Annotated in this window: 54 protein-coding genes and 1 tRNA gene (1 of these 55 only partly in view); 45 read left to right on the top strand and 10 right to left on the bottom strand. The window is 36.0% G+C overall.

All coding sequences use genetic code 11. The annotated features are described in order from the left end of the window. Positions 1-413, bottom strand: the beginning of a protein-coding gene (locus DKL58_RS08140) for a threonine/serine exporter family protein (RefSeq protein WP_109586758.1). It extends 943 nt beyond the left edge of the window; only the first 413 of its 1,356 coding nucleotides appear in the window; the start codon lies at positions 411-413; the stop codon falls past the left edge of the window. A gap of 171 nt (positions 414-584) precedes the next feature. Here DKL58_RS08140 and DKL58_RS08135 point away from each other — a divergent pair, with 171 nt between their 5' ends. The 5 genes from DKL58_RS08135 (at position 585) to DKL58_RS08115 (ending at position 6,366) form a co-directional block, all read left to right on the top strand. Next, on the top strand, positions 585-1,034 hold the full coding sequence (locus tag DKL58_RS08135; RefSeq protein WP_109586757.1) for a MarR family winged helix-turn-helix transcriptional regulator: 450 nt from the start codon (positions 585-587) through the stop codon (positions 1,032-1,034). Between the two features lie 47 nt (positions 1,035-1,081). After that, positions 1,082-2,467 (top strand): MDR family MFS transporter, encoded by a 1,386-nt coding sequence (locus DKL58_RS08130; protein ID WP_109586756.1) that lies wholly within the window; start codon positions 1,082-1,084, stop codon positions 2,465-2,467. A gap of 241 nt (positions 2,468-2,708) precedes the next feature. Then, positions 2,709-3,464: a DeoR/GlpR family DNA-binding transcription regulator gene (locus tag DKL58_RS08125; protein WP_109586755.1), complete on the top strand. Its 756-nt coding sequence runs from the start codon at positions 2,709-2,711 to the stop codon at positions 3,462-3,464. Further along, on the top strand, positions 3,464-4,378 hold the full coding sequence (pfkB, locus tag DKL58_RS08120; protein WP_109586754.1) for a 1-phosphofructokinase: 915 nt from the start codon (positions 3,464-3,466) through the stop codon (positions 4,376-4,378). Before DKL58_RS08125 ends, pfkB begins: the two co-directional genes overlap by 1 nt. A 17-nt stretch (positions 4,379-4,395) precedes the next feature. Further along, a complete protein-coding gene (locus tag DKL58_RS08115) occupies positions 4,396-6,366 on the top strand; it encodes a PTS fructose transporter subunit IIABC (RefSeq protein ID WP_109586753.1) in 1,971 nt (656 codons plus the stop codon). Between the two features lie 163 nt (positions 6,367-6,529). Here the strand turns inward: DKL58_RS08115 and DKL58_RS08110 are convergent, their stop codons facing one another. Further along, entirely contained in the window at positions 6,530-7,129 is a 600-nt protein-coding gene (locus DKL58_RS08110; RefSeq protein ID WP_045928627.1) for a hypothetical protein, read from the bottom strand. A gap of 334 nt (positions 7,130-7,463) precedes the next feature. Between DKL58_RS08110 and DKL58_RS08105 the strand changes: the two genes are divergently transcribed. From DKL58_RS08105 to DKL58_RS08050, 12 genes are all read left to right on the top strand, one after another. Continuing rightward, positions 7,464-9,197 (top strand): LytS/YhcK type 5TM receptor domain-containing protein, encoded by a 1,734-nt coding sequence (locus tag DKL58_RS08105; RefSeq protein ID WP_162542367.1) that lies wholly within the window; start codon positions 7,464-7,466, stop codon positions 9,195-9,197. Further along, positions 9,178-9,915: a LytTR family transcriptional regulator DNA-binding domain-containing protein gene (locus DKL58_RS08100; RefSeq protein ID WP_109586751.1), complete on the top strand. Its 738-nt coding sequence runs from the start codon at positions 9,178-9,180 to the stop codon at positions 9,913-9,915. Before DKL58_RS08105 ends, DKL58_RS08100 begins: the two co-directional genes overlap by 20 nt. A 157-nt stretch (positions 9,916-10,072) precedes the next feature. Beyond that, entirely contained in the window at positions 10,073-10,507 is a 435-nt protein-coding gene (locus DKL58_RS08095) for a CidA/LrgA family protein (protein WP_233560919.1), read from the top strand. Further along, entirely contained in the window at positions 10,507-11,232 is a 726-nt protein-coding gene (locus DKL58_RS08090) for an LrgB family protein (RefSeq protein ID WP_034978143.1), read from the top strand. The genes DKL58_RS08095 and DKL58_RS08090 overlap by 1 nt, the downstream gene beginning before the upstream one ends. A gap of 244 nt (positions 11,233-11,476) precedes the next feature. Continuing rightward, the gene (locus DKL58_RS08085) at positions 11,477-12,376 is read left to right on the top strand and encodes a metal ABC transporter solute-binding protein, Zn/Mn family (RefSeq protein ID WP_109586750.1); all 900 of its coding nucleotides are present in this window, start codon (positions 11,477-11,479) and stop codon (positions 12,374-12,376) included. 19 nt (positions 12,377-12,395) lie between these two features. Beyond that, positions 12,396-13,523 (top strand): SLAP domain-containing protein, encoded by a 1,128-nt coding sequence (locus tag DKL58_RS08080; RefSeq protein WP_109586749.1) that lies wholly within the window; start codon positions 12,396-12,398, stop codon positions 13,521-13,523. A 53-nt stretch (positions 13,524-13,576) separates the two neighbouring features. Then, entirely contained in the window at positions 13,577-14,197 is a 621-nt protein-coding gene (locus DKL58_RS08075) for an ATP-binding cassette domain-containing protein (RefSeq protein WP_109587028.1), read from the top strand. Next, positions 14,197-14,994: a metal ABC transporter permease gene (locus DKL58_RS08070; RefSeq protein WP_109586748.1), complete on the top strand. Its 798-nt coding sequence runs from the start codon at positions 14,197-14,199 to the stop codon at positions 14,992-14,994. The genes DKL58_RS08075 and DKL58_RS08070 overlap by 1 nt, the downstream gene beginning before the upstream one ends. A gap of 171 nt (positions 14,995-15,165) precedes the next feature. Next, positions 15,166-16,395, top strand: a complete 1,230-nt coding sequence (locus tag DKL58_RS08065) for a lactate oxidase (RefSeq protein WP_109586747.1) — start codon at positions 15,166-15,168, stop codon at positions 16,393-16,395. A gap of 168 nt (positions 16,396-16,563) precedes the next feature. Beyond that, positions 16,564-18,060 (top strand): ABC transporter substrate-binding protein/permease, encoded by a 1,497-nt coding sequence (locus DKL58_RS08060; RefSeq protein ID WP_109586746.1) that lies wholly within the window; start codon positions 16,564-16,566, stop codon positions 18,058-18,060. After that, complete coding sequence (locus DKL58_RS08055) at positions 18,053-18,802, top strand: amino acid ABC transporter ATP-binding protein (RefSeq protein WP_109586745.1); 750 nt, start codon at positions 18,053-18,055, stop codon at positions 18,800-18,802. Before DKL58_RS08060 ends, DKL58_RS08055 begins: the two co-directional genes overlap by 8 nt. 14 nt (positions 18,803-18,816) lie before the next feature. Then, on the top strand, positions 18,817-19,959 hold the full coding sequence (locus DKL58_RS08050; protein WP_109586744.1) for an ArgE/DapE family deacylase: 1,143 nt from the start codon (positions 18,817-18,819) through the stop codon (positions 19,957-19,959). 126 nt (positions 19,960-20,085) lie between these two features. Here DKL58_RS08050 and pepF read toward each other — a convergent pair whose 3' ends face one another. Further along, the gene (pepF, locus tag DKL58_RS08045; RefSeq protein ID WP_109586743.1) at positions 20,086-21,891 is read right to left on the bottom strand and encodes an oligoendopeptidase F; all 1,806 of its coding nucleotides are present in this window, start codon (positions 21,889-21,891) and stop codon (positions 20,086-20,088) included. A 147-nt stretch (positions 21,892-22,038) separates the two neighbouring features. Between pepF and DKL58_RS08040 the strand changes: the two genes are divergently transcribed. From DKL58_RS08040 to DKL58_RS08020, 5 genes are all read left to right on the top strand, one after another. After that, a complete protein-coding gene (locus tag DKL58_RS08040) occupies positions 22,039-23,223 on the top strand; it encodes an LCP family protein (RefSeq protein WP_109586742.1) in 1,185 nt (394 codons plus the stop codon). Between the two features lie 28 nt (positions 23,224-23,251). After that, the gene (locus DKL58_RS08035) at positions 23,252-23,626 is read left to right on the top strand and encodes a hypothetical protein (protein ID WP_045928615.1); all 375 of its coding nucleotides are present in this window, start codon (positions 23,252-23,254) and stop codon (positions 23,624-23,626) included. Positions 23,627-23,727: 101 nt separating this feature from the next. Then, complete coding sequence (locus DKL58_RS08030) at positions 23,728-25,275, top strand: ABC-F family ATP-binding cassette domain-containing protein (protein ID WP_109586741.1); 1,548 nt, start codon at positions 23,728-23,730, stop codon at positions 25,273-25,275. An 8-nt stretch (positions 25,276-25,283) separates the two neighbouring features. After that, positions 25,284-26,060 (top strand): threonine/serine exporter family protein, encoded by a 777-nt coding sequence (locus tag DKL58_RS08025; RefSeq protein ID WP_109586740.1) that lies wholly within the window; start codon positions 25,284-25,286, stop codon positions 26,058-26,060. A gap of 3 nt (positions 26,061-26,063) precedes the next feature. Further along, the gene (locus DKL58_RS08020) at positions 26,064-26,540 is read left to right on the top strand and encodes a threonine/serine exporter family protein (RefSeq protein WP_045928612.1); all 477 of its coding nucleotides are present in this window, start codon (positions 26,064-26,066) and stop codon (positions 26,538-26,540) included. 173 nt (positions 26,541-26,713) lie between these two features. Here the strand turns inward: DKL58_RS08020 and DKL58_RS08015 are convergent, their stop codons facing one another. Further along, positions 26,714-27,424, bottom strand: coding sequence for a C39 family peptidase (locus DKL58_RS08015; RefSeq protein WP_109586739.1), 711 nt, complete (start codon positions 27,422-27,424; stop codon positions 26,714-26,716). 99 nt (positions 27,425-27,523) lie between these two features. Continuing rightward, positions 27,524-29,101 carry a multicopper oxidase family protein gene (locus DKL58_RS08010; RefSeq protein WP_109586738.1) on the bottom strand — a complete coding sequence of 526 codons (1,578 nt, stop codon included), beginning with the start codon at positions 29,099-29,101 and terminating at the stop codon, positions 27,524-27,526. 359 nt (positions 29,102-29,460) lie between these two features. Between DKL58_RS08010 and DKL58_RS08005 the strand changes: the two genes are divergently transcribed. After that, positions 29,461-30,003: a hypothetical protein gene (locus DKL58_RS08005; RefSeq protein WP_109586737.1), complete on the top strand. Its 543-nt coding sequence runs from the start codon at positions 29,461-29,463 to the stop codon at positions 30,001-30,003. 122 nt (positions 30,004-30,125) lie between these two features. After that, on the top strand, positions 30,126-30,746 hold the full coding sequence (locus DKL58_RS08000; RefSeq protein ID WP_045928608.1) for an LVIS_2131 family protein: 621 nt from the start codon (positions 30,126-30,128) through the stop codon (positions 30,744-30,746). Positions 30,747-30,891: 145 nt separating this feature from the next. On the opposite strand, the gene DKL58_RS07995 is transcribed toward DKL58_RS08000, so the two are convergent. Both DKL58_RS07995 and DKL58_RS07990 read right to left on the bottom strand, forming a co-directional pair. Beyond that, positions 30,892-32,427 carry an O-antigen ligase family protein gene (locus DKL58_RS07995; protein ID WP_109586736.1) on the bottom strand — a complete coding sequence of 512 codons (1,536 nt, stop codon included), beginning with the start codon at positions 32,425-32,427 and terminating at the stop codon, positions 30,892-30,894. Between the two features lie 109 nt (positions 32,428-32,536). Beyond that, complete coding sequence (locus DKL58_RS07990) at positions 32,537-32,851, bottom strand: DUF2187 domain-containing protein (protein WP_109586735.1); 315 nt, start codon at positions 32,849-32,851, stop codon at positions 32,537-32,539. 94 nt (positions 32,852-32,945) lie between these two features. Here DKL58_RS07990 and DKL58_RS07985 point away from each other — a divergent pair, with 94 nt between their 5' ends. From DKL58_RS07985 to DKL58_RS07970, 4 genes are all read left to right on the top strand, one after another. Next, positions 32,946-33,500, top strand: a complete 555-nt coding sequence (locus DKL58_RS07985) for a guanylate kinase (protein ID WP_109586734.1) — start codon at positions 32,946-32,948, stop codon at positions 33,498-33,500. A gap of 85 nt (positions 33,501-33,585) precedes the next feature. After that, positions 33,586-34,179 (top strand): C40 family peptidase, encoded by a 594-nt coding sequence (locus tag DKL58_RS07980; protein WP_233560917.1) that lies wholly within the window; start codon positions 33,586-33,588, stop codon positions 34,177-34,179. Positions 34,180-34,380: 201 nt separating this feature from the next. Then, on the top strand, positions 34,381-35,112 hold the full coding sequence (locus tag DKL58_RS07975) for a C40 family peptidase (RefSeq protein WP_109586732.1): 732 nt from the start codon (positions 34,381-34,383) through the stop codon (positions 35,110-35,112). Between the two features lie 154 nt (positions 35,113-35,266). After that, positions 35,267-36,181, top strand: coding sequence for a C40 family peptidase (locus tag DKL58_RS07970; RefSeq protein ID WP_109586731.1), 915 nt, complete (start codon positions 35,267-35,269; stop codon positions 36,179-36,181). A 133-nt stretch (positions 36,182-36,314) separates the two neighbouring features. Here the strand turns inward: DKL58_RS07970 and hflX are convergent, their stop codons facing one another. Continuing rightward, positions 36,315-37,595: a GTPase HflX gene (gene hflX / locus DKL58_RS07965; RefSeq protein ID WP_109586730.1), complete on the bottom strand. Its 1,281-nt coding sequence runs from the start codon at positions 37,593-37,595 to the stop codon at positions 36,315-36,317. 476 nt (positions 37,596-38,071) lie between these two features. On the opposite strand from hflX, the gene DKL58_RS07960 reads away from it, so the two are divergent. The 6 genes from DKL58_RS07960 to DKL58_RS07935 all read left to right on the top strand — a co-directional run bounded on the left by DKL58_RS07960 (position 38,072) and on the right by DKL58_RS07935 (position 44,736). Beyond that, a complete protein-coding gene (locus DKL58_RS07960; protein ID WP_109586729.1) occupies positions 38,072-38,791 on the top strand; it encodes an L-ribulose-5-phosphate 4-epimerase in 720 nt (239 codons plus the stop codon). A 27-nt stretch (positions 38,792-38,818) separates the two neighbouring features. Beyond that, on the top strand, positions 38,819-39,271 hold the full coding sequence (locus tag DKL58_RS07955; protein ID WP_109586728.1) for a PTS sugar transporter subunit IIA: 453 nt from the start codon (positions 38,819-38,821) through the stop codon (positions 39,269-39,271). Positions 39,272-39,293: 22 nt separating this feature from the next. Then, on the top strand, positions 39,294-40,691 hold the full coding sequence (locus DKL58_RS07950) for a PTS galactitol transporter subunit IIC (protein ID WP_109586727.1): 1,398 nt from the start codon (positions 39,294-39,296) through the stop codon (positions 40,689-40,691). 24 nt (positions 40,692-40,715) lie between these two features. Further along, positions 40,716-41,006: a PTS sugar transporter subunit IIB gene (locus DKL58_RS07945; RefSeq protein WP_109586726.1), complete on the top strand. Its 291-nt coding sequence runs from the start codon at positions 40,716-40,718 to the stop codon at positions 41,004-41,006. 48 nt (positions 41,007-41,054) lie between these two features. Next, positions 41,055-43,157 carry a BglG family transcription antiterminator gene (locus DKL58_RS07940; protein ID WP_109586725.1) on the top strand — a complete coding sequence of 701 codons (2,103 nt, stop codon included), beginning with the start codon at positions 41,055-41,057 and terminating at the stop codon, positions 43,155-43,157. A 145-nt stretch (positions 43,158-43,302) separates the two neighbouring features. Continuing rightward, the gene (locus tag DKL58_RS07935; RefSeq protein ID WP_109586724.1) at positions 43,303-44,736 is read left to right on the top strand and encodes an MFS transporter; all 1,434 of its coding nucleotides are present in this window, start codon (positions 43,303-43,305) and stop codon (positions 44,734-44,736) included. A gap of 65 nt (positions 44,737-44,801) precedes the next feature. Here DKL58_RS07935 and DKL58_RS07930 read toward each other — a convergent pair whose 3' ends face one another. Beyond that, a complete protein-coding gene (locus DKL58_RS07930) occupies positions 44,802-46,196 on the bottom strand; it encodes an IS3 family transposase (protein ID WP_338034148.1) in 1,395 nt (464 codons plus the stop codon). A gap of 111 nt (positions 46,197-46,307) precedes the next feature. Here DKL58_RS07930 and DKL58_RS07925 point away from each other — a divergent pair, with 111 nt between their 5' ends. The 11 genes from DKL58_RS07925 (at position 46,308) to DKL58_RS07875 (ending at position 57,009) form a co-directional block, all read left to right on the top strand. Next, positions 46,308-46,595 carry a type II toxin-antitoxin system HicB family antitoxin gene (locus tag DKL58_RS07925; RefSeq protein ID WP_045928599.1) on the top strand — a complete coding sequence of 96 codons (288 nt, stop codon included), beginning with the start codon at positions 46,308-46,310 and terminating at the stop codon, positions 46,593-46,595. Between the two features lie 345 nt (positions 46,596-46,940). After that, the gene (locus DKL58_RS07920) at positions 46,941-47,507 is read left to right on the top strand and encodes an aldose epimerase family protein (protein WP_109586723.1); all 567 of its coding nucleotides are present in this window, start codon (positions 46,941-46,943) and stop codon (positions 47,505-47,507) included. A gap of 103 nt (positions 47,508-47,610) precedes the next feature. Next, positions 47,611-48,732, top strand: coding sequence for an LCP family glycopolymer transferase (locus DKL58_RS07915; protein ID WP_109586722.1), 1,122 nt, complete (start codon positions 47,611-47,613; stop codon positions 48,730-48,732). Next, positions 48,732-49,352: a glycerol-3-phosphate acyltransferase gene (locus DKL58_RS07910; RefSeq protein WP_109587026.1), complete on the top strand. Its 621-nt coding sequence runs from the start codon at positions 48,732-48,734 to the stop codon at positions 49,350-49,352. Before DKL58_RS07915 ends, DKL58_RS07910 begins: the two co-directional genes overlap by 1 nt. A 35-nt stretch (positions 49,353-49,387) precedes the next feature. After that, on the top strand, positions 49,388-52,360 hold the full coding sequence (locus DKL58_RS07905; RefSeq protein ID WP_109586721.1) for an LTA synthase family protein: 2,973 nt from the start codon (positions 49,388-49,390) through the stop codon (positions 52,358-52,360). A gap of 270 nt (positions 52,361-52,630) precedes the next feature. Beyond that, positions 52,631-53,896: a tyrosine--tRNA ligase gene (gene tyrS, locus DKL58_RS07900; protein ID WP_045928594.1), complete on the top strand. Its 1,266-nt coding sequence runs from the start codon at positions 52,631-52,633 to the stop codon at positions 53,894-53,896. 112 nt (positions 53,897-54,008) lie between these two features. Further along, on the top strand, positions 54,009-54,404 hold the full coding sequence (locus DKL58_RS07895; protein ID WP_109586720.1) for an NUDIX domain-containing protein: 396 nt from the start codon (positions 54,009-54,011) through the stop codon (positions 54,402-54,404). Positions 54,405-54,494: 90 nt separating this feature from the next. Then, positions 54,495-54,818, top strand: coding sequence for a heavy metal-binding domain-containing protein (locus DKL58_RS07890; protein ID WP_420812279.1), 324 nt, complete (start codon positions 54,495-54,497; stop codon positions 54,816-54,818). Positions 54,819-54,881: 63 nt separating this feature from the next. After that, a tRNA-Thr gene (locus DKL58_RS07885) sits at positions 54,882-54,954 on the top strand. 264 nt (positions 54,955-55,218) lie between these two features. After that, entirely contained in the window at positions 55,219-56,052 is an 834-nt protein-coding gene (locus DKL58_RS07880; RefSeq protein ID WP_109586718.1) for a hypothetical protein, read from the top strand. Positions 56,053-56,355: 303 nt separating this feature from the next. Beyond that, on the top strand, positions 56,356-57,009 hold the full coding sequence (locus DKL58_RS07875; RefSeq protein WP_045928590.1) for an HD domain-containing protein: 654 nt from the start codon (positions 56,356-56,358) through the stop codon (positions 57,007-57,009). Between the two features lie 60 nt (positions 57,010-57,069). Here the strand turns inward: DKL58_RS07875 and DKL58_RS07870 are convergent, their stop codons facing one another. Beyond that, positions 57,070-57,600 carry a methylated-DNA--[protein]-cysteine S-methyltransferase gene (locus tag DKL58_RS07870; protein ID WP_109586717.1) on the bottom strand — a complete coding sequence of 177 codons (531 nt, stop codon included), beginning with the start codon at positions 57,598-57,600 and terminating at the stop codon, positions 57,070-57,072. Positions 57,601-57,671: the final 71 nt, after the last annotated feature.

Raw genomic sequence — 57,671 nt, 5'->3', positions numbered from 1 at the left:
ACTGCTCCAATTGTCAAATAATCATTTTCAGTTTCAAATTTACGGACAAATTTTTCCATTTCATTGAGCTTGTTCATATTTACTTCTGTAGTTGGTAAGGAAAGAGTCTGTGAGTATGATTTGTTATCAACATCAAAGCAGGTATAGCTAATAGTTACTAAACCAATGTCAGCTGAACAAGTGATTTTGAGTGCCCTTGCAATGGTATTCATCGAATCGCGCACGCGCCAGGCTCCAGTGCCACATTGCAGCAGCATTATACCGATTCTGCCGACTAAAGATCCTTTTTCTACCAAAGTGATATCTTTGACTAAAGTATCATCTGAACTTTTGAAGAACTCTTTCCAATGAATTCTCATATGGTGTTTACTAGAAATCTTGGGATATGATTCTGGAGTCTGCTTGTCTTTCATAACTAAATTTATAACCCTTCTTTTGATAACGTAATATTTTAATTTTACCACACTCGTGGTTGGACCAATTTTGTAGAATTGAGTTTTTAAAAACATGTTTATTATAAAAAAGTGTAGTATACTACAGTATGATAAAATATTAGTCTGAGATTTATTTCTGAGGGAAATAATATGACAACTTTTTTGAATCGAATTGGTCCCAAAATTAAAATTGCAAATACTTTGATTGAAAAGGAATTAAACAAGCAGTTTGCAGAAATCTTTAGAGATTATTCTTTAACAGGTGCCCAAATTTCTCTGATGATTTATTTATATGAATCAAAAGCGCGACAAATTACCCAAAAAGAAGTGGCAGATGCTTTTGTGCTGAGTCATCCTACAATTAGAGGAATAGTTAAACGCTTAGAAGCAAATAAGTTAATTGTTACGTCGCGTTTAGAAAATGATCAAAGGCAAATTGTTTTAAGGCTTTCGGATAAAGGCTTTAATTTAATTGACAAAAATATTGCCAAGATTCGCACAATAATGACAAATATTAATACTCGTATTACCAAGGGGTTGTCTCAGCAAGAAATTTTAAATCTTGAACAAGTTTTAAAAAGAATTTCGGATAATTTTTAATTATTATTAGCAAAAGTGTAGCATGCTATATATATGAAAGGATAAAAATGATCAAAAATATTTCTAGTAAAAAAAGAAATTTAATGATGGCTGTTTTACTATTTGGAGCATTTGTTTCGCTGTTGGCCGAAACTTTTCTCAATAATGCTCTGCCAACAATAATGACGGTTTTTAAAGTTAATCAATCAACTGCTCAATGGCTTACTACTTCTTATTTATTGGTCGTAGGGCTAATGATTCCCATGTCGGCATGGATCTTTGAATCATTTAACTTAAGACAAAACTTTTTAACAATGATGCTTATTTTTTTAGCAGGTTCACTTATTTGTGTTTTTGCGCCTAATTTTCCGGTGCTATTGCTAGGCAGAATTATTGAAGCAGTTGCGGCTGGTAGTTTAATGCCTTTTATTCAAAATGTCATTTTACTTATGTTTCCTCCTGAAAAAAGAGGTGTGGCGATGGGAATTACTGGTTTGGTAATTGGCTTCGGACCAGCTATTGGTCCCACAATTTCAGGCTTAATTTTAAAATATGCAGACTGGCAAATGCTTTTTATCATTTTAAGTATTGCCAGTGGTATGGTAGCCATTTGTGCAACTTTTTGTATGCAAAATATCATTGAACCCCATAGAAACACTACCGATTTAATATCATTTATTGAATCAATTGCCGGCTTTGGTTTAATTTTGTACTCCCTGTCAGATATTGGGAACACTGGTAAAGTTACGATTACAATAGCTGCATTCTTTACAATAGGTCTGCTAATTATTCTGTTATTTTGTCGTCGGCAGTTGCATATGAAAAAACCTTTGCTTAATATTAGAGTTTTTCAAAATTTAAAATTTGATTTGTGTACTTTATTAAGTACTATTAGCAACATTTCAATGGTAGGAATTGAATTAGTTTTACCTTTATATTTACAAACTACTAGACAAGAGAGTGCATTAACCTCTGGTTTAGTAATGATGCCAGGGGCTCTATTAATGATCATTTGCAATCCTGTATCGGGCGTTTTATTTGATAAATTTGGTATTAAAAAATTGGCACTTTTTGGTTTTTCTATGCTTTTATTAGGGACGTTCCCAATGACTGTTTTTAATAGCAAAACAAGTCTGGCTTTAATTAGTTTATGCTATGCCTTACGCATGGTAGGCGTATCTTTTACTATGATGACCACGTTTACCGCAGGTATTAATGTGGTAGAACCTCAAATGACTGCACATGCTAATGCAGGTTCTTCTACGGTAAGGCAAATCGGTGGCTCACTGGGAACGGCGTTATCAATGTTAGTAATTAGCTTGTGTGCGAGTGGTACTTCAAATGCTGAGACTGCAAATTTGACAGTTGCATACCGCTGGGGTTTTGTCTTAATGCTGACTTTTGCAATAATCGGATTTTTAGGCTCATTATTCTTGTCTGAAAAAGAAAAATAAAAAATTTGTTGAATTAACCACAAATAAGGCAAAACTAGTTAAGATTTTACTGTTGCTTGTTTTTAAGTAATATCAACTAATAATTCAGTATTAGTTAAACTTGAATTATCAGTTGATTTTTTGTTTATAAGGCTAATAAACTTTAAGCCTGCTCGTTTTTGCAAGAAAATGATGAATTATGATTGAAAATGATTGCTTTTAAACGCCAAAGCGAATAAAATACTGTCTGGAGGTGAAATGTATGTTAACGCAGGAACGGCAAAAAGTGATTGAAGACTACGTTAATCAGCATGGCTTGTGTCGAGTGAGTGATCTTTGCTCAATGACTTCGACATCTGAATCAACGATTAGGCGTGATCTTAACCAGATGGAAGAACAAGGTCTGATTAAACGGGTACATGGTGGTGCGCAGTCAGTCAAAAGCTTCACTCATGATGTGTCGCAACACATTCGTTTTTCAATGAATCATAATGATAAAAAACTAATCGCTCAGTATGCTGTTAAAAACTATGTCCATCAAGATGATTACATTTTTATTGACGCAGGTACGACAACTTATGAAATGGTTCCTTTTATTGCGAATATTCCAGGAGTAACGATTGTCACAAATGGTTTAGAAACTGCACTTTGTGCACTTAATCATGGGATTGAGACTATACTTTTAGGTGGGCGGATTAAAGAAAATACTCATGCTGTAGTGGGGCAAACAGCTCTAAAGCAATTGCAGCAAATGAATTTTTCCGCCAGTTTTGTTGGGACTAACGGACTGGACTCTAGCGGCAATTTGACCACGCCCGATACTGAAGAAGCAGCAATTAAGAAAATGGAGATTGCTCAGGCTGATCAGGCATACATTTTGACCGATACTTCTAAAATTGGTGAGCGTAGTTTTGCGACTTTTGCACAAGTCAAAGATGTAACAGTACTTAGTACTTCTTTAAGTGCAAAAGATAAAAAATTGTTGCCCGCTAAAATTAATTTGAAGGAGATTTGCTAATGATTTATACGGTTACCGTTAATCCTGCTTTGGATTATGTAATTCAATTAGAGCAGGTTAACCGTGGTGAAGTTAATCGTGCTGATAACTGCACGTTTTTGGCTGGTGGCAAGGGAATTAATGTTTCCCAAATTCTTAACCAGTTGGATATAGATAATACTGCCTGGGGTTTTGTTGGTGGCTTTACGGGTAAAGAGTTGGTACGTCAGCTAAACCAGCGCCGCATTGTTAATGATTTTGTCACTATTTCTGACGTGACTCGCGTGAACGTTAAAATACATGCAGAAGAGGAGTCAGAGATTAATGCCGCTGGTCCTAATATTACAGATCAGGAAATAACCGCTTTTAAAGCACGTCTTAGCGATTTGCAAAAAGGTGACATTGTGGTTTTGAGTGGTTCCCTAGCACCAAGCTTGCCAGTTGATTTTTATAAAGAACTCTTACCTATTATTAAAGAAGCAGGAGCAGAATTTGTAATTGACACTACTGGTCAGGCTTTGCTAGACACTTTGAGTTATAAACCTCTGGTAATTAAACCAAATCATCATGAACTGGCTGATCTATTCAAAACTACATTTGAGTCAGATCAGGAAATGCTTGAGTGTGCGCGCAAATTGCTTGACATGGGTGCACAAAATGTTATGGTCTCCATGGCTGGTAAAGGTGGCTACTTGATTACACCTAAACACTTTTATTATGCCAAAGCAGCGGTTGGTACTGCCGTTAATTCGGTTGGAGCTGGAGATTCAATGACAGCTGGCTTTGTTGGTACTTATGTTAAAACCAAAGACCCAGCTCAAAGCTTCCGCATCGGTATGGCTTGTGGTGCTGCCACAGCCTTTACTAAAGATATTGCTGTTAAAAGTCAGATTGATGCGGTCTTGCCGCAAATTAATGTTGAAGAAATTTCGTAATTTGAGGAGAATTTAAAATGAAAATTAAAGATATTTTGGCTCCTGAATCCATGATTATGTCGCTTAAAGCGACTAATAAAGAAGATGCTGTTAAGGAAATGGCTGATTTAGAAGTCAAAACTGGCATCGTCAATGACGAAGATGAATTCATTAAGTCAATTTGGGCTCGTGAAAATGAATCTACCACCGGTATTGGTGATGGAATTGCAATGCCTCATGCCCGTAATAAGACAATTAACAAGGCACGCGTGCTTTTTGCTAAAAGCGAAAAGGGAATTGATTATAATTCGCTTGATGGTCAACCAGTTCATTTATTCTTTATGATTACTGCACCTGATGGTGCTGATAACACTCACCTTGAAGCTCTAGCTAAGTTATCTGGTTTACTAATTGATCCGGATCTTGTTAGTGCACTTAAAGAGGCGCAAACCCCTGAAGAGGTAATTCAGCTTTTTGAAGATGCTGAAAAACAAAAAGATGCCGCTAAAAAAGCTGAGAAAGAGCAAGCCGCAAGTGCTAGTGAAACTAAAAAGGAAGAAAAACCTTTAATTGTCGGCGTTACTGCATGTATTAACGGTATTGCCCACACATATATGGCCCAAGAGGCTTTAATCAAGGCCGGTAAAAAACGTGGCGTTGATGTCCGCATTGAAACCAACGGTTCAGAAGGTGTCAAAGATAAATTGACCGCTGATGAGATTAGCCGTGCTCAAGGTGTTGTCATTGCCTCGGACAAGAAAGTTGATATGCCACGCTTTGATGGTAAGCCGTTAATTTCTCGTCCAGTTGTTGACGGTATCAACAAACCTGACGAATTGATTGATAACATTTTGAATTCTAAAGCTAGCGTTTACCATTCAAATGGTGAAAAGAGCAGCGATGATGGTGACAATGCTAAAGAAGGCGTTTGGGGCTCAATTTACAAGAACCTCATGAACGGTGTTTCCCACATGTTGCCATTTGTTATCGGTGGCGGTATCTTAATGGCAATTTCCTTTATTGTGGAAAACTATGCTGGTGGTCCAAAATCTCCTGCATTTATTTTCTTGAATAATGCTGGTAACATGGCCTTTGCATTCATGGTACCAATTTTGTCAGGTTACATCGCTGAATCAATCGGTGACCTGCCTGCTTTAATGCCTGGTTTTGTCGGTGGTTTTATGGCCACGGTTTATAGTGGTGCATATGGTGGTGCTTATGTTGCCAATGTGGTAACTAATGCTAAATCACCTGCCGGTTTCTTAGGCGGACTTGCTTCCGGATTTATTGCTGGTTATTTAGTAGTTGGTTTAAAGAAATTATTTGCCAAGTTGCCTAAGTCTCTTGAAGGAATGAAGCCAATGCTCATTTATCCAATCTTGAGCCTGCTCTTCATAGCCCTGATCATGTACTACATTGTTAACCCAGTCTTTAGTGCGGTTAACTTTGCCATTACTAACTTCTTAAACCAAATGGGTACGGGCAACTTAGCTGTTTTGACAACTATTTTAGCTGCCATGATGTCAATTGATATGGGTGGACCTTTCAACAAGGCTGCTTATGTCTTTGCTTCAGGTGCTTTTGCCAATGATCCTCATTCAACTGTTGCTGCTGTAATGATGGCTGCCGTAATGGTTGGGGGTATGGTACCACCATTTGCGACTGCAATTGGTACGACCTTCTTTAAGAATAAATATACTTTGGATGAGCGCCGTGCAGGTTTAACCAACTGGATTTTAGGCTTTTCATTCATTACCGAAGGTGCTATTCCATTTGCTGCAGCTGATCCTGGACACGTTCTACCTTCATGCATCATTGGTTCTGCTGTTGGTGGCGCTCTAGTGGGCATATGGCACATCGGTGTTCCTGCACCTCACGGTGGTCTCTGGGTATCTCCGCTTGCTAACCATATTGTGCTTTACTTTGTTGCTACTCTTATTGGCTCCATTGTTGCAGGCGTCATTTTAGGTCTGTGGAAAAAGCCGGTTAACCAACAAGAAGATAAATAACAAAATTTAATTGAATTATACAAAAACTGCACTGGGCTGTTTAAAAAGCTCAGTGCAGTTTTTGCTTGTAAATTAATGCTTATAAGCTGAATGTCTTCAATTATATAGATCACTCTATTGCATTATAAATAAAAGATTAAAAAATATTGACTATATAAAAACGTTAATATAAAAATCCTTTGTATTCATGTAATGACCATTTCCGGGCCAATTTCTTGGAACGGTACCAGTGAGCACAATTGTGTATTTTGCTGCCATGCATAACATTAGCCTCAGTTAATACTTGATGTCCTTTAAGCTTCGACACGTTGTAAAAAAGACCTCCATCTTCTTCGTGACCGCCGATGGCATTAGTTGAGTTCCACTGTTTTACGTTCAACCATTTATGGCCACCTTCTTTTTTATAACCAGTTAGAAACTCCCAATGTAAAGCTTTATTATCATCGCTGCCAAGTGCATCTGTAGCAGTATGTGGGATATATTTATGTAAAAATTTAGAATCAGTTCCCATCTTCATTTTTTTAGGATTTTCGCCATAATAATACGTTCTGGTAACTTTAGTTTTAGTAAAAGTTTCTTTGGTGACGAACGGATAATTTATATCTTCTTTATTGAAAAAATACCAGTTGCCCCGCATTGCCTTAGGATAAACGGTTGGTACTTTTTTCGCTTCTACAGTAGTTGCGGAATTGTTGATCTGACTTCCAACTGTCCCCAAGCTTATTAAAGCAATGACTGAAATTAGTGATTTCTTTAGTTTCATTTTTCTCTCCTTTTAAACTGCTTTAGCAATTAATATATTATTAATGGTATCACTTGACAGCAAATAAATAAAAGCAAATTACCAGTTAGATGACTGCCCTTTATCTGTTTAATAAATTTCATAAGCAATAAGTTTCAAAAATCTTAGTGAATTTAAGGCGAAGATTTAATCATTTCAGCCACTATTTTGAGCAGTTGAATACGATTTCTATTGCGTAAGCTGAAAAAATTGTCATACTTATATGATATAAAAGGTTAATTCCAGCTTAGTTTACGGATTGGAGAAAAACGTGTTCAATCTATTCATATTATTATCAGAACGCCTGGGTATTATTATGATTCTGGCGTTTCTCCTTGTTAACATGCGCTTTTTTAGAGATTTAATTGAAAAAAGAACCTTAAAATCGCAAATCTGGTTATTTATCATTTTTTCACTCTTCGTTGTCATTGCCAATCTCACCGGTGTAGAAATTTCGAGCTCAAAAGAAATAGTCACCCCGCTTATTCTGACAGAATTACCCCAGTCTGACTCAATAGCAAATACCAGGATGCTGGTTATCACTACTGCGAGTTTGACTGCTGGACCATATGTAGGACTTTTAGTTGGTTTAGTGGGTGGGTTACACCGTGTGATTTTTGGTGGCTTTTCGGATTATTTTTATATTGTCAGTTCAGTTCTAATCGGATATTTAATTGGCGTTTTAGGTGATAAAGTTAAGAAAAATAATTTGTACCCATCAACCTTTTGGGTAGCAGTTTTATCTTTTTTAGCAGAACTGATTCAAATGGCATTTATTTTTGCATTTCATGGTTTCGGCTTGATTAAATTAATTTTTGTACCCATGATATTGTTAAACACAATTGGTTCTTGCTTGTTTATAGAAATTTTGAAAACCTATTTATCAAATGAGCGTCAATTGCGGGCTGTGCAAACTAAAGACGTTTTGGAATTGGCTAATAAAACATTGCCTTATTTTCGCCATGGCCTGGACTTTGATTCTGCAGAGCATGTCTGTAAAATTATCAAAAAATACACTAATTTTGATGCGGTTGGCTTAACTGATCGTGTTAATGTACTGGCTCATGTTGGCGCTGGACAAGATCACCACATTGCTGGTGAGCCGGTAATAACTGATTTATCTAAAACAGTTATTGCTTCAGGACATGAAAAACTGGCTCATTCAAAAGAAGAAATTGGTTGTCCTCATCCGAATTGCCCATTAACATCCGCTATCGTTTGTCCACTGCAAGTAAACAAAAAAACGATTGGAGCTTTGAAACTCTATTTTTGTGCTGAACAAGAAATGACAGTAGTTGAAGAAAATTTGGTTCGCGGTCTTGCTATGATTTTTTCAGGACAATTGGCTATTGGCATTGCAGAACAGCAGACCAGTTTGGTGAATGAAGCTGAAATTCGGGCATTACAAGTTCAAATTAATCCGCATTTTTTATTTAATGCAATTAATACAATTGGCGCCTTAATGAGGGTTGATGTTAGTGAAGCTCACAGAGCTTTAATGCAGCTTAGTACATTTTTTAGATTAAGTTTGAAAAATGGCCAGGCAAAAGAAATTACCCTTGATCAGGAAAAAAGGTATGTTAGTGCTTATACTGGAATTGAAGAGCTGCGTTTTCCGCATAAATTTAAAATTGACTATCAAATCAGTGTGCCTGATAGTACGCTTCTGCCATCGTTTTGTTTACAAATCTTTGTGGAAAATGCCATCAAACATGCCTTCAAAGGCAGAAAAACTGGTAACAAAATTATCATTAATTTAAGTCAAAAAAAAGATTACTTGCAGATTTTAGTAAGTGATAATGGTGTTGGTATTAAACCGGAAATTTTAAAAAGGCTGGGTCAAGAGCCAATAAGTGAATCTGGCGGCAGTGGTACGGCACTCTATAATTTAAATAAGCGTCTGATAGGTTTATATGGCACAAATAGTCAATTGCATATCAAAACTGGTAAAAATGGAACTACTTTTAAAACCGAGATACCATTGAGACAAGCTGAAAAAAGTGATTTTGAAGGTCAAGGGGGAGCTAGAAATGAAAATTTTGGTAGTTGATGATGAACCATTAGCCCGCACTGAATTATCTTATTTGATCAAAAAAAGTTCAGTTTTAAATAAGCAAAACGTCAAACTCTATGAAGCAGAAGATATCAAGGAAGCACAGGGAACGTTGCTTAAATATAAAATTGATCTGCTATTCTTAGATATTTCACTTAATGAAGAAAACGGCTTTAAACTGGCCGATGAATTGAAACAACTGAGCTATTCACCGATGATTGTATTTGCTACTGCGTATGATAACTATGCTGTGAAGGCTTTTGATGTTGGTGCACTTGACTATGTACTGAAGCCATTCGAACAAGAGAGGGTTGATCAGGCATTGCAAAAGGCTGTGAAAGTTTTAAGCAGTCAAAATAATAATTCTGTGCAGGTTCAAAAAGCGGGAAGTGATATTCTTAGTATTGAGCTTGAAGATCGCAATGTGGTTATTAAGAAACTGGAAGTTATAGCTGCAACGGTTAATAATGGTGTACTAACAATTGAAACGAGCAAGCAAAAATACGAAACACGCAAGACCTTAGCTTGGTTAAAGGAACGATTAACAGAGCCATGCTTTTTACAAGTCCATAGAAATGCCATTGTAAATATTGAAGATATCAAGGAGGTCCAGCCCTGGTTTAATCATACCTTGATGTTGATTATGAATAATAATTCTAGAGTTCAGGTAGGTCGATCCTACCGCAAAGAATTAAATCAAAAATTAGGTTTGTAAATAGTTCTCTAATTTATATTGACTTGTGAATTTGCTTTAGTGCAGTTCACAGGTCATTTTTTGCAATTCACGAGTTAATCGCTTACAAAAATCATATTTTCTATTATCTTATTACTTGAAAGCAAGAAAGCTGAAAATGAGAAAGGAAATCGATCTTATGAAAAAAGAAAAAACAAAATCAGCTCCAATTTTAGTACAAATGTTTATTTATGCTGCAATTTTGTTTGTGGCACAAGTAATTTCTGATTTGATGCCAAAGTCTTTTCCCGTACCGACTCCAGTGATAGGGTTAGTTTTGCTTTATTTTTTATTGACTTTTCATGTAATCAAAGTTGAATGGGTAGATTCTTTTGGCAGTGCACTAATCTCACTAATTAGTTTCATGTTTGTTCCCTCTGGAATCTCTTTAGCCGCAAATTTAAAGATTATGAAAGAGCAGGGAATACAACTAATTATAGTGGTAATTGCTTCTACAATCATTTTGTTAGTTGTAACTGCTTATACCACTAAATTCTTTAGTTGGGTTATAGGAAAAGTAACTAATAATCAACTAACTGTTATGAATCACAAAAAAGTAGGGGATGTTAAATAATGCAATATATTACGAATCCATTATTTGGAGTTTTCTTGTCATTAATTGTATTTTTAACTGGACAATGGCTGTTCAAAAAATCAAAAGGTTTTTTCCTTTTTCAACCACTCTTTGTAGCAATGGTTTTGGGAATAGCAATTCTGATTATCCTTGCTAAGTGCTTTGATGTTTCAACAGCTACTGTTTATGCTAAAGCTTATAAACCAGGTGGAGATATTATTTTCTGGTTCATCACGCCAGCTACAATTGCTTTCGCGGTACCATTGTATAAGCGTAATGATGTTGTAAAGAAAAACTGGCTGGTTATTCTTTTAGGGTTGGTTTTTGGTACGTTAATTTCAATGGCTTTAATAACACTTGTCGCTAAAGCAGTTGGTTTAAATACTGTCGGAATAAAGTCAATGCTAAGTCAGTCTGCTACTACTGCAGTAGCTATGCCAATAACAAAAGCTATCGGGGGCAATGCTTCGGTTACAGCTATGGCATGCATACTTAATGCTGTAGTAATTTACGCCTTAGGCAAACAATTAGTTAAGTGGTTCAACTTAAATAGTGATCCATTGGGAACAGGCTTGGGTTTAGGTTCTGCAGGCCATACTATCGGCTCAGCTTTTGCATTGGAAATGGGCTCTGTGCAAGGAGCAACTGCTGCAGTGGCAGTTGTTGCGACAGCTTTAGTGGATAATCTGTTAGTTCCAGTTTTTGCCCATTTAATTGGGTTGTAGTTTATAATTTTATAGTTGTTTGTTTACTTACTCAGAAAGCACGCGAATTTACGGCGTGCTTTTTGATTACCTTAAATTTATTTTTTTAAAGCAATGAAACTGTAACGAAACTATAATAAGGCGTTGCTTTTAAAGCACTCCCTAATTAGTGTATAATGGTTATTAATTGTAAGTAACTTTTATTTTGTACTGCAATTAAAAAGTTGCCTTATTACTTAAAAACTACACTTAAATACGAAAAGGAATGACAACAATATTGAAATTTGTTAAATTTAGAAAGTTATTTGCTACAGTTACCTTATTAGGCATAGTTCTTTTAACATTAGGTGCATGTTCACAAAAGTCACACAAAAGCAGTAAGATATCAATTATGACGACGACGAATGTCTATTCTGACATTGCTCAAAATATAGTTGGCAAATATGGCAAAGCAGAAGCAATTATTAAAAAATCTGCAATTGACCCTCACGATTTTCAACCTACTACTAACGATGCCAAGGCTCTATCTAACGCAGACATAGTAATAGAAAATGGCCTAGGTTACGACAGTTGGATGGATAAATTGGCTTCTTCAGTTGACAAAAAGCCGGTTCGCGTTGGTGAAGACCTGATGGGTTTAAAAAAAGGTGATAATCCGCATATTTGGTTTGATTTGACTATGCCCACCAAGTATGTTAATTACTTAGTTAAGAGCTTGTGTAAAAAAGATCCAAAGCATGCTCGTTATTATAGAAAAAACGGGAAAAGGTATTTAGCTGAAATTGCCCGTATTAAAAGGACTTCTGCTAAATTAAGTCACCACGTTGAAAAGCCCGTTTATGTCAGTGAGCCGGTTTTTGACTATGCGTTAAGTTCTGTCAACATTAAAGTCGCAAATAAAGACTTTGAGAAAGCAATCCAAAATAATACAGATCCGAGTCCGGCTGCTGTTCAAAAAATGACTGATGGCATTAAGAAACGGAAAATTGCGTTTTTTGTGGTCAATGAACAAACTTCAAGTTCTACAGTAGACACTTTTCTAAAATTGGCTAAAAAGCAAAATATTCGTATCTTAAAAGTAAGAGAGACCATCCCGGATAATACTAATTATCTTGACTGGATGAATGATAGTTATCAGGATTTGGCTGAAGTAGTCCGAAAATGATTATTATGAGGCGTTAAAAATGAAGAAATTGATTGCCGTTTTAGCTTTAGGAGCGAGCATTGCAACTGTTGCTGCTCCAGAGACGATGATAGTACAAGCAAGTACAATTAATGATACTGCTAAGCAAAATAGTTTCAGCGGTGTAACTTATGCAGAACAAGTATTAGCGCAAGAAGGTATTAAATATAACGATTTTTCTGCTGCTAATCCGATTAATTATCGCAATGGCAAGCCTGAAGGCGTTGTTATTCACGAAACTGCAACACCCAATGCTACTGCACGTAATGAATGTATTTATTTTAATCGTGAATGGATGAATATTTATTCTTATGTTCATGCTTTTGTGGATAAAACAGGTGTTATTCAAATGACAAGCCCAGATTACGGTGTATGGGGTGCTGGTCCTGTTGCCAACAATCGTTTTGTGCAAGTGGAACTGTGTGAAGAAAACAATCTGGCTGATTTTGCCAAAGGCGTGAATAATGACGCAATTTATGTTGCGCAAATTTTGCACAGATATAATTTGGAACCTGACAACGCTGTTCATGATGGCAAAGGGACAATTTGGTCTCACCATGCTGTGTCTACCTTTTTAGGAGGTACTGATCATACTGATCCGGATGGTTACTTTGCCAAATGGGGTTATTCAATGGATGATTTCTTTGATCTGGTTAAATATTATTATGATCAAGGAACGCCAGCTGATAATGCACCTGTTGATAATGATACAGTAACTCCACCAGCACCTGCAACACCTGCTAAAAAGCCGGCTGTGCTACCTAAGCCAGTTGCTACTAAAGTCTTAATTCATAATGCATTGGTTTATGATGAAAATGGTGTGGCGACTGATTTACCAACTAAAAAGGCTGGTACCAAGTTAACAATTTATGGCAATCAAACCATTAAAAAAAGAAAGTATTTGCAAATAGGTGTTAATCAATATGTTGTTGCCAGCAACGTTGAAGGCAAATTACGTCCATTAAGCCACAATGCTTACCTTTACGATGGCAAAGGGAAACGGGTTGGTACAAACAAGTTATACCGTGGCAATTATGTGCGGACATATGGCGGTCGCGTTAAGATTAAGGGTCGTAAATATTACCCAATTGATGTTAATCAATTTATCAAAGTGGGCAATTTTAAATAGATAATATAGGAAAATGCAAATTGTCTGATATTTTAGAAGTTAATAATCTTTCAATGAGATTTGATAAAAATAATGTTTTTGAGAACTTAAAGTTCAAGTTAAAAAGGGGCTCATTGACTGCACTGTTAGGTCCCAATGGTACTGGAAAGACTACCTTAATAAATATTTTAATGAAGATGTTGACTCCTAGCTCGGGATCTTTTACATTTGCAGACGATGTTCGTCTGGGTTATGTACCGCAGTTTCGCAATATTGATGCTGAATATCCATTATCAATTGAGGCTTTTGTGGGTTTGAATGCACCGATTATTAAAAACAGCCGAACTAAGGAAGCAATAAAAAAGCAGTTAGAGGAAACCAATTTATATCAAATTAAAAATACTCGTATGGGGGAAGCTTCAGGCGGGCAAAAACAAAGAGCCTATTTAGCTCAAGCCCTGCTTGATAATCCTAATATGATTATTTTAGATGAAGCTACGGCAAGTCTTGATCCTATGGCAAAAGATGAGCTGATGAAGCTGATCAGACATTTGAATGAAAAACATAAAATAACAGTTTTGTTTGTAACTCATGATATATCATTAGCTCACAAGTATATGCAAAACTATTTATATTTAAATCATGGTCAAATTGAACATGGCGAAATGTCCCAATTTAAGGAGGCATATGAATAATGTTTGCATATGGCTTTATGCGTAATGCATTTTTGGCGAGTACTTTTATTGCGATAACTTGTGGCACTGTTGGTGTTTATGTAGTCGCTCGCAACTTTAGTTTTTTGGCACACACGCTTTCCGAAATTGGTTTTGCAGGTGCTGCATTTGCAGTTTGGCTGGGAATTGGGCCTTTGTGGGGGATGCTTTTATTCACTCTCTTGGGTTCTATCAGTGTTGGGGAATTGTCACTTCATAGTGAACAAAAGGAATCCTCAATTAGTGCTATTTCAGCTCTATTTACTGGTTTAGGAGTGCTGTTTCTTGCCATTTCAGGTGCTAACAGCAATTATGCTACGAATATTTTATTTGGCAGTATTATCGGCGTTGATCATCAGGGCGTGATCCAACTTATAGCTCTTTCTATAATTGTATTGTTGATGATTTTTAGCATTCAGCGCTCATTAAATTTCGATTCATTTGATCATATTGGTGCTCTTGCTCATGGAGTAAAAACTGGTGCAGTCAGTGTTATTTTTTTAATTGCTCTGGCGATGTCGGTATCAATTGGTGCTCAAATAGTGGGCTCACTTTTAGTTTTTATTTTGCTAACATTACCACCAGCCACTGCAAACTATTTAGGGAAAACAATTCCGGCGATGATTGGCTGGTCTGTCTTTTTTGCCTTGATTGGCGTCTGGCTTGGTCTATATTTGGGCTATATTACGAATTTGCCAGTAACTTTCTTTATAGCTGTCATCGAAGTTGCGGTGTATCTTGTTACCTATTTCACTCATATTATTAAGCATAATTTATAGTAATTATTAATATAAAAATAACATTAATTATTATTTTTGCTTTACTTTGTGAAAAAATATACAGTGGGAATCCCGTTATTTAAACATTTATTTTTAAATTTCACTAACTTTTGTAAGCATTTACATGTATAATAGAAGTTGGAAATATTAAATAAAGAAGGAGTCTTAAAAATGACATCATATTATAATGGTTTTCCCCAAAGTGATCGTGACGAAACACTAAAGATGATTAACCTCGATGAGCTTGAGGAGCGTGCAAAGAAAGTTATGCCAGAAGGTGCATACTACTATATTGCTTCAGGTTCAGAAAATGAGTGGACCTGGCGTAATAACACCACTGCCTTTAATCACTTTCAAATTGTCCCACGTGCTTTGACCAATATGGATAGTCCTCAACTGGATACTGAATTTATGGGTATGAAATTAAAGACACCTGTAATGATTTCACCTATTGCCTGCCATGGTATCGCCCACAAAGATGCAGAAATTGCTACTCAAAAGGGTGCAGCAGCAGCTGGAGCCTTGTTTGCATCAAGTACTTATGCTAATAAGAGTGTAGAAGAGATTGCGGCAGCAGCTCCAAACGCACCACGTTTCTTCCAACTTTACCTCAGTAAAGATTGGGGCTTCAACAAGATGGTCTTTGATGCAGTTAAAAAAGCTGGCTACAAGGGCATTTTCCTGACAGTAGATGCTTTGGTATCAGGCTTTCGTGAAGCTAACCTCAGAACTAAGTTTGCCTATCCTGTTCCACTAGACTTCTTTACTCGTTACCAAGGAGCAAAGGGTGAGGGCCAAACTGTAGCGCAGATGTATGCTTCTTCAGCCCAAAAAATCGGACCAGAAGATGTTAGACGCATTAAGGAAATGTCTGGTTTACCTGTCTTTGTTAAAGGCGTTGTTTGTGCTGAGGATGCATATTTAGCTATGGGCGCTGGTGCTGATGGTATTTATGTTACCAACCATGGTGGTCGAGAAGTTGATTGCGGTCCTGCTACTATTGATATGTTGCCGGAGATTGCTAAAGCTGTTAACCATCGTGTACCAATAGTCTTTGACTCAGGTGTTCGTCGTGGTTCACATGTCTTTAAGGCTTTGGCACTTGGTGCCGATATGGTTGGTGTTGGTCGTCCATACTTATACGGCCTTGCACTTGGTGGCGCTAAGGGCGTTCAATCAGTTATTGAGCAATTGAACCAAGAATTATTAATTGATATGCAATTGACTGGCTGCAAGACAATTGAAGATGTTAAACACGCCAAGATTACTCATATTAATTACACTGCCGACAACTTGAAGTCAAATACTGATCCTACAAGAGTTAAGCCATATCCTGTAACAGCTGAGAATCAATTAAAAGAAGATGACTCAGACGCTGTAACTGGTGCTTCTCAAGCATAGTTAATTTAAAAGCTTAAGTATTCAAATCGCTCTGCATATATTAGCTGCTCTAACTAATGTGCAGAGCTTTTTTTATTGCTTAAAAAATGATTGTTTTTAATTAATAGTTGTAATTTAATTTTTATATCTTTATAATTGTAATAATAAAATTATTAATGGAGGAAAATTATGAAGAAAGCGTGGAAATTGCTTGAGACTTTGTTGATAGCATTTATAATGTTAACCCTGTTACCCCAGAATGCAGCAGCCGCTGATAAAGGACAAACTGAACAAAGAACCGACAATTATCTACGAAGAGTCAAACAAAAAGGTGAACTAGTCATGGGGACTAGTCCAGATTATCCTCCTTACGAATTTGTCAAAAATATTAAGGGCAAATCAAAAATAGTTGGTATGGATGTTGAAATAGGGCAAAAAATTGCCCATGATATGGGTGTTAAGCTTGTTGTGCGGTCAATGGACTTTGACTCTCTTTTAGTGGGTCTTGAGACAGGTAAAATTGACATGGTCATTGCCGGAATGAACGCGACGCCTAAGAGGGCAAAAAGCGTTGCCTTTAGTCAGCCATATTATAAAAGTGAGCAAAAATTACTGATAAGAAAAGAAGATAAAGGCAAATATCATAATTATAAGTCTTTTGCCGGCAAAGCAATTGGTGCTCAAACTGGCAGTATGCAGGCCACAATGATCAAAAATCAAGCCAAAAATGTCAAACTGAAAACCATGGATAAAGATAACGACTTGGTTTTAGGATTAAAAACGCATAAGGTTGATGCAGTTTCAGTTGACAAGGCGACAGCCGAAGCTTTTGCTCAAAATACGGACGGGATTATGGTTATTCCGGCAGGCCTTAAGACAGAGTCATCCGCTACTTCTGTTGCTTTTCATAAAGGAGCCAATAGTTTAGTTAAAGCTGCAAATAAATCAATAGCGGAGATTAAGCAAAAAGATTTAATAGATAAAGAATATTTACCCAAAGCTGGAAAATATTTAACCGCCGGTAAGACAAAAAAGGAAGTCAAAGCGTCTAATTCGATGTGGGCGTATAAAGACTTCTTTATAGCGGGAGTTGGTTACACCTTACTTATTTCTGCTATATCAGTTTTCTTTGGCTTTTTGTTAGGTGCAATACTGGCATTTATGCGCTTAGGACACAATCAAATTGCACGTTCAATTGCGACAGCTTATGTAGAATTTATTCGGGGCACGCCGTTAATGGTACAACTGCTGTTTATTTACTTTGGCTTGGGAGTAGTAGTAAATATCCCAGCTTTACTTTCGGGTATAATTGCCGTTTCCCTTAACTCTGCAGCTTATGTAGCAGAGGTAATTCGTTCGGGTATTAATTCGATTGCTGTGGGACAGACTGAAGCATCTCGTTCTTTGGGCTTGTCACGGACAGCAACTATGCGTTATGTTATTATGCCACAGGCAATGAAAAATATTTGGCCGGCTCTGGGAAACGAATTTGTTTCTCTCATCAAGGAAAGTTCTATAGTTTCGGTAATAGGCGTCAAAGATTTGATTTATCAGTCACGGGTAGTCCAGGCTGATACCTATCGTGGAGTTATGCCATTGGTAATTACAATGATCTTATACTTTATCATTACTTTTGGCTTATCCAGCTTAATGAAAGTATTTGAAAGGAAAATGAATCATGGCTAACGCAAATCCCGTAATTAGAGTTGAGCACTTACAGAAAAATTTTGGCAATAATAAAGTTTTAAAGGACATCAATGCTCAAGTAAATGAAGGTCAGGTTATCTGTTTAATTGGTCCTTCAGGTGCTGGCAAAAGTACTTTTTTGCGTTGTCTGAACCTATTAGATCAGCCATCTTCTGGCAAAGTTATTTTTGAGGATAAGGAATTAACTGCCTTAAGTGAAGATCAGCTTGATCAACTGCGTGAAAGAATGGGAATGGTTTTTCAACAGTTTAACTTGTTTCCCCATATGAATATTATTGAAAATATTAAATTAGCGCCTATGAAAGTAAAGGGCATGAGTGACAGTGATGCTAAAACTAAGGGAATGGAATTGTTGGATCAGGTCGGTTTGGCTGATAAAGCAGAAGCCTTTCCAACCAATCTTTCAGGTGGACAACAACAAAGGGTTGCCATTGCTCGTGCCTTGGCAATGGATCCCGAAGTAATGCTCTTTGACGAACCAACTTCAGCGCTTGATCCGGAAATGGTGGGTGAAGTGTTGAAAGTAATGCAGGATTTAGCACAAAAAGGGATGACTATGGTAGTTGTAACGCATGAAATGGGCTTTGCTAAAAATGTAGCTGATGAAGTGTGGTTTATGGCAGACGGTTATATTCAGGAAAAAGCTGCACCACAGCAATTTTTTGCTCAACCACAAACTCCGCGTGCGCAGGACTTTTTGGCAAAAGTCCTTGAGGCTTAGATAGGAGATAGTAAGTGGAAGAAGCGAAAGCAACTAAAATATTAACAGACTTGTTAGCGATAGATTCGGCAAATGATCATGAAAGCCAGATAGCTGATTATGTAACCGCATTGTTTAGCGGATATCCAGTAGAAATTCACAGACTTCCTTATTCTTCCGGCAGAGATAATTTGGTAGTAACCATTGGAGATCATGGTCCATTGTTAGGCTTCTCAGGGCATGAAGATGTTGTTGCAGCTGGGAATTTGACCAATTGGCATACAGACCCATTTAAGCCCGTTTTGAAAGACGGAAAAATATTTGGGCGTGGTGCGAGTGATATGAAATCCGGTCTGGCGGCAATGATTGTTGCAATGCTTGATTTACTTGATAGTGAGAAAGAACTGCCCGGTCGTATTAGACTCTTAGCTTCTGTAGGCGAAGAAACCGGTGAATATGGGGCGGCTCAGTTGACTAAAGAAGGCTATGCTTCTGACCTGGATGGACTTGTTATTGGTGAACCCTCAAACTTTGACGTACGTGTGACACATAAGGGTATTATTGACTATTACGTTTATTCTAAAGGTATTTGTGTTCATTCTTCGACCCCAGAAAAAGGTCAGAATGCTATAATGCCACTGATTGAGTTTGCACAAGCAGCGCAACAATTAATGGACAGTCATCAAAAAAAGGATCCGGTTTTAGGCTCTTTTACTCATGTGGTTAGCCAAATTCAGGGTGGCAGTCAAATTAATTCTGTTCCTGACAGTGCTTGGCTTTCCGGCAATATCAGAACGACACCAGTATATCCCAATGAGCAAATTTATACTGAACTTGAACAAATAGTTGCTGATTTAAATAAAAATGGCGCTCAGCTAAAAATAAGATATAGTTTTCCTGAGGTGCCTTTACCTGACCAATCTCAGACAAAATTAGCTAAAATGGCTCAAAAAGTTGTCGAGCAAGAAATTGGCAGGCCAAGTGAATTTGTTGCAGGGACTGCTGCTACAGATGCATCAGAATATATTCAAGCTGGAGGTTTCCCTATTATTATTCTGGGACCGGGAGCTGGAACTACTGATCATGAACCAAATGAGTATATAGAAGTAAATGCTTATTTAGATGGCTGTCGTTTATACCAAGAATTAGCAAGACAGTTTTGGAACTCATTAGACTGATTTTTGACTATCATTAATATTTTTATAACAGAAAAAAGCCACTTCTTAAAAATAGGAGTGGCTTTTGATGTGAGAAATTATTATTTACATACCAGTTATATTATTTGTAACTAAAAGATGCAAGTATTAATTATAATTATTTTGGATAATTTTCCTAAATTCGCTTAAACGATTGGCAAAAGTTTTAAAAGCTTCTTCTAAATAATCAGGCTTCGTCATATCAACTCCAGCTTTTTTCATGATTTCAGCAGGATAATCACTAGAGCCAGCTTTTAGAAAGTTCAAATAGGCATTTCGTTGCTCGGTAGATCCATGAACGACATTGTTTGCTAAGGCAGTGGCTGCGGCAAAACCTGTAGCGTATTGATAAACATAGAAGTTGTAATAAAAATGAGGTACTCTGGCCCATTCTTTAGCAATTTCTCCACCAGATTCTACTGCATCACCGTAATAGCGCTGATTAATTTTACCGTAGATATCATCTAAACGATCAGCCGTTAATGGTTCACCAGTTGCATCCATTTCGTGAATTTGCTGTTCAAATTCAGCAAACTGCGTTTGCCTAAACAAGGTTCCTTTGAAAGAATCCAGGTAGTAATTAAGGACAAAGGCACGCGTTTTAGGATCCGAAATGTGATTTAAAAAGTACTCTGTCAGGATATTTTCATTAGTTGTAGAAGCTATTTCAGCAACAAAGATAGGATAATCACCATAAACATACGGCTGATTTTGCCTAGTATACATGCTGTGGACAGAGTGACCTGTTTCATGAACTAGTGTGTATAATGAATCAACATTGTCCTCCCAATTGAGCAATTCATATGCATCTGTATCATAGCAGCCGCCAGAATATGCTCCGGTAGCTTTATTCTGTGATTCAACCACGTCAATTACGCGATTATTAAAAATATAGTCGACCTGCTTTAAATAGTCCTCTCCTAATGGTGCTAATGCCTTTTTGGCTTCTGCTTTAGCTTGCTCAAAAGTATAGCTCAATGCTGGTTTACCAGTTAATGGAACATACATGTCCCACATTTGCAGATCCTTTAAGCCTAAAATCTGTTTGCGTAACGCTACATATTCATGCAATAGGTCTAAGTGTTCATCGACTTCATCAATCAAAGTATCGTAAACGACTAATGGTACGCCATTTGCATTCATTGCACTCTCACGAGCTGATGGATAATGATGAACACGGGCACTATAGTTATGCTCCTTGACAGCACCGGAAAGAGTTGCTGCCAGGGAATTTTCAAATTGGCCGTAAGTAGCGTACATGGAAGCAAAAGCATTTTTACGTACTTCACGATTTTGGGATTGAATAAGCAATGAGTATAAGCCATCGGAAAGTTGAACCATTTCACCGTTATCATCCTGAGTATAACCGTATTCCATATCTGAATTGGTTAAAACGTTATAAGTGTTTTCTGAAGCAGATAAAGCATCACCAGCATCTGCAATTAGCTTTTCTTCTTGTGCAGATAGTGTATATGGTCTCAGCCTCGTAATTTGATCAAGCAAATGCTTGTAGTTACCGAGTTTAGGCTCTTCTCGTTCTAAAGCACTCAACTTTTCCGCTGAAAGACTTAAAATTGCTGGATTCATAAAAGAAGTAGCGGCTTCAAACTGGCTTGCAAGTCCTTGCACTTGAGCTACATAACTCAAATAATGGGCATTTCCAGTATCAACATCACTGGCAAGAGTAGCATAAGAATAGACTTTTTCCAGTCTCCGACTAACTGTTAAAATTTGAGTAATACCATTATATAAAGATGCACCAGAAGTGGTAAAATTTTCTTTTAAAGTGCTTAAAACTGGTATTTCTTTTTTGACAAGTGTATATTCATCTTCCCAGTCATTATCAGTTTTAAATATCCTGGTTAAATCCCATTTGAGATTTTCTGGGACTTCATTACGTTTAGGAATTGACATAAAAATTCTCCTTTTTAGCTATTTAATTAAATTATACTAAAGATTAAAAAATAAGATATTATTAATTATAATTGATATTATTTTAATTCATGTTTGAAAGTGTTAAAAATAATAGATGGAAAACTACGAAAGGGTTTGAATAGAGGAATGAATCCAAATTCAAAACGCAGAGAAGATTACCACAAAAAGCATTCTTCCCTAAATCTTCATCGGAATATTGCTTTGGCAGAACCTGCTAAAGCCTTTAAAGGCAGCGTTTTTGCTCGGATTTGTGGTATTGCAACTGTTTTGTGTGTCAGCTTTGGCTTAGCTTGGGTAGCACACATGTATTTTGCTTTGCACAGTGCAATTGATGGCAATGGTGGCAATTATGCCACATCTGCAAGAATTGCCAACAGACAGCCGATTTCTGTTTTAATTCTCGGAGTTGATCAGGGACTTGAAGGACGACATGATAAAGGTAATTCTGACACTTTGATTTTGGCAACAGCAAATCCTGCTAAAAATAAGTCGACAATGACTTCAATTCCTCGAGACACTCTCGCTAATATTTTAGGTGATCCTGGAAATAAGTACAATATGTTTCGGGTTAATTCGGCATACGGCATTGGTGGCAGTTCTGCTTCAATGAGAACTGTTTCAGCTTTAATTGGTGTTCCCATTCATTACTATGTGGAAGTAAATATGAAAGCTCTAAAAAGCCTGGTTGACGCTGTTGGTGGAGTTGACGTTAAAGTGCCGTTCAAGTTTTCATATGATTGGTGTGATTTTCATAAAGGAAAACAGCACTTAAACGGACGCCATGCTGTAGCATATGTTAGAATGCGCCATGATGATCCTCGAGGTGATTATGGCAGGCAAATGCGTCAAAGACAGGTTATCACTGCTGTAGTTCATAAAGCTATTTCAGTTGACTCAATTACCAATTATCGCAAGTTGGTTAAGATCTTTTCAAAATATGTCAAAACTAATCTTACGTTTAATGATATGTTAGCCTTAGCTCTGACTTACCGCGGCTGTTCCCAGAATATTGCCAGTGGTTATATTCAGGGGCATGATGCTTGGATTGATGGAGCATCTATTCAGGTAGCATCAACTAAAGAGCTTCAAAAGGCTTCTGACAAGATACGTACCAATCTTGACTTGGATAAAAAAGTATTGGATAATGATGAAACGAAACTCAATAAGTTAAATGAGCAGAACAATAATATTAAGTGGAAAGATCCCAGACCATTTACTAATTATCAGATTTACCGTTCAGTAGTAACTGATGAGTCAAATGGCAATTCCTCAGGAATTGGAACAAGTGGAGATAATTCTGCAGGTCAATAACTGTGCTTGGTAAAGGAGGATAATAAATATGCGTAAGCAATCTGCATTTATAGCTGTTTATAGTACAATATCAGCCTTTATTGCTTTTATTGCTATAGTATTCATTTGTTTACGCACATTTCATTGGAATTTACCTGCTTCTGTATTAGCAGCAAGCATATTTGCCTTATTTTTCTTTGCTTTTTCATGGTTTCGCGGTCATGCTTCTGCTGAAATTAAACGAATTGCACGTGAACATCATTTATCTAATAAAGATTTAGCTAAAATTACTGGCATGAAAGCAAGCGATTTTCCAATATATAATGATAAATTGCAGTTGATTTTACCTAAGCGTTATTGGCCTAAAGTATTGGATTCCTTGCAGAAATATGAACAAGAAAATGACGAAAAGGTGGGCAAATAGCCCACTTTTTTATTGTGCATATTAGCAAAACCAAGCCAAAAGATTAAAGATAGTTTTACTTTATTTTGTACAACTTATAATGATATTTAGGGAGATGCATAATGAGCATACTAACAGTTAAAAATTTGGGACAAGGTTTTGAAGATAAAACTTTATATCAAGATGCCAGTTTTGTACTTAACAAAGAAGATCATATGGGCGTGACTGGTCAAAATGGGGTTGGCAAATCGACCTTGATTAAAATTTTAACTGGTGAAATATTACCTGATGATGGACAAATTAAATGGCAAAACAAAATTGCAATTGGTTACCTTGATCAGTATGCCAAGTTGAAACCAGGGGTGACAATTCGCCAGTTTTTACGTACGGCTTTTGCATCACTTTATAATAAGGAAAAAGAGTTAAACTCTTTATATGAAAAGTATGCAGCTGAGGGTGATAGCTCTATATTAGAAAAAGCTGGTAAGATGCAAACCTACCTGGAAGAAAATAATTTTTATAATATTGATACCGAAATTGAACGAGTTGCATCTGGATTAGGTCTGGCAGAACTGGGGTATGATCATGATGTGAGTCAATTGTCAGGAGGTCAAAGGTCAAAAATTATTTTGGCTAAGTTGCTTTTGCAGACTCCAGATGTGTTGCTGCTAGATGAGCCGACCAACTATCTTGATGTTTCTCATATCGATTGGCTGGTTGACTATTTGAACAATTTTGCCGGTGCTTTTATCGTAGTTAGCCATGATTATGACTTTTTAGACAGAATTGCCAATTGTATCATTGATATAGATATCGGCACAATTACACGTTATACAGGTACTTTAAAACAGGCAATGCGTCAAAAAGAAGCTAATCGGGAAACGTATATGAAGGCTTATGCTAACCAGCAGCGTAAAATTGCCAAAACAGAAGCTTATATTCGTAAAAATAAGGCTGGTACCCGTTCAAAAAGTGCAAAATCACGTGCTCGGCAACTTGCAAAAATGGATGTACTGAATCCACCTAAAAATAACCATAAACCTCACTTTGCATTTCCTTATGTGGCTACAGCAGCCAATCTTTTATTGCAAACACAGGATTTAGTAATTGGCTATGATCAGGCGTTAGTCAAAGAAGCGTTCAATTTTTCTGTTGGAGGTAATGAAAAAGTTGCTATTACCGGTTTTAATGGTATTGGGAAATCAACGCTTTTAAAAACCATACTGGGACAACTTGATCCGATTTTTGGTACCTATAAATTGTCTGAAACTGCTAAAATTGCTTACTTTAAACAGGAATTAACTTGGCCAAATAATAACATGACGCCTTTGCAATATTTGCAGGAAAACTTTGAACGCACAAAACCCAAAGAATTAAGAGGGGCTTTGGCAAAATTGGGCGTCACTGCTCAACAGGCAATGAGCCCTTTGAAAAAGCTATCAGGCGGTGAGCAGGAAAAAGTCAAACTGGCAAAAATGTTATTTGAACCGGCAAATTTATTATTTTTGGATGAGCCAACCAATCATTTGGACCGGGATTCTAAAGACGCATTAAGACAGGCTATCGTTAAATTTCCGGGAGGAGTAATTATCGTTAGCCATGAACGTGATTTTTTCCAAGGCAATTGGGTTGATAAAACTATTGATATTGAGACTATGAATAAACTTTGAGGTGAAAAATGAATGCTAGACCAGGTGAATTGTTTTACCAAGATTTGCTTGAGACCTGCTTAACTGTCGGTGAATTAATGATTGAAGGCGGAAGCGAAATGTATCGGGTTGAAGATACGATGGTGCGCATTGCCAAAAGTGCTGGTGAACCGGATCCACGTGTTTTTGTAGTACCAACGGGTGTTTTTATGAGCTTGGATCATGGTAACTATTGCCAGAGCACACTTGTACATGAGCGCAATATCAACCTTGAACTAGTTGACCGTATCAATTCTTTGTCCCGTGCTTTTGCAGATAAAAAAATAACTTTGCAAGAAGTTAAAAAAGAAGTTACCAAGATGGCAAAGGGTGATTATCCCAATTTTCCCATATGGCTGCAGACGATTGGAGCCGCAATTTTAAGTGCAACGCTCATGGTATTGTTCATGAATAATTATGATTGGATTGATTTTCCTGCTGCGGCTATTGTGGGAGCTATAGGATTTCTTTCATTTTATTATTTTAAACGTTTTACTAACGTTAAATTCTTGGCTGAACTTGTTGCAACCTTGATTATGACGGTTATTGCAGCCGGTTTAGTTCAACTTTTTCCGCAAATGATTATTGACCATATTCTAACTGGTGCGCTGATGCCTTTAGTTCCGGGTCTTGCTTTGACAAATGCACTGCGAGACTTATTTAAAGGTGACATTCTTTCAGGAATGGTGAAAATTTGTGAGGCTCTGCTTACAGCATTTGCATTGGGCGGCGGAGTTGGTATTGTCTTAAAATTTTTAGGAGCTTAGAAAATGCCTTTTTGGTTAGAAATAGTAATTAATGTTGCTTTCGCCTATTTGGCTTCAGCCTGTTTTGCATTAACAATCAATGTCCCAAGACGAGTACTTAATTTGGCCGGCGTGAGTGGAATTATTAGCTGGATTATTTATTGGCTGTCAATGAGAGCGTCGATGGGTCGGTTATTATCCAATTTACTTGGCTCTTTTGCGATTGGTATTTTAGGGATAGTTTTTGCCAGAATGAAAAAATGCCCGGCTACAGTTTTTTATATCCCTGCGATTGTGCCTTTAGTGCCAGGTGTTCCAGCATACCAGGCTGTGCGTGAATTAACATCCGGCAACCTTAGGGGTGCAAATGATGCAGTTTTAAGAGTAATAATTGTCACAGGATCAATTGCTTTGGGGATGCTTTTATCAAATATGTGTGTGGAAATTTTCTTCAGAATAAAAAAATTTTACAAACGTTACTCAGATAAGTATAATAATTAATGCGAGTCGACAAAAACGCGAGATGCGTATTTGTGTGAGGACACCCGCCTTAAGTGGCAGGCACGGGAAGTGCTGGTGATTGACCAACCTGATGTGAACAGAAGTAGTCACCTGTTAATTTTAACGGGCCTCGATTTGAAAAAGAGCAGATTCTTAATTGAATCTGCTCTTTTTTATTTTAAATATAATGCTTGTTTACCTTGCTGGTTATAACTTTTTTCCAGGTTTTTCCAAGGTATTTTCTTATTTTTATGACCAAAGGGATCATTAACGTAAACGATTCGTGCCTTTTTATCAAAGCCGGTAATAACGCAAGCGTGTGAAGACGGAGTCACATGAACTTCACCTTGAGCTGTCTGCCACGTTTGCATGTCGCCAACATGATTAAAATTGGTGGTAGTAATAATTAAAACTGGATGACCATCAGAAACCAATTTTATTACTTGGATAAAATCATGGTTCGTGAAATTCTTAATACGACTAGTGTACTTTAGTCCGACTTGTTCTAGCGGTTCATTATAAACGCACCAGCCAGCATTAGCCTGACTCATATAGCCAACAAAGCCAACATGAGGGTTGCCGCGGTATTTGCCATCATCCGTATATGAAGAAACGTGCTTAATATTCTCTGAGAGATCGAGTTTATTAACTTTAACACCATAATAGCGCAAAAGCATCGAAAGAGAAGTCACTTCGCAGCCGTTGGGCAAATCCGGATACTGATTTTCTAAAGGAACATCTAACTTCTGGGATGATTTCAAGGTTAACCAATCATAGCGGTCTTTAACACCTGTAGAATTAAAGATTGTATAGACTAAACCTAGAGAAAAAATAACCAATAGTAATATCAAAATAGCTTTAAAGGAAAATCTTTTCTTTTTCATAAAGCTATTTAAACATAGGATGATTATTAAAAGCAAAAAATCGCTCAAATTAATGAGCGATTTTGCTAAATTTTATTTTTTCTTTATTGAAAGCGGTAATTAGTGGTGAGTTGCGCTTGATAAAGCATCAAGACTGTGATCTTCACCTTTAACTGCCATACCTTCAACGTCCATTCCTGGGCAGAAGACTTCGTCTTCAGGTACTCCTCTTTCTTCGGCGAATGCCTTAGTCAAAGTTTCCATGTCCATCAAATGATATTTCTTGTCTGGTTCTTTTGGATCAACTATTTGAATTTGAGCCATCATACCAGCGTCTTCATGTTCAATAATGTGGCAGTGGTACATGAACACACCTGTGTTTTGGAAGTAAACCTTTATGCGAACCGTTTCTTGAGGTGCTACTTCGATAGTGTCTTTGTAAACGCCTCTTTCGTTTGGATATGGTTCTTTACCGTTGCGTGATACAACCAAGAAGTGGGCACCGTGAGTGTGGAATGGGTGCAACATGCCGTTAACTTTATCGTTTGTGTTAGTTACATCCCAGTACTCAGCATTCATCAATTCCTGCTTCATGTCAATTCTTTCCATTGAGAACAACTTGCCGTTGATCATGTTGTGGTTGTCCATAGTAACATGAGGAATTGGTGAGTTAGGGTTAACAACTGGATCGTATGGTTTGAACAATGTGTCAGGAATTACGCTGTCATCTTTTTCATAGCTGTGAATTCTGAATTCAACCAACTTGAAGTCATCAGTGTAAAGGTTGACAACATCGCCTTCTTTGTAATTGCTGAAATCAACAACTACTTGTTGACGCTCACCTGGTCCAATTAAGACTTTAGTCAATTTAACTGGGTGCTCCAAGAATGAGTCATCGCCGGCGATTTGGGTCATTACCAAATCATCGCTGAAGTGCAGGCGCCATTCACGACGGTTGGAACCACCTAAGAAGAGCAAACGTACTTTTTGGGTAGTGACATCAACGTATGGACGAACGACACCGTTGATAATTGGAGTATCACCAAAGATACCCATTGCGTTGTAGTCTGCCTTGTAGTCAAATTGATTATCTTCGTGGAAAATACGGTCTTGTAAAATAATTGGGAACTCGTCCTTGCCGTATGTCTTAGGAATTGGCAACTTAGCTTCGTTGGCGTCAGTAATAACGACACCCATTGCCAGACCCATCCAAACTTGCATGGCTGTTGATGGACATGGGTGAGCATGAAGCCATGTTAAGGCTGCCGGTTGCTTAACAGTAAAGTCAATATGCTTTTCTTCACCTGGATAAACTGGTGAGTGGCAAGCACCATCATTACCAGGACCTTGAAGTTCCATACCATGCCAGTGGTATGTAGTTAATTCTGGCAAGCTGTTCTTCAAAGTTACGTGAACGTGTTGACCTCTGGTCAAAACCATAGTTTTACCAAGAACTGGGAAGTTGTAGCCCCAAGTATGAGTCTTTTTACCTGGCAAAAATTGGAAGTCACCTTCTTGGGACTCAATTGTGTACCAAACATCATTGTTTTCTTGTTTATCAGGCTCTAATACTGGTGGAACAATTAAAGGTTGAGCTTCAACACCTTCAGGAATATGAAGATCCTTGTATCCCATTTCGTGATTTTTATCAAAATCTTCGGAATTATAGAAATAATCTGTGTAAACTTTATCTGACATATTCGTCTACCTTTCAGTTAAAAAATTTAGTGAAAAATTTTTAGTTACATGTTAAATTTACTCTATGTGAAAACGCTTGTAAAGTAGATATGGCCAAGTTTTTTAAATAATAATTTATAAAAACGCTTTTTTAAAATTTTATAGAGCAAAGTGTTATTTAATATTAGCAAAAATTCTGCTTTAATAGTGGTTTTCTATGGATAAAAACGGTTTTTAGATATTTTAAATTAACATTGACTAGCAAAAGTGTTTTTTAAAAAATATTTTTAAAAGAAATAAAAAAATTGTTTTTAAACAAAAATTTGAGTATCGTATAAAAGACTGATAAAAATTAATAAATTTAGATAAGGGTTTTTAATTTGAAAATAAGCTTAAAAGATTTAACTGCAAAAATAGAAAAACAAGATTATATTGAAGACTTAGAAACTGTTAAATATGCAGACATTAGCAAGTCAAAAGCTAGAATGCATGAGCTGGCGACTAAATTAGTTACAGAAACTAGAGCAGCACTTAAACATAGTTCATTAAGTCATGTTGCACTTGAAATAAGCGGACAGAGGCCTGTTGTCTTTGCTTTGGAAAGCAATATCATTAATTTGCCTTATAGCAATTACAAAAAGATCGCTAATTTCTTCGAAGAAGGTAAAGAATATCCTGTTGCTATATATTTTGAGACACAATCAGAATATTTGAATGCATCAGGGTTTAGAATTGATCAAATAGCGACAGAAGAAGAGATTGAACAAAATCAAGCAGAAATTGCAGATAGACTGTCAGATGCAATGCAGGAAAAAATTAAGCAGGTCCGTGAATATCAAAAGACTTCATCTTCGACCAAAAAAAAGCCTGCCACTAAAAATACTGCAAAAACTAAGAAAACTACTACTAAAAAGACTAAATAAAAATATTCAATTTTTAACAGGTAAAAGTTTTTTAATTATTGCGTTAATAATACTATTTTTAAGCTCAGCTATTCAAAAGATACTTTTTACAATATAATGGAAAAAGAAGCAGGAGGTCCGTTATGGTTAGCTGGAATCTACTTGGAGTTTTGTTATGGGTAATTGTTATTCTTTATTTAGTTTTTGTTGTGCAAAATATTCGCAAACGCCGAATTACTATGATTATCAAGAAGCACAGGCAGTTTAGCTGGCCAAATTTTTTAATCGATATTATTGAAGTGGTTGCTTTAATAGTAGGTATTGTATGGTTGTTTAACAAAACTATACTGGACAATCCTGACCTTGAGGATACAAGTAAAATTACGTCGCATATTACTTACGAACCTATTGTCATGAACACCGGGGAAGGTAATTCAAGTTACGTTACGATTAATTCGAAAAAGAAAAGAATTAGCACTCAGACTTTTACCTATTATAGACCAGGTAAGAAGATCAAAGTATCCAGCGATTTTGCCACTGTTGCATATGGCAAAAGTCCCTTAGACCTTAATGCTGCAAAAATTCCGTATGATAAAAAAGAACTACAGAAAATGGACCGTAAGTATCAACGTGCTTATGTTGCAATTTATACGGCCGATTATAAAAAGGTATGGCAGAATGGCATTGGTATGCATGCTGGTCATAATGCGACTCGCTACTATTTAATTAGAATTCCAGATTCATCATTTATCAAAGAGAAATAAAAAATAAAATTTAAGCAACTAACTTAGTTTAAACCCCGAAATTGGATAAATTTCGGGGTTTTCTAATGGTCAAAAAAGTTAATAAAGGTAAAAATAAAGGGACCGAGTCCGATAGCGACATGAGCCCCTTAATTAAAATTGAATCTTATGATAAATTCGCAATTTTGTATTGTATTGCTTCCTTTTTACGAACTTGAACCAGGAGATTTCCTTCGACAAAAGCGAGAATAAAGCTGGCAGTCAAGAAGTCGACTACATTACCAGAAGAAAAGGCAGCTAGCAGAATGAAGCCACTGGCAACAATTAAAGAACTGACTAAATAAGTGCGTGCTGACTTATATCTTAGCCACCTGTATGCTCCATAAAATAAAACTGCCACATATGGTCCGACAAACAGGAGCATTCCGAGCCAGCCTAAAGAATATATTTGGGCGGTAAAATCGCGTTCTAAATTAAAAATATTATTTTCTCGAATGTACGAAATGCCCAAAAATTTATCTAGCTTGTTGTTATTGATTTTGACTACTTGATTAAGCATTGCTTTTTCAATATGGCGATTTTCCATCCGCGCTTGACCCGGTTCATTCATAATTTTGAGCCAAAATTCTGGATCATACTGGTACGGGTAACTTTTGAAAACAAACTTGGGATTGAGAGCATATTCCTGATAATTTTTCTTAATGAAGTAACGTAAAAATTCAGCTCTTTTTTCGCCACTGGGATATTTTTGTAAGCCCGCAGCCAGCTCCTTTTTTTCATCAGTTAAGTCGTGGTCAGATTGTTTGGCTAAATAAATTTCATAATTGTAACGCTGAATTGCAGGGCCAAAAGGCAAAATCACCAGAGATCCTACTTCAATTAGGACTGCAACTAAAAATGCCTTACCACCGTTTTTTACATCTTTAATCAAATATTTATGTAGACCAAACAGGATAAGACCAATAATTATGCCACCAATTAGGCCAATTGCTGCTACTTTAGTACCAATCTCGATCATTGCCAGAGCTTGCACAACATTTAGCAAAACCGTATGCCAGCTAAATGAAGTAAAAAGATAGTAGAGCATGAGCGGTAGCAACATGAAGAGAACGGCCGATATCATATTGGTAAAGTTGAAGAAACCTTTAGAAGCCATATGGGAATAGCCAATATTAGGATTAAAAAACCATTCAAAAATATTGGCACTGATAGTTCCTGTTTCATAAGATTTAAGAGAAATAACAAAAAGATTGGAAAGAACGATAGTGCCTGAAAAAAGTCCTGAAATACCTTCAATTACCAATTGCAGTTGTTTTTGACTAAAATTTAATTCATTAGTTAAATAAAGAACTGTTAAGGGCAGCATCATTCTAATTAAATAAAAGATTTCCCCACTCGCAGTATAGCCGTAATTGTTGGGGCTGACACTGGTAAAGTGCTGCACGTGCACTAAATGAAGTGCTGAATAGATGGCTAAAAGAACAATATAGAATAGCAGCAATTTTTCCTGTGATAGTTTCTGCCAGGAGTTTTTCGAGCTAAAGTAAAGACAAACCAGTACAGCCACAGCCAAAATACGGATAATTGTGGGCAAAGTAAATGGTAAAATATTGGCCAGAGTACCATGGTAAAACCAATATAAATCTAAAAACGGTTGTATTAAAATGAACCAAAATAAGACATTTCTTGCTTTTTCTTTCACTTTTTTCTCCATATTATAAATATTTTCATGTTTTAATTTTAGGCAAAAACGCAGCAAAAAAAAAGAGCAGTGAATCTTTATTCACTGTTTCTTAATTAAAAAATAGCTGTTAATCTTTTTTCTTGTCAGTATTTGCTTTCTCTTTGGCAGCTTTTTTAATTTTTTCTACTTTAACATCACTTTTGGCCAATGCTTGAATTTCTTTGATCTTCTTTTTAGGAATGCTTTTCAAGTTTTTAAAATTCACTACAATTTTTTGATTAAGATCACTAACTGCAGTTCTGTCAGTAGGATCATAATCAATGATTTTTAGCAGGGCAGAATTTTCGTAAATTTTTTCTACTTTACCTAAAAAAGGTTTGTTCAGTTCTTCTTCAGATTTAGCGCTAAGAATGTCATCTGCTTTCACATCTGCTTTTTTCATAATAAGTTTTACTTCCTCTCTTACCCATGTTTCATTATAATAGAAAGATATTATTATAAAAGCGAATTGTTTTCAAGTAAAGGAAGCCTGGATTTTGCAAAAATTAATTTTAATTGCTGGCCCCAGTGGTGCAGGCAAAACTACTGTTTCAGAATACTTAGCAAATAAGTTTGATATTCCCAGAGTCTTGACTCATACTACCAGGCCAATTAGACCAGGAGAAAGCCCAGAGGGATCTTATCATTTTGAAACTGATGCCAGTTTTAAAAAACTGCATTTTTTTGAGCACGTTAAATATGGCTCATATCAATATGGTTCGAGCAGAGAAGCATTAGAGAAAGCCTGGCTGAACCATGATGTAGTATCCTTGATTGTTGATATTAAGGGAGCTGCTTCATATTTGGCTGCAATCAATAAGCAAGTTTATTTTTTATATATTACTACCAGCTCTAAAGAGATGCTTGCTGAGCGTTTATTAAAAAGGGGTGATGATCCGCATAAAATTAAAGAACGATTAAGTGGCAGCGAGCTAAATGTATTACCTGATAACTTGAAAAAAGACGCTCACATATTAATTAATGATAACTGGCAGCAGACTGAAAAAGAACTCCTTACCATTGTTACAAGTCTTAGAAACTCACCGAACTAATTAAATTACTTTTGTAAAAAATACCCGTTTCAAAATAAAATTCTTAACGTTTTGTAGCTCATTTGAAACAAATGTGTAACATTAAATGAGTATTATAGAAAATGTCGAAGAAATAGGGCGAATGATTTCTAATTATCATTTGTTGGAATTAAAAAGTTTTGCTTATGAACTAGAAAAGAGTTTAATTTTGAAACACGGACACTCAAAGAGATTAGTTAAGTTAATAACTTTCATTGCTTTGTTTTTCACTAGTACAACTAGTGTAACTGTAGTTAGTGCTGCCACTGCAAATGATGTCAGTGCCAGTAGTGTAACTAAGAAACGGACAGCTGTAGCTAAATTAGCCAAAAAACAGGTAGGTAAAGGCTATGTATACGGTGCTACAGGTCCTTACTCTTTTGATTGTTCCGGTTTAGTACAATATGTGTATAAAAAAGCTGGAGATAAAACTTTACCAAGAACCACTTATTCTCAAGTAGCACAGGGTAAAAAGGTTTCATTAAAAAAATTAAAGAAAGGTGATTTGCTTTTCTGGGGTTCTTCTGTTGCACCTTATCATGTTGGCATTTATGTTGGAGATAACCAATTTGTTCATGCAGCTACCCCAAGTCAAGGTGTTTTAAAGCAATCAATTAGTGCCTATTTCTATCCCTCCGCTGCTAAACGCATCTTAGATTAATTAAACTCTAGTTCTATATTTTAAAAATTATAAAATTGCAGATATGCTCTTTCAAGTATAGTGAAGTTGAAAGGGCTTTTTTACTTACTGGTATTATTATTGTAACCTTATTGTAACAATATGCGAGTAAAATTGATTTTGTAACATAGAAATAGAACTTAATTTTTAAAAATTTGATGTGAATACGGGGGGATTTTGATTTTGAAAGTTAAAAGTAATTTAGTTAAATTTACTACTGCTGCAGCTTTGACTGTTACTGGATTTGGCATTGCAAATGCAGTAAATACCAACTCTGTGGCTACTAATGTTAAGGCTTCTACAAACAAGTTAAAAATCAATTATGTTCCTGGATACGGCATTAATGTGTGGGATAATTATGAAAATCCTACTTTTACTGGTAAAAGAATTAAGCACGGTAAAACAGTGAGCATTTTAAGCAGTGCAATTGATAAAAAGGGAAATACTTGGTATCAAATTGGTGAAAAACAATGGATTCAAGCTCGATATACTGTCAAGCCGGGAGTCAAAATAGCAAAAGTTCAAGCCAGAACTGTCAAGAAGAAAAGTGTAAAACAAGCTGAAAAAGTTGTTGATTTGGCAAAAGCCGAGGTTGGTAAATCTTATGCATGGGGCGGAAACGGACCGCAAGGTTTTGATTGCTCTGGTTTAGCTCAATATGTTTACAGCAAAGCTACTGGGGTAAACTTAAGCCGTACAACTTATTCACAAGTTAAGCAGGGCAAGAAAGTTTCAATGCAAAATTTAAAGCCCGGTGACCTTCTATTTTGGGGTTCATCAACAGCTCCATATCATGTGGGTATCTATGTTGGTGACAATCAATATGTACATGCTGCTACTCCGGCTCAAGGGGTTGTAAAAGAAAATTTAAGTTCATATTTCTATCCATCAGTTGCAAAACGTGTTCTTGAATAAGAATAAGTTTGAAATTTAAAACACTTAGAAAATCTTCTAAGTGTTTTTTTATTGCTAATTGATTGGTGTAACTTGATTAAAAATCTGAAGCGTTTAAAATAAAATTGAATACTAATTTTTGATCACATTAAGCTATTGAAGGAGAACTGATTTGATGAAGCGTAATTTTTGGAAAATGGGTCTTGCTGCGGCATTGACTCTAACCGGAATTGGTGTGGCTTCACCGCAGAAAGCTGTGGATGCTGCTACATTAAAAGTCCCAGTCAAGAGGATTCAAATTAGTTGTTTACCAAATAAAGATGTCAAGATATGGACTAATTTTGAGGGGGGACAACTAATAAGTTTTCGTGCTAAAAATAAAAGTAAGTGGAATGTTGCTAAAACTGCAGTGGACCGCAAAGGTAAGCTATGGTATATGATTGGTGACAGTGAGTGGATTGAAGCTCGCTATACTGAAGATCTAGAAGAAAAATCTGATGCTAAAACTGCTCGTGAACAAGTAAAATCTGTTGCCACAAAAAAGAAAGATAAAAAAATAAAGCCTAAAAAGGCATTAAAAGTACCAAAAAAGCAAAAGGTTCAAAAACAAAAAGTAGTGGTTCCTAGTTTAAATAATGTTATTAAAAAGAAGAGTAATAAAACTACCGTAAATCCAATTAATTTAGGTAATAAAACTGTTTCTAATAATTCTTCAAGCGATACTTCAAGACGTGCACAGGCTGTAGTCAATTTAGCTGAAAGTCAATTAGGCAAAAGTTATGTCTGGGGTGGCAATGGACCAGATAGCTATGATTGCTCTGGTCTGGTGCAATATGTTTATAATCAAGTTGGTGGTGTGAAATTACCTCGTGTAACGACTGATCAAGTGAAGGTTGGGCAAACGGTGTCAATGAATCAATTACAACCCGGAGATTTATTATATTGGGGTTCGACAGAGGCGCCTTATCATGTTGGCATTTATGTTGGAAATAATCAGTACGTCAGTGCCGCAACACCGGAACAAGGCGTTGTATTACAAACAATCAGCTCATATTTTTATCCTTGTGTAGCAAAACGTGTTCTTCTCTAATTTACAAGCAAAGTTTATGATTAAATTGATTTCAATATGATTTTCGAAAATCAATTTATATTAAAATAAAAGATTCTCATATCGAAGTGAGAATCTTTTTTATTAGTGTTAGTTTTCTATCATTTATTTTAGTTTAGACAATATAACTGGCAAAATGTGCTTGTTCTCTAGGTGAGAGCCTCACAGCAATATGAACACCATCATTTTGATATGTCTCTGTTAATACTTGGGCATTTTCATGTAAATAGGATAAAATCTTTCCTGCGGATAAAGGCAATAACAAATTGATTTTTTTATAATTGGTAAAAATTCGTTTTGTTATTAAATCAGCGAGGGTTTCAATAGATTTAGTGTCAACTGCAGAATATAAAATGCCGCTGCCTTCAATTTGGGGATAATTGCGTTCCGACTTGTCAGCCTTGTTATAGGCAGTTATTATTGGAGTGTTTTTGACACCAATTTCATTAAGCACATTTTGTGTAGTGCGAATCATTTGAATCATATTAGGATCTGAAGCATCAACAACGTTTATTAATAAGTCGGCATCTTTAACTTCTTGCAAAGTAGCTTTAAAAGATTCAATCAAATTATGAGGTAATTTAGAAATAAAACCAACTGTGTCTGAAAGAATAAAACTAAAATTATTTTCTAAGTCTATTCTGCGTACGTTTGTATCTAATGTGGCAAATAACATATTTTTCACAAAAACTTGTTTATCGCTATGTTTGGAAAATTCTTTTAGCAGTCCATTCATGGTGGTTGATTTGCCGGCATTGGTATAACCAACAAGTGCTACTTTTGGAATATGGTTTTGATTACGCCTTTTGGCTTTGATTTGTTCCTGCTTATCAATTGCTTGCAATTCCCTTTTTATAATAGAAATTTGTTTACCAATAGTGCGCCGGTTCAATTCCAGTTTGGATTCACCAGCACCACGGTTGGCAAAGCCGCCGCCAGTTGAGCCACCATTACCGCGTTGCTGGTCTAAGGTATTTTCTGATGGGTGCAAACGTGGCAATTCATACTGCAAGCGTGCCAGTTGAACCTGCAGTTTTGCTTGCTTAGTGCGTGCTCTACTTGAAAATATTTCTAAAATTAATTCGGTACGATCAATTACTCGTAATTTAGTTAATTTCTCTAAGTTCCGAATTTGAACCGGCGTCAATTCATCATTAAGTACTAGAACTTTTGCTTTTAAACCATGTGCCATATCCTTAATTTCATTGATTTTTCCTAAGCCAAAATAAGTGCCAGCTATTATATGTTCCTCATTTTGTCGAGCTTGTCCTACAACCTCCATGTTTGCAGCTTCTGTAAGGTTAGCCAGTTCACTCATGTAGTAGTCAAAATTAGGATCATTTAAATTGGCTCCAGCAATAAATGCTTTTGTTTTACGTGGAGTATTTTCAATCATTTAATTCTCTTTCTGTAAATAAATTTATTAAGTGGTATTTCTCAAAAAAATTAAAAATTATTAATCCTCATGTTTCGTGCTTCTTTCGCGTCTATGATAGTTTAATTTTAATACAAATCGCTTTGTTTACCAAAAAGAAGAAGTAAAGTTAAAAAATAAACAATTAGCCTTTTGATAATGATATTACAAATTATTGCTTTTGTTGGACTTATCATTAATATAAATAGCTGCCTCATTTAAAAATGTAATTAATATTTTTGTACTGCGTTTTTGCTTAAAGGTAACAATATTTTATTTAGAAAAAGAAAAGCTAAATCAAAAGTAAAAAGCACATTCTAAAAGATGTGCTTTTTTGTTGTCAAAATCTCTAGTTAACTGATTGCACCAGAAATAATAGTTAATCTTGACTTTTGCTTATTCAGTTGTCGTGCTTGAATATTGGTTGAGAACGATTACATCTAGAAAGAGGCTAAATAATGCTGGAACAATTAAAAAAAGAAGTTTATGAGGCCAATATGCAGTTACCCCAATTGGGTTTGGTTACCTTTACTTGGGGCAATGTTTCTGGCATTGACCGTGAGCAGGGATTGTTTGTAATTAAACCTTCGGGAGTTGAATACGACAAATTAACACCTGCGGATATGGTAGTAGTCGATTTAGCCGGTAAGGTAGTTGAAGGCAAGCTGAATCCATCAAGTGACACTCCAACTCATACATATTTATACAACCACTTTCCCAAAATTGGCGGCATTGTTCATACTCATTCTCCGTGGGCAGTAGCTTTTGCGGCAGCAAAAATGGATATTCCGGCACTCAATACTACGCATGCCGATACATTCTACACTGATGTTCCTGCAGCTGATGCACTGAACAAAGAAGAAATTGCAGCAGACTACGAGTGCAATACAGGTAAGACAATTGTCCGCACTTTTAAGGAGCGCAACCTTGACTATTTAGCAACTCCTGCTGCTTTAGTTAGTCAGCATGGGCCGTTCTGCTGGGGGTCAACGCCAGACAAGGCAGTATATAATGCCAAAGTTTTAGAAGTTGTCGCAGAAGAAGATTATCACACTTTGCAACTAACAAGAAAAAACTGTGAACTGCCACAATACCTGCTTGATAAACATTATTACAGGAAACATGGGGCTAATGCTTACTACGGTCAGACTAGTGCGAAATCTTTTTCTCACAATTAAAAATTACCGAATAAAGGAGGTGAATAAATGGAACTTTTACTTCCAGAATTAGTTTTTGCACATGTCAAAGTAAATACAGCTGATGAAGTACTTCATTTTCTGGCAAATAAGCTGCAAGTTAACGGTAAGGTTAAAAATACTTTTGAAAATGCAGTTATGCAAAGGGAAAAAATCCATCCGACAGGTTTGCCCAGTGGCAAAATTGATGTGGCAATTCCTCATACAGATGTGCAGTACGTTAATGAAGCAGCAATAGCTTTTGCTACTTTGGATCATCCAATACCATTTCATAATATGGCTGAAACTCAGAAAATCTTGGATGTTCAGATTGTTGTGATGCTGGCATTAAAAGACCCGCATAGTCAGGTTAAGATGTTGCAAAAGTTAATGACGTTATTCCAAAATCAAAAGCTTTTAAGTGATTTGCAAAAGTTGACTGATAGTCAGGAACTTTATCAAATTGTTTCTAAGCATATTTAAAAATAAAGAGAGGGAGTTATTTATGAAACCTGTTATTGATTTCATTATGTATATAGTTGGCTTGGGACCAACAGTCCTAATTCCAATTATTATGTTAATCTTTGGCTTGTGTGTACGAGTGCCGTTTACCAAAGCATTGCGTGGTGGCCTAATGGTTGGAATTGGCTTTATTGGTTTGAATGCGACAGTTTCAATCTTGACTGATGTTATGAATCCTGCAATTAAAAACATGATTCAGGTAATGCACTTAAATTTGCAGGTAATTGATGTTGGCTGGCCCTCAGCTTCAGCTATTGCATATGGTACTGCAGTTGGAGTCAGTATGATTCCTTTGGGAATAGCAATAAACGTTTTGATGCTGGTTACAAAAACCACGTCAACTATTGACGTTGATATTTGGGACTTTTGGCATTTCGCATTTAGTGGATCTTTAGTTTACGCTTTAACAAAAGATATTGTCCTTAGCTTGTTTCTAGCAAGTGTAAACATGATCGTAATCATGGTTACAGCTGACAGAACTGCACCACTTTCGGAAAAATACTTGGGTTTACCGGGAATTTCCATTCCTCATGGTTATGCAGGCTCTTTTGTGCCGGTGGCAATTGTTTTCAACTGGATTATTGACAAAATCCCTGGTGTCAATAAAATTCATATGGATGCTAAAGATTTTAATAAAAGATTCGGTTCCTGGGGTGAACCAACGCTTTTAGGTTTTGCGATTGGTATCATTATTGGAATTTTGGCATATGGTTTCATTCCGGGGATGACTATCGCCACTAAGCTAGGTAAAATCATGTTGATGGGTGTTACTCTTTCTGCCGTGATGATTATTACACCAAAAATGGCAGCTTTGTTATTACAAGGAGTTGTACCAGTTTCAAACGCCATTCAGGCATTTACTCAAAAGAAATTTTCAGGTAAAAGAAAAATTTATATCGGAATGGATACTGCTGTCGGTATCGGTAGTCCAGTAGTTTTGGCTTGTGCTACCCTAATGATTCCTGTTGCTCTATTGTTTGCGTTTATTTTACCTGGAAACCAATTCCTGCCAACTATTGGTTTAGTAGGGTTTGTTTTTATGTTTCCGTTAATAGTTTCAGTTACTCACGGTGACTTTTTCAGATCATTTATTATTGGTGCCATTAATGTCGTCATTGGTTTGTGGATTGGTACTAATTTGGCACCACTTATTACCAAATGTGCTCGTGCTGCTCATTTTGCTATTCCGAAAGGTTCGTCTTTGATTTCAAGTATTGATTATGGTTCCAACCCATATCCCTGGTTGATAGTCCAAATTGCTCCTTATAAGATTGCAGCTTATGCAATTGGCATTATTCTGATAGTGGGACTTTGCTGGTGGAACAGGAAAAAGATTATTGCTGAAGAAAATCAGATGGCAGCAAGTGCTAAAGAAAAATAATTGTTTAGGTAAGGAGAAAAAATCATGAAGAAAATTTTAGTTGCATGCGGTGCGGGGGTCGTGACCAGTACCACTGCTATGAATAAATTACAAGAGGAATTAAGTAATCGCGGCATTTCAACTGATGAGTATTCTTTAGGACAATCATCAGTTGCACAGGTCGAGTCTTTAGCCCCTGAATATGATTTAGTTATTACTACTACTCAATATGATAATGACGCTGTTAAAATTCCAGTTATTAATGGTTTACCACTTTTAACTAATGTAGGAATTGATAATGTTATTAATGAAGTAGTCGATAAATTAGGACTTTAACTTTTTTACGGTGAATTGCTATGTTACTAAATTTAAAGGGTGATTAACATGGCAACAAGTAATTATGCCATGACACCAGCCAGCAGACTTTTTAAATACTTACTTCAAGCGCCAGATTTTGTGAGTTTAAAAGAAATTCTGGAAACATTTAATATCTCTCGGCGGACGGCTTTTAATTGGTTAAAAACTATCAATAATACGCTAAAGCAGAATCAACTTGATGAAGTAATCAACGTGCCTCGATACGGATATAAAATAACCGATAAGACCAAAAAAAGTATAATAGCTGGTTCAAATATGGGTAACTTAACGTCAACTCATGAATTAGGAGTACCTTTAGATGCTATAGATCGTCGTACTGCAATTGTTTTATTGCTGATAGATCAGAATAAATATCTTTCAATTAACAAATTGGCACAAAAATTCAATTGTTCTCGTAATACAATTATTAAGGATTTTAAAGCAGTTAATAAATGTTTCCCAAGGTTAAAAATTGTTAGTTCACACTTAGGACATAAAATAAATTGCAATGAATCAGCTATTCGCATCACAATTTATAAATTATTGATGCAGCATAATAAATTGGTTTATAAGTATATAGAACACTTGAATTTTCCGGTAGCTAAATCTAGAGAGCTAGTTGAGGATATTCAGCAAAATCTCCAAATGAATTTTTCTGAAAATTCTGTTCAACAACTGGCTTATCTTTTGGTATTTATTTATTCAAGGATTAAAAATGATCGTTATGTTAAAACTATAGCTGATTACAATTGGATAGCTAACAATACAACTAATGTTTTAGCTAACTGTAAATATCTGCTCTACCTTCTTACAAGTAAAAAAATCACTGAAGGTGAAGTGGTTTTTTTAAGTAAAATAGTTTTGTGTTCGCAAGCTACTGAAGTCAACTGTGTAAATGATTCTTTATACCAGGACTTAGATCAAATAGCTCAGGAAATAATTTTTCGCTATGAGCAATTAACAGAACAAAAAATTTCTTACAAATTGTTTACAAAAGTTTTATGTAACCATTTATATGCTACATTTTTTAGAGTTAAATTTGACATACCATTTTCTTCTAATGAAGTTAATGAAATTAAGCGTCAATATCCAGAACTAGTTAAGTTTACTGCAATTGCCTGTGCGCCTTTAGAGCAATATTTACAAAAAAAATTACCTAGTGAAGAAGTAGCACTAATATGTCTTTATTTTGGATCAGTTAATACTAAGGGATATCAAGATATATCAAACAAGGATAAAATAAAAAGGGCTTCACTGGCTGAAGTTCTGGTTGTTTGCACAAGTGGAATTGGTACATCTGCAATGCTTTATCATGAACTAAATAAAATGTATCCGTTAATTAAATTTTCGCTGCCACTGGAAATTCGAGATTTGCCACTGATTTTTAAGCATGAATATCAAGCAAAATTAATTATTAGTACTGCTATATTGCCGAAAAAGATTTTTCCAATTCCGGTTATCAAAGTTAAAGCAGTGTTAACTAAACATGATGAAAGTGTTATCGAAAATTTTTTCCGTCAAAAAGTTCCGCAGAAAATTGAACATAATAAAAGTACAGTAAGCAATCTTTTATCAATTATTAACGAATATGCAGATGTAAAAGACGTTAATGGTTTGCGGTTAAGTCTTGATAAGTTTATTTCACCGACAATTGATGAAAACAATCAACTTGGCTTACCAACTTTAGGCAATTTATTACCTGCTGATAGAATTAAATTTATTCATAATAATACTTTAAATTGGCAGGAAGTTTTGAAAATGGGCTGTCAATTACTGGAAAAAAACAACATAATAGATAATGATTATTTTGGAAAGATTGTTAAGTTGATTAAGCAGTATGGACCATATATGCTTATTTCCAATGACATTTTTTTAGCTCATGCTGCTCCAAGCAATAGTAATAAAAAAGTAGGACTATCGTTAATTTTACTGGATAAGCCTCTGAGTATCCAAATTCGCCAGCAAAAAGCTACCATCGTTTGTATGTTTATCTTGTCACCAGGACAAAAAAGAGAACACGAAAGAGCCTTAGAACAATTAGTTGATATAGTTAGAAATCCGGATAATGTTAAGCATTTGTTAAATGCTCATAGTCCACAAGAAGTTCGTAAATTACTTTTATCAATTTAGATTAATTACATAATATTCACCTGCTAATCAGAAAAAGCGACTACATAAATATGTGGTCGCTTTTATACTTGGCAGATAGAAAAAAAGGTGTATAATTCAATCTATTAAGGTACCTAACTAATTTCGAAATGGAGAGTATATTAAAATGGCACAAACATTAAGCTATCAATCTAATCAAAAGGTACAAAAAAATCGCTGGTGGATATTAGTTGCTGTGGGGCTGTTTACATTTATGTCAACCCTAGACGGTACGATTGTTAATATTGCTTTGCCAGTGATCAGTAAGGACTTACATATTCCGATGAGTCAATCTGAATGGGTAGTTTCACTATATTTGATTGTAGTCTGCAGCTTTATTTTATTTTTTGGCAAATTAAGTGACACATACGGCAAAATAAAGGTTTTTCGCTTAGGAGCCATATTCTTTATTGCCGGTTCGCTTTTATCAGGAATTAGAATTAATTTAATATTTTTATTGCTGGCCAGGGCACTGCAGGCTTTTGGTGCTGCCATGACCATGGCTACTAATAATGGAATCATTACTGAAATTTTTCCGGCTACTGAAAGAGGAAAGGCATTAGGTACAATCGGCTCTTTTGTTGCTCTGGGTTCCATTGCCGGTCCTGGACTTGGTGGCTTAATTTTAAGTCACCTTTCATGGTCTTATATTTTTTGGCTAAATGTTCCTGTCGGCCTAATAGCTGCAATGATTGGGGCTATATTTTTGCCCAAGGATATTACTTTTACTAAATCTGCTCTAGATAAAGCCGGCTCTTTCAGCTTTGCTTTAGGTATGATTACATTATTTGGCGGTATCTTTTTAGGGCAGCAGCTTGGCTTTAGTTCTTTACCCGTTTTACTTATGTTGCTAGTGGGTCTGGTCAGTTTTATCGGGTTTGTTTACGTTGAAAATCATGTAGTAAATCCATTATTGCAATTTAAATTATTTAAAAATCCAGATTTTTCAGTTAGTCTGCTTTGTGCATTATTAATTTTTATAACTAACTTTTTCTTTAATGTGGTCACTCCCTTTTATTTGGAAAATGCCCGTCACTTGTTACCAGGGAAAACCGGTTTAATTTTAATGATACTACCAGTAGTTCAACTTTTTGCTGCCCCAGTTGCTGGTTCTATATCTGATAAAATCGGTCCTAAATTGATTACTTTTATTGGTCTGGTGTTATTGCTGATCAGTCAGATTGGTTATACATTATGCAGTTTAGATTCATCTATGTGGTTATTCATAATTAGTATCGCAATTATGGGGTTAGGCAGTGGCATATTCAGTTCTCCAAATAATTCTTTAGTTATGAGCTCAGTCGAGCAAAAAGATTTAGGCATTGCAGGCAGTATTAATTCACTTTCTCGAAATCTTGGAATGGTCATTGGTATATCAAGTGCTACTACTGTATTGTTTGCTGCGATGAGCAAAGCAAAGGGAGCAAGAGTTACCGCTTATCTACCCAAACAACCTGAAATTTTTATTTATGGCATGCATGTGGTTTTTATTATTTCAATGATAATTTGTATGATTACTGTTCTTCTGAGTGGGTGGAGACTATTTAAAAATAATAAATAATTAAATATAAAAAAGTGTTGAAAATTTGATATGACCCCCAAATTTAGGACACTTTATATTAGCTGCTAACTGAGGACTAGCTTCCGATATTCAATCGGAGTTAGTCCTTTTAGTTTGATCTTGATTCTTTTCTGATTGTAATACTCAATGTAGTCTCTGATTGCATCTTCCAGTTCAGTGAGATTCTTAAACTGCTTTTCAAAGCCATAAAACATTTCTCGCTTGAGTATCCCGAAGAAGCCTTCCATTAACCCATCATCAAGCGAATTGCCCTTGCGTGACATTGACTGGCTAATGCCATGATTTTTGAGCCACGCTTGAAACTGACCATTTTGGTATTGCCAGCCTTGATCAGTGTGGAAGATCAAGCCATTCAGTGCCGGATGCTTGTCCCAGGCCTTTCTTAACATATCCATGGTCTGCTTAAGATTAGGACTGCGGGAAATAGTATAGGAAACAATCTCTTGGGTGCAGCCATCAATGATCGGTGATAAATAGGTCTTTTGCCCCTTGAGCTTAAATTCAGTTATATCTGAATACCATTTGTGATTGGGATAAACCGCACTGAAGCTGCGTTTAATCAGGTCAGGCTTAATCGGACCCTGAGTGCCGCGATAGCTGCTGTATTTGTGCCAACGTTTACTGACTATGCCAAACAATTTCAGCTTGTTCATTAAGCGCTGCACCTTTTTATGATTGACTAATAAACCGCGACGCCTAAGCTCTGCAGTAATGCGGCGATAGCCATAGCGGTGCTTGTGTTCTTCATAGATAGCTTTGATTTCAGCCATTATTTCTCGATTGTCCCGCTCTTTGTCCTTCTTCTTTAAAGTGTAGTAGTAATTGCTGCGGGATAGATGGGGCAGATTGGGATTGGCATTAATGGCATCAAGAATAAAAGTTACGCTGACTTTAAGCTCGCGCCTTAGTTGGGTAACTGCCTGGGCTATTTCCGCGGCTTGCGGTTCTTGGCCCGCTGGTCGACTAAGGCGCTCAATTTTTTTACGAATTCGTTCTCGATTTTCAGCTTCAAGTTCTGCTGGCGTAAGCGTTCGTTCTCTTGCTTGAGCCGATGATTTTCCTGTTTGATCAGCTGTTCTCTTTTGGTCATGGGGCGGTCGTCCTCTCTGCTTGTTAACGATATTATACCCATTTTTACGGTATTCGCGCAGCCAGTTGTACAACATGCCACTACTTTTTAAGCCCAAGTCAATAGATACTCGACGGGCAGGCTCATGTTCAACTATGATTCGCCTAAGGGCCTGCTCCTTAAAATTACTTGTATAAGCAGTGAAAGGCTGATCTAAAATAGCTAGACCGTGACGGCCAATTAAAGCTAACAAGTAATTAATATTAGTCTTGCCAACCCGATAACGCTGACTTAGCTCAGCAGGGCTGATTTGATAATCGTGCCAAAGATGATAGATTTCAGCTTTATCTTGTTTAGATAATTTAGACATAAAAATCAACTCTTTTTTATTTTAAAAAATAATTTTTTAATAATTATTTCTTCTTTTGGGCAATTTGGGTATATTATGGTAGAAGTAAAGAGCAAAATGAGGAGGTCTAGGATGAACCATAAAGTTGTGACGTATCCAGCTGTTTTTAAGCCACTGGAAAATGATATTTATGTAATTAGTTTCCCTGATGTTAAAGGTGGAATAACTGAAGGTCAAGGTTTGCGCGAGTCAATGAAAATGGCCGCTGACACCCTTGCCAGTCGTCTTTATAATAAGTCAGTATTGCCCAAGGCCAGCAAGCTTAGTGATATTGAATTACCAGATGATGGCTCATTTGTTGCACCTGTTTCTGCAGACCTTACCGAAGCTTCGCGTGATCGCATTAATTATGAAATATAATATACAAAAAAAGCATCCCAATCAATTGGGATGCCCTTTTTATTAACTTGTTCCAAAAACTTTTTTATAATCTTCGGGAACAAGTTAATTATAATATATCTAAGTAAATTTTGCTAATAAATTTAGTTTCTTTTAGTAAAAATGCTTTAAAATAACCTTTAGATTAAAATGTTATCTGAAAAGCGCAGTATTATATCATTTTTTGAAAATTTAAGTATAATTTTTCTTCAATAATTTGATTGAATAAAAAGAAGGCATTGCAAAAAATCTTGTATTTTGAGCTCAAATTGACAATAGCACTATTTGAGTGCTATTTTTGAAAGAGAAAAAGTTTGGGAGTAAATTATGCAAACAATTGAAAGTTCTGTTTTGCGTGTTGCTGTTTCTGAAAAGGGAGCTAAAGTGGTTAACTTTGTTGCCCAAAATAGTCAAATTGATTATTTTAAAGATGTTGCTACGCAAAAAGCATTAGAAGTTATTTTTAGAGGAGCCGAACAGAAGGAAAATCTAGCAGATATTCTGCCTTGGACAGTTGTAGACAAGGGGGATTCGCGTGTTAGTTTGGCTTTGATTGACGACAATTCTAGTTATAAAAAGTTTCCGTTCCACTTTGAAGCAATATTAACGTACGCACTAGAGGGAAGTGGAATTGATATTAAATTTTACCTGAAAAATAATTCTCATAAAGATATGCCGTTTTCGCTGAAATTCGTGATACCAGTTTTTTCAGGATGGAAAGTAAATACTAATGCTAACGAAATCGTATTAAATAAAGATAAAACTAATTTGACCATAGCATCTCCTAATTTTACATTAACAGCTGAAAGCAATCAGATTAGTGTTGCTTATGATGCAGCTACACTGGCTAGTGACAGTGATGAGGATCTGAGATTAAGCCTAGCCTTGAGTTAAATAATTAACGATTTTAATAAGATAAAATAGACAAACCGGCAATGGCTTGTTTTTTTTGCTATAATGTACTCATTGTAATTAAAATTTGGGTAAATAAAAAGTTATGGATCACAACGATAATCATCCGAATAAAAGTCGAGTTGAATTACATGCAAAAGATTACCATAAAAAAAGACGTATTTTGGCGTGGTTATCATGTCTTATAGCACTTTTAGTCTTGGCGGTCTGCGTGTATTCAGCATATATTTATTTTCGTACAAAAGATACAGTTGACGATGCGTATGACGCTAAAAACGGCGTACAGATTAAAAATGGTGAGTTCAACGGTAAGAAAAAATTTGCGGTGTTGTTAATGGGCAGCGATACTGGAGCGCTTGACCGTAAAGAGAAGAAAGGCAACACTGACACCATTATTATTGCCGTTGTTAATCCTCAAAAGAAACGCTACACTTTAATGTCAGTTCCACGAGACACTATGGCTCAAATGGTTGGTGCTGACCAGTTTCAGGTTGAAAAAATAAATGCCGCTTATCCTGTTGGTGGGGCTGCCATGTCGATGGCGAGCGTGTCCAAATTAATAAATGTACCAATTAAATATTATGTTTTGGTAAATATGAAGGGCATTATGCGTCTCATCCGCTATGTTGGCGGTATTAATATCAGACCTACTCTGAGCTTTGAGTATGGTGGTTATATTTTTAAGAAAAATCAGCTGACCCACATGGGTGGCGGTGGTGCTTTGGCATATTCACGAATGCGCTATGATGATCCAGAAGGTGATTATGGTCGTCAAAAGCGTCAGCGCCAAGTGATTACTACTATTATAAAGAAGGCAGTTTCAATTAATACTTTAACTCGCTTGGATTCAGTATTATCGTCAGTTTCTGGAAATCTTAAAACCAATTTACCCTTTGATGCATTGCGTCAGATTGCCTTCAATTATCGTGATTCTACTAAAAACGTAAAAAATGATTATCTTCATGGACACAATGCTACAATAGATGGTTCTTCTTATCAGGTGCAATCTACTAAAGAATTACAACGAGTATCAAATTACCTGCGAGCAGAACTTGGTTTACCCGAAGCGCCTGTAAATAATAATGAAACTTATCAGAATAAGCGCAATAAAATTGATGGCTTCAGTTTTAAAAACCCTGATAGCCAAGAATATCACATATATGAAGATTATCAAGATCAAAGTTACCAAGAAGAAGGTGACTATTGATAATGCGCTTGTGGTCAATCATTATTGGATATGGGTTTGGTTGTCTACTCACTGCCGTGTTGATTTGTCGTTTTGCTTTGCATAAAGATCCTACAAAGGTGGGATCAGGTAATCCGGGAACTGCAAATGTCGGAGCCGTGTTTGGGAAAAAATGGGGTATATTAACTTGTATTGGCGATATACTAAAAACTCTTATTTGTCTTTTAATAGTACACTGTTTTTTCTCAGACAGTATTGCTTTGTTATATGCAGGCTTGGGATTAATGCTAGGCCACTGTTTTCCTTTTTGGGAACATTTCCATGGTGGTAAAGGTGTAACGGTCGCTGTGATAGTAGCAGCACTATATGATACACCAGTAGCTGCAGTTACATTGTTAATTGCTTTTTTCCTGTTGATAATTTTACAAAATTTGACGGTTCCACCAATAATTTTTATAATATTGTTCAGTTTATATGAATTTTTAACAACTAAGGAAGCCGGAATCGTATTATTGATTATGACGTTGGTTATGGTCTATAAATTTAGATATGATCTTCGTGACTTTTTTGCCGGAAAAGGAAAAAAGGTTGATGTTTTATACTCAATTAAGAAAAAATTGGGTATTAAGCGTGATAATTAATAGCATCATTTTTAGTGAGGAAAATAACTAGAAATATGAATAAAAATAAAAAATCTTTAAAAGCCATCCAGATAATCTGTCTTCTGGTAGCAACTCTGTTCATGCTGATCCAAATGTTCAACTTGAAGGGAATTGCTGCCAGAGCACATTTTTCATTTGTCCGTTTTATGCCAAATATGTTGCATAATGCGACTTTAATGCTTATTCCCATGATATTTGGTGCTGTTTATAGTAAGAAAAAACAAAGTGTTAGCGAAAGTTTTAAATACTGGTTGTTAGCCAGCGTGACTTTGATTGTCTATTACATTTTATTTTTCTTTATAGTTCCTGCCCGCTTTAATATGTGGCGTGTATGGGGCATGTTGTTTCCGATCATTACCAGTACATCTGTTTTGTTTTCTGGTTTGATTTTCTGTTTGTTGATTCAACCACATTTGTATGACTTTTTGCATAAATTGACAATTAAGCAAAACCTTCTGGTTTTGAGTTTATTAACTCTACTCGGCTTTGCCCTAAGTGCCGGCAACCTGTCATTTCAATATTCGCTATATGGTCTTTACTTGGTTTTATTTTTTGCCTGGGGCATGTTTTTAGCTAATATCCACATTGGCAAAAAATTGTTAACTTTATCTTTAATTAGCGGTTTTCTTTCTTTCTTCATTGTGATAATCGGTGTTTCTGGGTTCGATGCTGTTTACTGGTCACAAATTATTTCTGGCAACGGGGGTGGTGACTGGAACAGGGAGTTCTTAAACAATCCTTCATCTCCGTTCATGTTTTTACTGGTAGTAGCGGTTTTCTTATTATTCAAAAAAGTTATTATGACTTTTAATAAAAAGCAAATGCGCTATTTTATCCCGGTAATCATGATCATGGATGCACCCATTTCTCCGAGGTTTATGAGAGCATTTCAGTTCACTGACTCCTCAATAGTTAACAAGTTGATTATGCTTGTTATTATGCTATTAATTGTGATTGTTTGGTATCAGTTACTTGACCGCTATTTGTTCCAAATCAATCCGTTCGCAAAAATAATTAATTATTTAGATAACGAACCTAATTTAGCTAAGATATGTGAAAAAGTATGGGCAATCTTTACCAAGTTTATAGTTACTAATAGAGTAAATTTGCTTACTTGGGCCTGGTTCTACATTCTAAGTTTTGGTTCTTTCCTAATTGAATCTGATAATTTACGAATTCAAATAAGTACAGCTTCTACAATTAATGCGATAGTTTATCTTCTAGGCACTAAATTCTTTGCCATGATTTTGACAACTATCTTTCTTGATGCGTTGTTCTCCGTCTTTTATTTTGTAACTACACGATACTGGACTTCAAACATTTTAGTCAGTTTGATTGCGATCGGCTGGGCTGTTGCTAATAAGATTAAGCTGATTTTACGTGGAGAGCCAATTTATCCAACTGAACTTAGTGAAATTGTTAATTGGAAAACATTAATACCAATGATCGGTAAGACTACTGTCATTGTGATTTTAGTTGCACTCGTTGTAGTTATTGCTCTTGACATTTTCTTAGAGATAAAATTCCCTGTTAAAAAGCGTGGATCATGGAAGAGACGTGGTATTTGGGCACTTTTAAGCTTATTATTATTTGTAACACCATTGCGTTTTAACCATGACGGCGGAGTTATCTATCATATCAATCGCGGTTTTGATAATAAACAAAGGTTCCGTAATCCCGAACGTGATATTCAGGTAAATGGTCCTGTACTTAATTTCTTGAATTATATTGATTTGCAAATTATGGATCAGCCTGAGGGATATTCAGAAACAAGTATCAAGCAGTTAAATAATAAATATGAAAAAGTTGCTGCTAGGATAAATAAGAAACGCAAAAATACTCTTAAAGATCAAACTATTGTCTTTAATTTGAGTGAAAGTTTTGTTGATCCAAGCACTTTCCCTACATTTAGGCTTGACCGTGATGTTCCAAATCCAGTTAAGTTTATTCAGTCAATGAAGTCACGTTCAACATACGGCAACATGCTCAGTGCTGGTTATGGTGGTGGAACCGCCAACATGGAATGGGAAACTTTAACTGGTTTAAACATGGGAATGTTTAAATCCACCTTGACCCCATATGTTCAAGTGGTTCCAAACTATGATTTTTACCCAACAATAGGGATGAACTTCGATTATAAATCTGCTGTCCACCCATTTATTGGTACTTATTACTCAAGACAGGAAGATTATCATAGGTTTAAATTTGATAAGTTTATCTATGTTGGTTCGAAATATAAGGTTATTGACCAGAAGAAATTGGGTAAGAGTGGTTATAACTCTGACTTTACTACCTATGCTAATGGTCTAAAAGAAATCAATTCCCGCGATGGCGGACAGTTTATCAACTTGATTTCAATTCAAAATCACATGCCATATAATAATTGGTATCCAAATAACGAATATATGGGCAAGATTTCTGGAGAATTATTCAAATCTCCAGCAGTACGTGATCAAATGGCTACCTACGTAAAGGGTACGCAATATACAGACAAGGCAGTCAAGCAGTTTATCGAGCAGATTGATAAAATTAAAAAGCCAATTACTTTGGTCTTTTACGGTGATCACTATCCAAGTATCCTTTCTCAAAGTTATACTGCTAAATATCCGGTACAAATGCACTCAACGCGCTACTTTATCTATTCAAATAAATATGCCCGTCAACATGGTGCTAAAAAGAGACTGCCGCGTAAAGCAAATAATTTTGTCAGTTCCAGCGACTTTATCGCTATGATGCTTGAACAGACTGATTCTAAAGTGACACCTTACCAGGCTCTGTTAACAGAAGTTCATAAGAAATTACCAGCTATTACCATTAACTTTAAAGGTGATAAAGGCTTCGAGTTAATTGGTCGACAAGGACAAGTAATAGAACCGAAATACTTGACCAAGAAGCAGCAGGAAGTTTTAGCCGATTATGAGGCTATTCAATATGACATGACAGCTGGGAAGGCCTATGGTCTTAAGATTAAAGGCTTTTATAAGTAATAAAATTATATTGACTTATTAAGAAAAAATGAGTATTATCATTTATAACAAATTTAAGTAGCAGCTTGATTCAGCGTTCAGAGAACTAGCGGTTAGTGTGAGCTAGACAGGTCAAGCGTAGCGAAATACAAGTTGGGTGGTTCCCATAAAGACCATAATTAAGGCACTTGTCATTGAAGTGCGAACGTGGGTGGTACCACGGCTGAAAAAGTATTTAGTCGTCCCTAGATTCGTTTAAGAATCTAGGGATTTTTTATTGGAGGAAAAAAGATGGCAAACTTTGATATTTTAGCAGACTTAAAATGGCGTGGAGCGATTAACCAGCAGACTGATGAAGCAGGACTGACCAAATATTTACAAGACCACGATGACTTAGCCCTTTATTGCGGCACTGATCCCACTGGTGATTCACTGCATATCGGTCATCTTATTCCCTTCATGATTTTAAAAAGATTTCAGCTGGCTGGATATCACCCTGTGATCGTTATAGGTGGCGGCACAGGAACAATTGGTGACCCCTCTGGACGTAAGTCAGAGAGAGTGCTCCTTAGTGCAGAAAAATTACACGAAAATGAACTTGCTCTGACTAAGCAAATGGAAAAATTGTTTGGCACTGATAACTTTCAAATTGTTAACAACGCAGAGTGGCTTGATAAATTAAGTTTAATTGAATTCTTGCGTGAATACGGCAAGCACTTCCAAGTTAATAATATGATCAATAAAGACGTAGTTGCCAGCCGCTTGGAAAATGGTATTTCATTTACCGAGTTTTCTTACCAGATTTTACAGGCCATTGATTTCTACCAGTTAAATAAAAATTATGGTGTTCAAATGCAAATTGGTGGTAGTGACCAATGGGGCAATATTACAGCAGGAATTGACCTAATTCACAAGTTGATGGGTTCAGACAGACAGGCCTTTGGTTTGACTATTCCATTAATGCTAAAAGCCGATGGCACTAAATTTGGTAAATCTGCTGGTGGAGCGGTTTGGCTTGACCCAGAAAAGACCAGTCCTTATGAATTTTACCAATTCTGGATCAATCAGGATGATCGTGACGTTGTTAAGTACTTGAAGTACTTTACTTTCCTTAGTCATGAAGAAATTGATGATCTGGCGGAGCAAGTAAAAGCTGAACCGTGGAAGCGGACAGCGCAAAAAACATTAGCTAGAGAAGTAACAAAATTCGTTCACGGAGAAGCAGGCTTAAAAGAAGCAGAAATGATTACAGATGCTTTGTTTTCCGGAGATATTAAAAATCTGTCAGTTAAGCAGATTAAGCAGGGCTTAAAGAGTGCACCTGCAGCCGAATCAACATCTCAGAACAAAAATATTGTAGACTTCTTGGTTGACACCAAAATCGAACCTTCTAAGCGCCAGGCTCGAGAAGATGTTACCAACGGAGCAATTTATGTGAATGGTGACCGCCAGCAGTCAGTCGACTTTGAAGTTGAACCTTCTAAGGCTTTTGACGGCAAATATGTCATTATTCGTAAAGGTAAAAGAAAATATACTTTAGTTACAATTAAAGATTAGTCTAAAACAGTCTGTTGTAAAGATGGCAATAGACTGTTTTTAGTTGTGAATTATAAAGTGTATAATAAAAAGCACTTTAATTTCTGTTCTGAATTTAAAGAGGAGGATAAAAATGCGTGCACGCGTAATACTTTATAATAAAGAAAATAAGGCTGTTTTATTAATCCACAGATTTAAAAATGGTCGTAACTACTGGGTAATACCTGGTGGTGGTGCAGAGAAGAATGAAACCCCAATAGATACTGCAATCAGGGAAATAAATGAAGAGTTAAGTATTCACCTAAAATCAACTGATCTGATGCATTTTTTTAAATATGAAGAAAAAGAGTATGAGGAATTCTATTATGCTAAAATTCCATATATTGTTGCTCCTAAAATCAGTGGTGAAGAAAGAGAGCGGTCGAGCAGCAATAATGTTTATCAACCAGAATGGGTGGCCGTTAAAGAGCTGCCAAAGATTAATTTAATGCCTCCTGAAATTGCTACTAAAATAGTAACTCTGATTTGACAAAAAAATGCGGTGATTTCATACTATTATGTTAGTAAAATATTTATCTGAATATTCAGATAGGAGAGTAAAAAAATGGCTGACAGAGAGATGTTAGTAACTACTACCGAAAATATACCTGGTAGAAAATATGAAATTATTGGTGAAGTGTTTGGTTTAACGACTCAGTCCAAAAATTTTGTTAAAAATTTTGGTGCAGGATTAAAATCTGTAGTTGGTGGTGAAATTCACAGTTATACCAAAATGCTTGAAGATTCACGCAGTCAATCTTTAGAAAGACTGCGTCAAGCTGCAGAGGATAAGGGAGCAGACGCAATTGTAATGATGCGTTTTGACTCTAGTTCAATCAGTGGCGACATGCAGTCAGTGGTTGCTTACGGTACCGCTGTGAGATTTATTGCAGACAACGAATAGATATAGTATTATTTGAAGTATTCGCTCTATAAGAGATGGATGCTTTTTTATTATTGTTGATTTGCCACTTTAGCTCAGAAGGTAGAGCACCGCCGTGGTAAGGAGGAGGTCCTCAGTTCAAATCTGGGAAGTGGCTTATTTTTTTGGCAAATAATTATGGCTATGTTTCTATTCGTATGTGATGCAAAAACATAAAGCAGCTGTTAAAGCTGCTATGATAACATTTATAAACCACTTTATGTATAAAACTTTGTCTTAAATAAGTTGAAATAAATCAATAATCTTATAATTTTATGTTGCCTAAATTACGCGCTAATTATATAACTAATAGTATAAGACGTGAAATTTATAATAGGAAAAATTATTGACATGTATATTAAAGTAAGGAAGTTTATTTGCTATGAAGAAAATTAAATTATTTAAGAAAATGTTAATTGCAGGAGCGATGTTAACTATCGGTTCTGCTTCATTAGGTGTAAGCGCTCAGCCTATTTTGGCAAAATCTCTGCCAGTTGCCACGACAAAGGATTATAACAAGTTGCAGAAGCTTTCTAAAAAGCCTGGTGCTCATTACATTAAAAAGAGGAAATGGTACGCCAGCTTTGTCCCGGGTGATAATGTCCAAGCATATCGGCATTTAACGTCAAATAAACTATTGGAAACTAGATCCGATCCTGGAGTTGATGATTGGGATATTTTTATAGGTGCTGGAACAATTAATGGTACTCGTTATTTCATTAGCAATATTAAAGAAAAAGATGGCAAAACGAAATATATAATTCCAGCAGCATATTGTCATGTACCTTATGGCTACAAGTTTAAAAAAGGACATGCTGTAGTTCACGATTACAATGGATCTTTAGCTAATGCTTATAATGGTTATAGTGAAACTGATCATCAATATGGTAAGACGTTAACTAAAGAAAATATTATTTATAGTAATAAGGAAGATGCCACATTTACTGTTTCTTTGAAGCAAGATGGTCAAACCAAAGGAAAACACAAAGGCTTTTGGATTGGGCGTACACCGATTAAATTCAGAGTTGATGGGACAAATACTTATGAAAACTATTATCCCCTTTATAACTATGTCGCAAATGGTGAATTGATTGTTAGTTATATTAAAACTAAAGATTTGAGTCAATTTAAACGAGCAACTGTGACTTATGATCACATCGGTACAATTACTAAGAGTCATAAATTCAAGCCCGCTCATAAAAAGCTAAATATTTAAATACGAGTAAAAAGAGAATTAATTTAACAGCATTGTTAGCTCGTTATGAAATAAATTTGGTCAAATTAAAAAAAAGAGATAGACTATTAAACTAGTAGTATAAATTACTAAAGTTAATAGTCTCTTTTTTTATAATATAAAGGGTAATAAAGCTAGTAATAGCTGTTGTCGTACTCATAAAAATTAAAATAACTGAGCATTTTGGTGCCTAAGGGACTTTAAATTGCCTAAGTAAAAGCCAAGCCATTATTGGAACTGCTTATTTTATGAAAAAGTATTTTACAAATTAGAAAGGAAATTAACTTGGATTTAACTAAAGTAACTGATTTTGTTAAAGAGCAGTTGAAAAATGAAAAAACAGGGCATGATTTTTATCATGGACAACGAGTAGCTCATCTGGCCAGCAAAATGTATTTACAGGATAATCCTGATGCACATGAAGATAGCCGCATGGTTGCTATTATTCAAACTGCGGGATATTTACACGATACTATTGATGAAAAAATCTGTGCTGACCCTGATCAAGTTCTTGCCAACATTAAAGAACTGCTTCCTAAAGTGGGTTTTACTTCCCTAGAAGTCAAAGATATTTTATTCACTATGCAACATATGTCTTTTTCCGCTAATATAGAGCATCATTATCAATTGCCAGTATCAGGAGAATATGTACAAGATGCTGATCGCATTGAGAGTTTGGGTGCAATTGGCATCGCTCGTGCGTTTACATATGGCGGTGCTCATGGCAATGTGATATACGACCCCAGAATCAAACCACAGAAGCTTGTAAGTCATGATCAATATCGTGAACATACAGAAACAACAATTAACCATTTTTATGAAAAACTGTTTCATTTGGCTGATTTAATGAATACTGCTGGAGGTAAAAAAGAAGCGCAAAAAAGAACGGAATTTATGCGTGATTATGTGAAAGAATTTATGACTGAATGGAATGTTTAAGCTGCATATAGCCTTATGCGGCTTTTATTTTGCTCTTTTTAAAAACACGAACATTAAAAATCACAGCAAGTCTAACTGACTGGAAAATTTGATTTGGGGATTTTCCATTTTTAACAGTGTCCTCTTGCGTTGAAGGCCACCAGCATAACCAGTTAAAGACCCATCACTGCCAATTACACGGTGACAGGGAATAATTAAACTAATTGGATTATGTTTGACTGCATTGCCAACAGCGCGCGCCAAATTTATCTTATTTTGTCCTTTTTGTACGCGATTAGATAATTCTTTATAAGTGGTTACTTCACCATAAGGTACTTTTTGTAGTTCTTTGAGCACTTTTTGACTAAAAGTAGACACATTGGGTTTAATTGGTACAACAAATGGATCAGGAGTTTGGCCAGCAAAATAGTTCGTTAGCCATTTTAGAGCTTGTTTAATAGGTCTAGTTGCAAAAACTTCGGCAACATTCAAATCATAGCCGGCACCAAAATATTTTTGACCGTTAAACCATAATCCTAATAAATTATTTTCGTTACTTAAAAGCGTTAATGTTCCTAATTCTGATTCGAAAAATTCTTTATATAGCTTCATTTTATTTCTTCTGTAATAAATAAATTTTTTACTGTATTATACGTTAATTCCTGAACAATAGGTGATTTCAA

The organism is Lactobacillus kullabergensis, from assembly GCF_003151025.1.
In the GTDB taxonomy this organism is placed as follows: Bacteria; Bacillota; Bacilli; order Lactobacillales; family Lactobacillaceae; genus Lactobacillus; species Lactobacillus kullabergensis.
The sequence above is the reverse complement of the archived record's forward strand: the minus strand, read 5'-3'. Positions and strand labels throughout refer to the sequence as shown.

What these genes read in the sequence shown, in the direction of transcription:
- DKL58_RS08135 (WP_109586757.1), top strand. Translation starts at nt 585, where the DNA reads ATGACAACTTTTTTGAATCGAATTGGTCCCAAAATTAAAATTGCAAAT.
- DKL58_RS08130 (WP_109586756.1), top strand. Translation starts at nt 1,082, where the DNA reads ATGATCAAAAATATTTCTAGTAAAAAAAGAAATTTAATGATGGCTGTT.
- DKL58_RS08125 (WP_109586755.1), top strand. Translation starts at nt 2,709, where the DNA reads ATGTTAACGCAGGAACGGCAAAAAGTGATTGAAGACTACGTTAATCAG.
- pfkB (WP_109586754.1), top strand. Translation starts at nt 3,464, where the DNA reads ATGATTTATACGGTTACCGTTAATCCTGCTTTGGATTATGTAATTCAA.
- DKL58_RS08115 (WP_109586753.1), top strand. Translation starts at nt 4,396, where the DNA reads ATGAAAATTAAAGATATTTTGGCTCCTGAATCCATGATTATGTCGCTT.
- DKL58_RS08110 (WP_045928627.1), bottom strand. Translation starts at nt 7,129, where the DNA reads ATGAAACTAAAGAAATCACTAATTTCAGTCATTGCTTTAATAAGCTTG.
- DKL58_RS08105 (WP_162542367.1), top strand. Translation starts at nt 7,464, where the DNA reads ATGATTCTGGCGTTTCTCCTTGTTAACATGCGCTTTTTTAGAGATTTA.
- DKL58_RS08100 (WP_109586751.1), top strand. Translation starts at nt 9,178, where the DNA reads ATGAAAATTTTGGTAGTTGATGATGAACCATTAGCCCGCACTGAATTA.
- DKL58_RS08095 (WP_233560919.1), top strand. Translation starts at nt 10,073, where the DNA reads ATGAAAAAAGAAAAAACAAAATCAGCTCCAATTTTAGTACAAATGTTT.
- DKL58_RS08090 (WP_034978143.1), top strand. Translation starts at nt 10,507, where the DNA reads ATGCAATATATTACGAATCCATTATTTGGAGTTTTCTTGTCATTAATT.
- DKL58_RS08085 (WP_109586750.1), top strand. Translation starts at nt 11,477, where the DNA reads ATGACAACAATATTGAAATTTGTTAAATTTAGAAAGTTATTTGCTACA.
- DKL58_RS08080 (WP_109586749.1), top strand. Translation starts at nt 12,396, where the DNA reads ATGAAGAAATTGATTGCCGTTTTAGCTTTAGGAGCGAGCATTGCAACT.
- DKL58_RS08075 (WP_109587028.1), top strand. Translation starts at nt 13,577, where the DNA reads ATGAGATTTGATAAAAATAATGTTTTTGAGAACTTAAAGTTCAAGTTA.
- DKL58_RS08070 (WP_109586748.1), top strand. Translation starts at nt 14,197, where the DNA reads ATGTTTGCATATGGCTTTATGCGTAATGCATTTTTGGCGAGTACTTTT.
- DKL58_RS08065 (WP_109586747.1), top strand. Translation starts at nt 15,166, where the DNA reads ATGACATCATATTATAATGGTTTTCCCCAAAGTGATCGTGACGAAACA.
- DKL58_RS08060 (WP_109586746.1), top strand. Translation starts at nt 16,564, where the DNA reads ATGAAGAAAGCGTGGAAATTGCTTGAGACTTTGTTGATAGCATTTATA.
- DKL58_RS08055 (WP_109586745.1), top strand. Translation starts at nt 18,053, where the DNA reads ATGGCTAACGCAAATCCCGTAATTAGAGTTGAGCACTTACAGAAAAAT.
- pepF (WP_109586743.1), bottom strand. Translation starts at nt 21,891, where the DNA reads ATGTCAATTCCTAAACGTAATGAAGTCCCAGAAAATCTCAAATGGGAT.
- DKL58_RS08040 (WP_109586742.1), top strand. Translation starts at nt 22,039, where the DNA reads ATGAATCCAAATTCAAAACGCAGAGAAGATTACCACAAAAAGCATTCT.
- DKL58_RS08035 (WP_045928615.1), top strand. Translation starts at nt 23,252, where the DNA reads ATGCGTAAGCAATCTGCATTTATAGCTGTTTATAGTACAATATCAGCC.
- DKL58_RS08030 (WP_109586741.1), top strand. Translation starts at nt 23,728, where the DNA reads ATGAGCATACTAACAGTTAAAAATTTGGGACAAGGTTTTGAAGATAAA.
- DKL58_RS08025 (WP_109586740.1), top strand. Translation starts at nt 25,284, where the DNA reads ATGAATGCTAGACCAGGTGAATTGTTTTACCAAGATTTGCTTGAGACC.
- DKL58_RS08020 (WP_045928612.1), top strand. Translation starts at nt 26,064, where the DNA reads ATGCCTTTTTGGTTAGAAATAGTAATTAATGTTGCTTTCGCCTATTTG.
- DKL58_RS08015 (WP_109586739.1), bottom strand. Translation starts at nt 27,424, where the DNA reads ATGAAAAAGAAAAGATTTTCCTTTAAAGCTATTTTGATATTACTATTG.
- DKL58_RS08010 (WP_109586738.1), bottom strand. Translation starts at nt 29,101, where the DNA reads ATGTCAGATAAAGTTTACACAGATTATTTCTATAATTCCGAAGATTTT.
- DKL58_RS08000 (WP_045928608.1), top strand. Translation starts at nt 30,126, where the DNA reads ATGGTTAGCTGGAATCTACTTGGAGTTTTGTTATGGGTAATTGTTATT.
- DKL58_RS07990 (WP_109586735.1), bottom strand. Translation starts at nt 32,851, where the DNA reads ATGAAAAAAGCAGATGTGAAAGCAGATGACATTCTTAGCGCTAAATCT.
- DKL58_RS07980 (WP_233560917.1), top strand. Translation starts at nt 33,586, where the DNA reads ATGAGTATTATAGAAAATGTCGAAGAAATAGGGCGAATGATTTCTAAT.
- DKL58_RS07970 (WP_109586731.1), top strand. Translation starts at nt 35,267, where the DNA reads ATGAAGCGTAATTTTTGGAAAATGGGTCTTGCTGCGGCATTGACTCTA.
- hflX (WP_109586730.1), bottom strand. Translation starts at nt 37,595, where the DNA reads ATGATTGAAAATACTCCACGTAAAACAAAAGCATTTATTGCTGGAGCC.
- DKL58_RS07960 (WP_109586729.1), top strand. Translation starts at nt 38,072, where the DNA reads ATGCTGGAACAATTAAAAAAAGAAGTTTATGAGGCCAATATGCAGTTA.
- DKL58_RS07955 (WP_109586728.1), top strand. Translation starts at nt 38,819, where the DNA reads ATGGAACTTTTACTTCCAGAATTAGTTTTTGCACATGTCAAAGTAAAT.
- DKL58_RS07950 (WP_109586727.1), top strand. Translation starts at nt 39,294, where the DNA reads ATGAAACCTGTTATTGATTTCATTATGTATATAGTTGGCTTGGGACCA.
- DKL58_RS07945 (WP_109586726.1), top strand. Translation starts at nt 40,716, where the DNA reads ATGAAGAAAATTTTAGTTGCATGCGGTGCGGGGGTCGTGACCAGTACC.
- DKL58_RS07940 (WP_109586725.1), top strand. Translation starts at nt 41,055, where the DNA reads ATGGCAACAAGTAATTATGCCATGACACCAGCCAGCAGACTTTTTAAA.
- DKL58_RS07935 (WP_109586724.1), top strand. Translation starts at nt 43,303, where the DNA reads ATGGCACAAACATTAAGCTATCAATCTAATCAAAAGGTACAAAAAAAT.
- DKL58_RS07930 (WP_338034148.1), bottom strand. Translation starts at nt 46,196, where the DNA reads ATGTCTAAATTATCTAAACAAGATAAAGCTGAAATCTATCATCTTTGG.
- DKL58_RS07925 (WP_045928599.1), top strand. Translation starts at nt 46,308, where the DNA reads ATGAACCATAAAGTTGTGACGTATCCAGCTGTTTTTAAGCCACTGGAA.
- DKL58_RS07920 (WP_109586723.1), top strand. Translation starts at nt 46,941, where the DNA reads ATGCAAACAATTGAAAGTTCTGTTTTGCGTGTTGCTGTTTCTGAAAAG.
- DKL58_RS07915 (WP_109586722.1), top strand. Translation starts at nt 47,611, where the DNA reads ATGGATCACAACGATAATCATCCGAATAAAAGTCGAGTTGAATTACAT.
- DKL58_RS07905 (WP_109586721.1), top strand. Translation starts at nt 49,388, where the DNA reads ATGAATAAAAATAAAAAATCTTTAAAAGCCATCCAGATAATCTGTCTT.
- tyrS (WP_045928594.1), top strand. Translation starts at nt 52,631, where the DNA reads ATGGCAAACTTTGATATTTTAGCAGACTTAAAATGGCGTGGAGCGATT.
- DKL58_RS07895 (WP_109586720.1), top strand. Translation starts at nt 54,009, where the DNA reads ATGCGTGCACGCGTAATACTTTATAATAAAGAAAATAAGGCTGTTTTA.
- DKL58_RS07890 (WP_420812279.1), top strand. Translation starts at nt 54,495, where the DNA reads ATGTTAGTAACTACTACCGAAAATATACCTGGTAGAAAATATGAAATT.
- DKL58_RS07880 (WP_109586718.1), top strand. Translation starts at nt 55,219, where the DNA reads ATGAAGAAAATTAAATTATTTAAGAAAATGTTAATTGCAGGAGCGATG.
- DKL58_RS07870 (WP_109586717.1), bottom strand. Translation starts at nt 57,600, where the DNA reads ATGAAGCTATATAAAGAATTTTTCGAATCAGAATTAGGAACATTAACG.